Origin of the sequence: Agrobacterium rubi TR3 = NBRC 13261 (assembly GCF_000739935.1) — a bacterium.
GTDB classification, from domain to species: domain Bacteria; phylum Pseudomonadota; class Alphaproteobacteria; order Rhizobiales; family Rhizobiaceae; genus Agrobacterium; species Agrobacterium rubi.
In genome coordinates, this window is record NZ_BBJU01000023.1 from 1 (window position 1) to 57,671 (window position 57,671).

At 56.7% G+C, this 57,671-nt stretch carries 51 protein-coding genes and 1 pseudogene; 41 read left to right on the forward strand and 11 right to left on the reverse strand.

Translation table 11 applies throughout. The features are described 5' to 3' along the window. The coding region (locus RRU01S_RS16850) for a DUF2231 domain-containing protein (protein WP_045231474.1) at positions 1 to 391 on the reverse strand (391 nt) is incomplete at its 3' end. Positions 392 to 445: 54 nt separating this feature from the next. Here RRU01S_RS16850 and coxB point away from each other — a divergent pair. Beyond that, positions 446 to 1,114, forward strand: coding sequence for a cytochrome c oxidase subunit II (gene coxB, locus RRU01S_RS16855; protein WP_165572240.1), 669 nt, complete (start codon positions 446 to 448; stop codon positions 1,112 to 1,114). Continuing rightward, the gene (gene ctaD, locus RRU01S_RS16860) at positions 1,114 to 3,618 is read left to right on the forward strand and encodes a cytochrome c oxidase subunit I (RefSeq protein ID WP_045231476.1); all 2,505 of its coding nucleotides are present in this window, start codon (positions 1,114 to 1,116) and stop codon (positions 3,616 to 3,618) included. The genes coxB and ctaD overlap by 1 nt, the downstream gene beginning before the upstream one ends. A gap of 350 nt (positions 3,619 to 3,968) precedes the next feature. On the opposite strand, the pseudogene RRU01S_RS26495 reads toward ctaD, so the two are convergent. Together RRU01S_RS26495 and RRU01S_RS16870 are read right to left on the reverse strand one after the other, a co-directional pair. Further along, positions 3,969 to 4,185: pseudogene (locus RRU01S_RS26495) on the reverse strand (ATP-binding protein); the annotation flags it as partial. A gap of 72 nt (positions 4,186 to 4,257) precedes the next feature. Continuing rightward, entirely contained in the window at positions 4,258 to 4,989 is a 732-nt protein-coding gene (locus RRU01S_RS16870; protein ID WP_081880121.1) for a GntR family transcriptional regulator, read from the reverse strand. 165 nt (positions 4,990 to 5,154) lie between these two features. Between RRU01S_RS16870 and RRU01S_RS16875 the strand changes: the two genes are divergently transcribed. From RRU01S_RS16875 to RRU01S_RS17020, 29 genes are all read left to right on the forward strand, one after another. Then, the gene (locus RRU01S_RS16875; RefSeq protein WP_052816112.1) at positions 5,155 to 6,240 is read left to right on the forward strand and encodes an ABC transporter substrate-binding protein; all 1,086 of its coding nucleotides are present in this window, start codon (positions 5,155 to 5,157) and stop codon (positions 6,238 to 6,240) included. Between the two features lie 14 nt (positions 6,241 to 6,254). Next, the gene (locus tag RRU01S_RS16880) at positions 6,255 to 7,739 is read left to right on the forward strand and encodes a sugar ABC transporter ATP-binding protein (RefSeq protein ID WP_234936186.1); all 1,485 of its coding nucleotides are present in this window, start codon (positions 6,255 to 6,257) and stop codon (positions 7,737 to 7,739) included. Beyond that, a complete protein-coding gene (locus RRU01S_RS16885) occupies positions 7,732 to 8,700 on the forward strand; it encodes an ABC transporter permease (protein WP_234901975.1) in 969 nt (322 codons plus the stop codon). Before RRU01S_RS16880 ends, RRU01S_RS16885 begins: the two co-directional genes overlap by 8 nt. Continuing rightward, positions 8,697 to 9,632: an ABC transporter permease gene (locus tag RRU01S_RS16890; RefSeq protein ID WP_045231479.1), complete on the forward strand. Its 936-nt coding sequence runs from the start codon at positions 8,697 to 8,699 to the stop codon at positions 9,630 to 9,632. The genes RRU01S_RS16885 and RRU01S_RS16890 overlap by 4 nt, the downstream gene beginning before the upstream one ends. Beyond that, positions 9,633 to 10,412, forward strand: coding sequence for a cyclase family protein (locus RRU01S_RS16895; protein WP_052816113.1), 780 nt, complete (start codon positions 9,633 to 9,635; stop codon positions 10,410 to 10,412). Beyond that, a complete protein-coding gene (uxuA, locus tag RRU01S_RS16900) occupies positions 10,409 to 11,605 on the forward strand; it encodes a mannonate dehydratase (protein WP_045231480.1) in 1,197 nt (398 codons plus the stop codon). Before RRU01S_RS16895 ends, uxuA begins: the two co-directional genes overlap by 4 nt. 74 nt (positions 11,606 to 11,679) lie before the next feature. Then, entirely contained in the window at positions 11,680 to 12,699 is a 1,020-nt protein-coding gene (locus tag RRU01S_RS16905) for a Zn-dependent oxidoreductase (RefSeq protein ID WP_045231481.1), read from the forward strand. A gap of 348 nt (positions 12,700 to 13,047) precedes the next feature. After that, positions 13,048 to 14,697, forward strand: a complete 1,650-nt coding sequence (locus RRU01S_RS16910; RefSeq protein ID WP_045231482.1) for a tetratricopeptide repeat-containing diguanylate cyclase — start codon at positions 13,048 to 13,050, stop codon at positions 14,695 to 14,697. 246 nt (positions 14,698 to 14,943) lie between these two features. Continuing rightward, positions 14,944 to 16,095, forward strand: coding sequence for a transporter substrate-binding domain-containing protein (locus RRU01S_RS16915; RefSeq protein WP_052816115.1), 1,152 nt, complete (start codon positions 14,944 to 14,946; stop codon positions 16,093 to 16,095). Then, positions 16,092 to 16,682, forward strand: coding sequence for an ANTAR domain-containing response regulator (locus tag RRU01S_RS16920; protein ID WP_045231483.1), 591 nt, complete (start codon positions 16,092 to 16,094; stop codon positions 16,680 to 16,682). The genes RRU01S_RS16915 and RRU01S_RS16920 overlap by 4 nt, the downstream gene beginning before the upstream one ends. An 18-nt stretch (positions 16,683 to 16,700) precedes the next feature. Then, positions 16,701 to 17,594 (forward strand): proline iminopeptidase-family hydrolase, encoded by an 894-nt coding sequence (locus RRU01S_RS16925; protein WP_108722675.1) that lies wholly within the window; start codon positions 16,701 to 16,703, stop codon positions 17,592 to 17,594. Positions 17,595 to 17,654: 60 nt separating this feature from the next. Then, the gene (locus RRU01S_RS16930; RefSeq protein WP_045231485.1) at positions 17,655 to 19,352 is read left to right on the forward strand and encodes an ABC transporter substrate-binding protein; all 1,698 of its coding nucleotides are present in this window, start codon (positions 17,655 to 17,657) and stop codon (positions 19,350 to 19,352) included. A gap of 123 nt (positions 19,353 to 19,475) precedes the next feature. Then, positions 19,476 to 20,513 carry an ABC transporter permease gene (locus RRU01S_RS16935; protein ID WP_108722676.1) on the forward strand — a complete coding sequence of 346 codons (1,038 nt, stop codon included), beginning with the start codon at positions 19,476 to 19,478 and terminating at the stop codon, positions 20,511 to 20,513. 10 nt (positions 20,514 to 20,523) lie between these two features. Next, complete coding sequence (locus RRU01S_RS16940; protein ID WP_045231487.1) at positions 20,524 to 21,495, forward strand: ABC transporter permease; 972 nt, start codon at positions 20,524 to 20,526, stop codon at positions 21,493 to 21,495. A 4-nt stretch (positions 21,496 to 21,499) separates the two neighbouring features. Beyond that, positions 21,500 to 22,525 (forward strand): ABC transporter ATP-binding protein, encoded by a 1,026-nt coding sequence (locus RRU01S_RS16945; RefSeq protein WP_045231488.1) that lies wholly within the window; start codon positions 21,500 to 21,502, stop codon positions 22,523 to 22,525. Beyond that, positions 22,522 to 23,517, forward strand: a complete 996-nt coding sequence (locus tag RRU01S_RS16950) for an ABC transporter ATP-binding protein (RefSeq protein WP_045231489.1) — start codon at positions 22,522 to 22,524, stop codon at positions 23,515 to 23,517. The genes RRU01S_RS16945 and RRU01S_RS16950 overlap by 4 nt, the downstream gene beginning before the upstream one ends. A 512-nt stretch (positions 23,518 to 24,029) precedes the next feature. After that, the gene (locus RRU01S_RS16955; RefSeq protein ID WP_045231490.1) at positions 24,030 to 25,622 is read left to right on the forward strand and encodes an ABC transporter substrate-binding protein; all 1,593 of its coding nucleotides are present in this window, start codon (positions 24,030 to 24,032) and stop codon (positions 25,620 to 25,622) included. Positions 25,623 to 25,700: 78 nt separating this feature from the next. Further along, the gene (locus RRU01S_RS16960) at positions 25,701 to 26,654 is read left to right on the forward strand and encodes an ABC transporter permease (RefSeq protein WP_045231491.1); all 954 of its coding nucleotides are present in this window, start codon (positions 25,701 to 25,703) and stop codon (positions 26,652 to 26,654) included. Positions 26,655 to 26,657: 3 nt separating this feature from the next. Further along, positions 26,658 to 27,548 carry an ABC transporter permease gene (locus RRU01S_RS16965; RefSeq protein ID WP_045231492.1) on the forward strand — a complete coding sequence of 297 codons (891 nt, stop codon included), beginning with the start codon at positions 26,658 to 26,660 and terminating at the stop codon, positions 27,546 to 27,548. Then, the gene (locus tag RRU01S_RS16970; RefSeq protein ID WP_045231493.1) at positions 27,545 to 28,642 is read left to right on the forward strand and encodes an ABC transporter ATP-binding protein; all 1,098 of its coding nucleotides are present in this window, start codon (positions 27,545 to 27,547) and stop codon (positions 28,640 to 28,642) included. The genes RRU01S_RS16965 and RRU01S_RS16970 overlap by 4 nt, the downstream gene beginning before the upstream one ends. Before the next feature lies 1 nt (position 28,643). Further along, positions 28,644 to 29,648 (forward strand): ABC transporter ATP-binding protein, encoded by a 1,005-nt coding sequence (locus RRU01S_RS16975; protein WP_412674299.1) that lies wholly within the window; start codon positions 28,644 to 28,646, stop codon positions 29,646 to 29,648. A 141-nt stretch (positions 29,649 to 29,789) separates the two neighbouring features. Then, complete coding sequence (locus RRU01S_RS16980; protein ID WP_045231494.1) at positions 29,790 to 30,464, forward strand: aspartate/glutamate racemase family protein; 675 nt, start codon at positions 29,790 to 29,792, stop codon at positions 30,462 to 30,464. A 397-nt stretch (positions 30,465 to 30,861) separates the two neighbouring features. Next, a complete protein-coding gene (locus tag RRU01S_RS16985) occupies positions 30,862 to 32,109 on the forward strand; it encodes a Zn-dependent hydrolase (protein WP_045231495.1) in 1,248 nt (415 codons plus the stop codon). Beyond that, entirely contained in the window at positions 32,106 to 33,560 is a 1,455-nt protein-coding gene (gene hydA, locus RRU01S_RS16990) for a dihydropyrimidinase (RefSeq protein WP_045231496.1), read from the forward strand. Before RRU01S_RS16985 ends, hydA begins: the two co-directional genes overlap by 4 nt. 604 nt (positions 33,561 to 34,164) lie before the next feature. After that, entirely contained in the window at positions 34,165 to 34,977 is an 813-nt protein-coding gene (locus RRU01S_RS17000; RefSeq protein WP_234901973.1) for an ABC transporter ATP-binding protein, read from the forward strand. A gap of 213 nt (positions 34,978 to 35,190) precedes the next feature. Next, complete coding sequence (locus tag RRU01S_RS17005) at positions 35,191 to 36,066, forward strand: ABC transporter permease (RefSeq protein ID WP_045231499.1); 876 nt, start codon at positions 35,191 to 35,193, stop codon at positions 36,064 to 36,066. After that, positions 36,063 to 36,935, forward strand: a complete 873-nt coding sequence (locus tag RRU01S_RS17010; RefSeq protein WP_045231500.1) for an ABC transporter permease — start codon at positions 36,063 to 36,065, stop codon at positions 36,933 to 36,935. Before RRU01S_RS17005 ends, RRU01S_RS17010 begins: the two co-directional genes overlap by 4 nt. Positions 36,936 to 36,957: 22 nt before the next feature. Continuing rightward, a complete protein-coding gene (locus tag RRU01S_RS17015; protein ID WP_045231644.1) occupies positions 36,958 to 37,950 on the forward strand; it encodes an ABC transporter substrate-binding protein in 993 nt (330 codons plus the stop codon). A gap of 231 nt (positions 37,951 to 38,181) precedes the next feature. Then, entirely contained in the window at positions 38,182 to 38,808 is a 627-nt protein-coding gene (locus tag RRU01S_RS17020; RefSeq protein WP_045231501.1) for a TetR family transcriptional regulator C-terminal domain-containing protein, read from the forward strand. Positions 38,809 to 38,862: 54 nt separating this feature from the next. Here the strand turns inward: RRU01S_RS17020 and RRU01S_RS17025 are convergent, their stop codons facing one another. The 6 genes from RRU01S_RS17025 to RRU01S_RS17045 all read right to left on the reverse strand — a co-directional run bounded on the left by RRU01S_RS17025 (position 38,863) and on the right by RRU01S_RS17045 (position 44,955). Continuing rightward, positions 38,863 to 40,404 carry a pyridoxal phosphate-dependent decarboxylase family protein gene (locus tag RRU01S_RS17025; protein ID WP_045231502.1) on the reverse strand — a complete coding sequence of 514 codons (1,542 nt, stop codon included), beginning with the start codon at positions 40,402 to 40,404 and terminating at the stop codon, positions 38,863 to 38,865. Positions 40,405 to 40,434: 30 nt separating this feature from the next. Further along, positions 40,435 to 41,028, reverse strand: a complete 594-nt coding sequence (locus RRU01S_RS25430) for a YqcI/YcgG family protein (protein ID WP_081880114.1) — start codon at positions 41,026 to 41,028, stop codon at positions 40,435 to 40,437. A gap of 12 nt (positions 41,029 to 41,040) precedes the next feature. Beyond that, positions 41,041 to 41,232 (reverse strand): hypothetical protein, encoded by a 192-nt coding sequence (locus tag RRU01S_RS26080; protein WP_131367806.1) that lies wholly within the window; start codon positions 41,230 to 41,232, stop codon positions 41,041 to 41,043. Positions 41,233 to 41,781: 549 nt separating this feature from the next. Then, the gene (locus RRU01S_RS17035; protein WP_045231645.1) at positions 41,782 to 42,729 is read right to left on the reverse strand and encodes an isoaspartyl peptidase/L-asparaginase family protein; all 948 of its coding nucleotides are present in this window, start codon (positions 42,727 to 42,729) and stop codon (positions 41,782 to 41,784) included. A gap of 73 nt (positions 42,730 to 42,802) precedes the next feature. Next, positions 42,803 to 44,395 (reverse strand): ABC transporter substrate-binding protein, encoded by a 1,593-nt coding sequence (locus tag RRU01S_RS17040; RefSeq protein WP_045231504.1) that lies wholly within the window; start codon positions 44,393 to 44,395, stop codon positions 42,803 to 42,805. Next, the gene (locus RRU01S_RS17045) at positions 44,392 to 44,955 is read right to left on the reverse strand and encodes a MarR family winged helix-turn-helix transcriptional regulator (RefSeq protein WP_052816116.1); all 564 of its coding nucleotides are present in this window, start codon (positions 44,953 to 44,955) and stop codon (positions 44,392 to 44,394) included. The genes RRU01S_RS17040 and RRU01S_RS17045 overlap by 4 nt, the downstream gene beginning before the upstream one ends. Before the next feature lie 205 nt (positions 44,956 to 45,160). On the opposite strand from RRU01S_RS17045, the gene RRU01S_RS17050 reads away from it, so the two are divergent. From RRU01S_RS17050 to RRU01S_RS17075, 6 genes are all read left to right on the forward strand, one after another. Continuing rightward, a complete protein-coding gene (locus tag RRU01S_RS17050; protein ID WP_045231647.1) occupies positions 45,161 to 45,862 on the forward strand; it encodes a creatininase family protein in 702 nt (233 codons plus the stop codon). Positions 45,863 to 45,925: 63 nt separating this feature from the next. Next, positions 45,926 to 46,897 (forward strand): ABC transporter permease, encoded by a 972-nt coding sequence (locus RRU01S_RS17055; RefSeq protein WP_045231505.1) that lies wholly within the window; start codon positions 45,926 to 45,928, stop codon positions 46,895 to 46,897. Then, a complete protein-coding gene (locus RRU01S_RS17060) occupies positions 46,897 to 47,772 on the forward strand; it encodes an ABC transporter permease (RefSeq protein WP_045231506.1) in 876 nt (291 codons plus the stop codon). The genes RRU01S_RS17055 and RRU01S_RS17060 overlap by 1 nt, the downstream gene beginning before the upstream one ends. Continuing rightward, the gene (locus RRU01S_RS17065) at positions 47,769 to 49,496 is read left to right on the forward strand and encodes a dipeptide ABC transporter ATP-binding protein (RefSeq protein WP_045231507.1); all 1,728 of its coding nucleotides are present in this window, start codon (positions 47,769 to 47,771) and stop codon (positions 49,494 to 49,496) included. Before RRU01S_RS17060 ends, RRU01S_RS17065 begins: the two co-directional genes overlap by 4 nt. Before the next feature lie 20 nt (positions 49,497 to 49,516). After that, on the forward strand, positions 49,517 to 50,401 hold the full coding sequence (locus tag RRU01S_RS17070; RefSeq protein WP_045231508.1) for a polysaccharide deacetylase family protein: 885 nt from the start codon (positions 49,517 to 49,519) through the stop codon (positions 50,399 to 50,401). Then, positions 50,394 to 51,149: an SDR family NAD(P)-dependent oxidoreductase gene (locus RRU01S_RS17075; protein ID WP_045231648.1), complete on the forward strand. Its 756-nt coding sequence runs from the start codon at positions 50,394 to 50,396 to the stop codon at positions 51,147 to 51,149. Before RRU01S_RS17070 ends, RRU01S_RS17075 begins: the two co-directional genes overlap by 8 nt. A 162-nt stretch (positions 51,150 to 51,311) precedes the next feature. On the opposite strand, the gene RRU01S_RS17080 is transcribed toward RRU01S_RS17075, so the two are convergent. Beyond that, entirely contained in the window at positions 51,312 to 51,710 is a 399-nt protein-coding gene (locus RRU01S_RS17080) for a DUF3597 domain-containing protein (RefSeq protein ID WP_045231509.1), read from the reverse strand. 201 nt (positions 51,711 to 51,911) lie between these two features. Beyond that, entirely contained in the window at positions 51,912 to 53,192 is a 1,281-nt protein-coding gene (locus RRU01S_RS17085; RefSeq protein WP_045231510.1) for an ArgE/DapE family deacylase, read from the reverse strand. Positions 53,193 to 53,429: 237 nt separating this feature from the next. On the opposite strand from RRU01S_RS17085, the gene RRU01S_RS17090 reads away from it, so the two are divergent. The 4 genes from RRU01S_RS17090 (at position 53,430) to RRU01S_RS17105 (ending at position 57,627) form a co-directional block, all read left to right on the forward strand. Continuing rightward, positions 53,430 to 53,984 (forward strand): hypothetical protein, encoded by a 555-nt coding sequence (locus RRU01S_RS17090; RefSeq protein ID WP_045231511.1) that lies wholly within the window; start codon positions 53,430 to 53,432, stop codon positions 53,982 to 53,984. A 77-nt stretch (positions 53,985 to 54,061) separates the two neighbouring features. Beyond that, on the forward strand, positions 54,062 to 55,063 hold the full coding sequence (locus tag RRU01S_RS17095) for a sugar ABC transporter substrate-binding protein (RefSeq protein ID WP_045231512.1): 1,002 nt from the start codon (positions 54,062 to 54,064) through the stop codon (positions 55,061 to 55,063). 63 nt (positions 55,064 to 55,126) lie between these two features. After that, positions 55,127 to 56,659 (forward strand): sugar ABC transporter ATP-binding protein, encoded by a 1,533-nt coding sequence (locus RRU01S_RS17100; protein WP_045231513.1) that lies wholly within the window; start codon positions 55,127 to 55,129, stop codon positions 56,657 to 56,659. Beyond that, entirely contained in the window at positions 56,656 to 57,627 is a 972-nt protein-coding gene (locus tag RRU01S_RS17105) for an ABC transporter permease (protein ID WP_045231514.1), read from the forward strand. Before RRU01S_RS17100 ends, RRU01S_RS17105 begins: the two co-directional genes overlap by 4 nt. Positions 57,628 to 57,671 lie beyond the last annotated feature (44 nt).

The window sequence follows — 57,671 nt, forward strand, 5'->3', positions numbered from 1 at the left end:
GCCCGTGCGGAAGAACGTCGATGGTATCGGTAACACGCCCGCCCCAGTTGGCACCTGCAACGGCAATCAACGACATGGCAGCAATGCCATGCGCCCAGCTGGCGACCCGCGCCCGAATGCCGGACACCAGCAACAATTCCGCTGTGCCAATCAGCCCCGCGGCAATGCCGCTGAAGAAGGCGCCGCCCGAAGCCCAGAGTGCCGCCCTCATCCAGAAATGATCACCGCTCCACCAGAACATGACATCCGCAGCCAAAGTGGCGATCACCAGCGCAATCGGGAAGTGAACCGTCATGGCATGGAGGGGATGACCGGCAACCGCGACAGCGGAATTCGTGGTCTTTTCTTCCACTTTGGAAATCACTGGGTTCGGCTTGTCTGTTTCTGGCATCCATCGGCTCCTGTTTGGCTATCAACACGGCGATCCGCTTTCCGGTTCCGGGGTTTGATCCCTCCTTTCCTTGCCGGCGCCATGCTCTCCGGCTGTCAGGGAGACCTATCGACCCTTGATCCCACCGGGCCCCAGACCGAGGCTTTTGCCAAGCTTTGGTGGGCGATGCTGGCAGGTTCGGCTGTGATATTCGCGCTCGTCATAGGCCTGCTCTTCATGGTCCTGATGGCGCGCGGGCGTTTCAAATCCATCGATCCGAAGCGCTGGATCGTATTGGGCGGCATCATCATGCCCATCCCCATCCTCATCGCTTTGTTGGGGTATACCTTCTATCAGGGTGAGAAAATGTTCGGTGCAAACACACCCCGCCCTACGGTCACGATTGCGGCAACAGCCAGAATGTGGAGCTGGGAGTTCGCCTACCAAATCGATGGCAGACAGGTGGTCTCCCGCGATGTTCTGCACATACCGGTCGGCCTGCCTGTGAAAATCGACACGACGAGCGTCGATGTCATCCACAGTTTCTGGGTGCCACGGCTAGGCGGCAAGATCGATTCCATTCCCGGCCAGGTCAACACGATCACGCTGCTGGCAGATATCGAGGGCACCTTCGGGGGCGTCTGTTCTGAATATTGCGGTCAAGGCCATGCTGCCATGACGTTCCGCGTCCAGACACACAGCCTGCCCGATTATGAAAACACCGTGAGGAATTTAGCCCCGTGATGGACCGATCCATACCCACACAGAAGCTGTCTCCCATCGCCCTGCACAGGCAGCTTGATGCGATCTGGAATGCTGGTTCGGGCATCAAGCGTTTTGCTGCGGTCAATCACAACGTCATCGGCAAACGTTTCATGGTGACGGCGCTGGTGTTTTTTGCCATCGGTGGCTTCCTCGGCATGCTGATCCGCACACAACTGGCAACTGCTACCAACGGGTTCATGGACGCTGCGCAATATGCGCAGGTCTTCACCATGCACGGGACCATCATGATGTTCCTGTTTGCCATCCCGTTTTTCGAAGGACTGTCCATGTATCTTCTACCGAAGTTGCTGGGCGCGAGGGATCTGGCCTTTCCCAGGTTATCCGCTTACGGATACTGGTGTTATCTCTTCGGCGGCTCGATGCTGATCTTCGCCCTCGTGACCGGCATCGCGCCGGATGGCGGTTGGTTCATGTACACGCCGCTCTCATCATCCAAATACAGCCCTGGCATCAATGCCGATATCTGGCTGCTGGGCATCACCTTCGTGGAGATTTCCGCAATCAGCGCCGCCATTGAAATCGTGGTTACGATCATTCGCATGCGCGCGCCGGGAATGTCGCTGGTGAGAATGCCGATCTTTGCCTGGTACATGCTGGTGGTCGGCGGCATGATGCTCGTCGGATTTCCGCCGCTCATCCTCGGCTCGATCCTGCTGGAAGCCGAGCGCGCCTTCGACCTTCCGTTCTTCGATCCCGACCGGGGCGGTGATCCGCTGCTGTGGCAGCATCTGTTCTGGTTGTTCGGACACCCGGAGGTCTACATCATCTTTCTTCCCGCCGCAGGCGCCTTGTCCACCATCATCCCGGTGCTGGCGAGAACGACACTGACCGGCTACGAGATCATCATCGCAGCCCTGATAGCCATGGCCTTTCTCTCATTCGGCCTGTGGGTGCATCACATGTATACGGTCGGCATTCCCCATGTCGCATTGTCGTTCTTCTCAGCCGCCAGCGCGCTCGTCGCCATACCCACATCGATCCAAATTTTCGCCTGGCTTGCGACGCTTGCCCAATGGCGCCCGCAATTGAACGTGCCGATGCTGCATATCATCGGCTTCTTCGTCGTCTTCGTCATGGGTGGCTTAACCGGCGTGATGCTGGCCATGGTACCCTTCGACCAGCAGGCACATGATACGCATTTCGTGGTGGCGCATCTGCATTATGTACTGGTGGGTGGCTTCCTGTTTCCCATGCTTGCAGGCCTTTATTACTGGATACCCCACATCAGCGGACGCCAGCCCGTCCAGCATCTGTCGCATGCGGCCTTCTGGATGATCTTCGTCGGGTTCAACCTGACCTTTTTCATGATGCATCTGACGGGCCTGCTTGGCATGCCGCGCAGAATCTATGCATACCCTGAGGGTTCGCCATGGGAATGGCTGAACCTGCTGTCGTCCTTCGGCAGCTTCATCATGGCCATGGGCTTCATGCTCGTTGCACTCGACATGGTGCTGATCTTCATCTTCGGAAAGCGGTTTAGGCGCAATCCATGGGAAGCGGGAACGCTGGAATGGGCCATGCCCACACCTCCCCCATCCTACAGTTTCGCGTCGATCCCTCACATTTCCGAACGAGCCGACAATCTACCGATCAACCAGCTCGGGGCCGAACTGGCGGCAGGCAAGGGTTATCTGGGCTTTTCCCGCAACGGCTGGATGGAGACTCTGGGTGTCGATGCGATCTCCGGCGAACCCAATCAAATCATTATTTTGCCGAGACCAACCTATCTACCGTTGTTCACGGCGATCACAACCGGCTGTGTCTTTGTGTCGCTGCTGCTAAAGCTCTATCCGCTCGCGGTGATGTTCGCGCTGGCAACGCTTGGCTTGTTCCTGCTGTGGACCCGGAACCCGGATGCCAAAATGGACCGTGCTCTGCTCGACGCCTCCAGCGACTGCCGCCTCCCGTTGCATTTCGAAAGCCGGGACGCGCCCGCCATTCTGGCAATGCGTCTGGTGTTGATCGCCAATGCCACGCTGTTTGCATCGCTGCTGTTCGGCGGACTCTTTCTGTGGGTTTCCAATCTTGGTCCGAAGCCGTTCACCGATGTGGTATCCACCGCGGGTGCTGCATGGATTATACCCATAGCCATCTTTGCAGCATGTTTGGGCGCTGCATCTGGCACAAAAAAGCGGCCATTTCGTTCGATGTTTCTCGCATCGCTCATCGCCTATGGTTTGGCGGCGACGTTTTTGCTTGTGGAATTACACGGACGTTCTGCGGTCGCAACGTCTTCAGCCCTAAACGCCATCGAATTCGCAGTCTCCTGCTACCTGCTTCTCCACCTTGTTCTCGGTCTGGTGTTTTCCAGTTTTGGACTGTGGCGCATGGGCCAATATGTTTCCGACGCTCGGCAGAACGATCTGCGGATCGGCTCCCTCTGGCACCGCTACTGTCTTGGTATTGTCTTGATCGCATGGCTGTATCCGCACCTCCTCACAACACTGGCGTCGGGGGGATGAGCCATGCGGTGCCGCCTGATATTCCTTATTATCGGACCATTCATCTTATGGAGTATCTATTTCATCACCCTTTATGGCGTTCAGGCCGTGGGATGCAGGGCGAGCTGGGACACGACTTTTATCGCCAGCGTCCCGATGTTGAGACTGATACTTGTCTCAATTCTTGGTGCATCAGCCATTCTGTCGGGGGCAATGTATGTACTGGCCGGACGAATAGAGAGCGAGCAATTGGCGATTACGAAGATCGGGCGCTATTGCGCAGCCGCGGGTCTTTTCTCGACAATAATCCTATTACCGGGCGTTTTGTGGCTGGAATTGTGTTGAGGCCTCACGCACCGCGGATCACGTTCCGAAATACCTGACGCTGGCGCTTCTTTCAAAATCTTCTGATGGCGGCGCTGCATCGGGCAATCGTCATGCCCAGCCACACGGCATTGCCATGCATATCGAACAAAACCTGTATTTCGATATGCCGGGAATGCTGAAGAACCTTTCAATGTAGACCGCAGCGAAGCCCAAAGCCTGAAAGTATGTGAATAACCATCGATCTTGATCGCGTGAAACAGCTGCACTTACTTGTCGATCCTCCATACTTCTCTAGCTGGGAAGGCGAGATGGTTTCGACTTGGGTTGTTGCCATCAAATCTCCAGAAGATCCGCCCGTTGCAAACTCAACCTCTTTGCCGTGCGAAGGACCTCCTGAAGATGGGTTGACATCGCCGCCCCAGCCCCGACAGCCAAGCCTTTTTCAACAGCATCGAAAATGGCTCGATGCTGCGCCAAAAGCGTATTCAAATGATCGGGATCAGGAAGGCTGAGATAGCGGACGCGATCCATCTGGAGTTTGACCGACTGGATCACGCGCCAGCTTTTGGAGAGACCTGCCTCCTCGCAAAAGCTCCGGTGGAATGCTTCGTCGAGGTCGAGAAACAAATCATGATCTTCAAGCGAGACCGCACGCTCCTGCCGCACAAGATTAGTATCAAGCTCTGACAGGAATGCAGAGGAACAGCGACCTGCCAGGCGTTTGACAACGGCCACTTCGAGGGATTCACGAATGAACTGGGCCTCCTCGACATCCTTCATCCGGATCGGCGCGACGAAGCTTCCCCGCTGCGGCAGGATGTCGATCAGTCCTTCATCCGCAAGCCGGATCAAGGCCTCGCGCACGGGCGTCCGGCTGACACCGAGTTGAAGCGACAATTCCTTTTCGCTCAAAGCTTCGGATGGCAGCATTGCGAGCGTCGTGATCGCGCGACGCAAACGCTCGTAGATCTGCGGCGCGATCGGCAGGCGGAGGTTGATGGCATCTGACGTTTCGTCACCACCAAACCCCGGTATCCTGCGATCGACGTTCTTCGTTTCGCCCATCTGAAGACCTTTCTTTTCTCTGTCCGCCAGTCGTTTGGATTGCAGATCGCATATCTTGTCCACACGGTCTATCACGGATATTGACACACTACCATGGTAGTATAATATTGGCGACGGGACGCGGGAACGGAGTGCGGCCCTTCAATGACAGCGGAGGAGAACGCTATGAGGACTGCGTATTCGGCGAGCGCATTGACGCTTGTCATCACTTTACTTGCCAGCACAACGCTGTCGATAGGTGCAAAAGCCCAAGACGGCATTGCATCCGGCGATACCAGTGCCAAAAAGATTGCCTTCAGCAATTCATATGCCGGAAACTCGTTCCGGCAGGTGATGATCAAGAGCTTTGAGGACATGGGCACCAAAGCGAAGACGGATGGCAAGATCGGCGGGACCGCTGTGGTCAGCTCGAATAATTCCGTTACCGAACAGGCTTCGCAGATTCAGAACCTGATCCTTCAGGGCTATGATGCGATCATCGTTTTGGCAGGATCCGATACGGCGCTCAACGGCTCTATCAAGGATGCCTGCAATGCCGGCATCGTTGTCGTCGCCTTTGCCAGCGGCGTAACAGAGCCCTGCGCCTACGTTGTCGATTACAATCTCGATTCCTATGCCAAGGCCGAGCTGGATTTCATCGCCGGAAAGCTGGGCGACAAGCCGGCCAGCATCCTGGAAATCCGTGGCATGGCCGGTGATGGTTTCGACAAGCGACTTCACGAAGGCGTCGTCAAGGCCTTCGCCGCCCATCCGAACTACAAGAGCGTGGGCGAGGTTTACGGTCAGTGGACGGCAACAGTCGCTCAAAAGGAAGTCGCAGGTATCCTGCCTTCGCTGCCCAAGGTCGATGCCGTTCTGACTCAAGGCGGCGATGGTTATGGTGCCGCACAAGCCTTCAAGGCCGCAAACCGGCCATTGCCCATCATCATCATGGGCAACCGGCAGGACGAACTTGCGCTCTGGAAACAGGAGCATGATGCGTCCGGCTACGAAACCTTCTCGCTTGGCGCAACGCCCTCCGTCTCGCAGGTAGCCTTCTGGGTCGCACAGCAGCTTCTCGCCGGCAAGAAAGTCCCTAGATTCGTCGAAGTCCCGCTTCTCCAGATCAATCAGCCCGATCTAGATGCCTGGCTGAAGACGGTTCCTGAAGGCGGTGTCGTCAATGCCGAATATCCGCAGGAACTGGTTGCGAAAATCATCGATGCCAACGTGAACAAGACGCCTCTCCCTGCGGTTCCGGCACCGAAGTAAGACGGATACAAGCGATGGCCGATCTCATGGTTCACCCTGACAAGGTTGCGTCTTCTCTCATTCCGGACCTCCTCATTGAGGTTCGGGAAGTGAGCAAGTCGTATGGTGCGGTACAGGCCTTGTGCGGAGTGGATTTTCATCTCGGCCGTGGCGAGGTCGTCGGCCTTGTCGGGCATAACGGGGCGGGCAAATCCACGCTGATGAACGTGCTGTCTGGTGCCGTGCAGCGCACTTCCGGATCGTTTCGTTATGCCGGAAACGATATCGACATATGGGGAACGGCCAAAGCACAAGCCGGAGGGTTGCGCTGTATTTTTCAGGAGCTGTCGCTCTGTGGGAACCTCTCTGCAGCCGAGAATACCCGTATCATTCACCGCCAGCTTCGCGGACCAAGCTGGCGCAGGAGCGCGCGGGAGATGATCTCCCGCGCGCTCGACGTCATTTTCCCCGGCCACGGCATTGATCCTGACGCAAAAATATCCGACCTCGCCATCGGCGAGCGACAGATGGTCGAGATCGCACGTGCCTTCACGGAGACAGACATACCGGTACGCTGTGTGATTCTGGACGAACCAACATCTGCGCTTGGTCATCAGGCAACAGAGCAGTTGCTGGCCTATATACGCAATGCTGCCTCTCGCGGCGTGGCCTGCATTCTGATTACTCATCGCCTCGATGAGATCCTCGCGGTCTGCGACAGGGCTATCGTCATGGTCGACGGGGCCGTCGTCGGCGAAAGGCCGACGGCAGGCTTGTCGCGCTCAGCCTTGGTCTCGCTGATGGGCAGCATCGAAAACACGGATGCACGCACTGCTCGAACTCAACAGACAAACGCAGGGCCTCGCCTGATCGATCATTCCGGCATCGATGGCGACGACAGACCCATTCAGGCCGCTGCTGGCGATATCATTGGCTTTGCGGGGCTGGACGGACACGGCCAGCGCGAAAGGCTGCGCGCGATTTTCACCGCCATCGAAAAAGCCGGCAAAATACCGGTGGCATATGTGGCGGGCGATAGAGGCACTGAAGGCGTTTTTGGGCTGTGGTCCATCGCTGACAATCTCACCATCCGCAGCTTCAATGTATTGCAACGCTACGGCTTCATCTCTTTCGGCGAAGCGCGATCGCTAGCGCAAACTTGGTTTGAACGTCTCAAAATCAAGGCGCCCACAATCGACACGCCGATCCTGTCGCTGAGTGGCGGCAATCAGCAAAAGGTGCTGTTCGCCCGTGCGCTTGCTTCCGATGCGAGCGTCATCTTCCTCGACGATCCGATGCGTGGCGTCGATGTCGGCACCAAACAGGAGGTCTACCAGTTGATCCGCAACGAAGCTGCGCAGGGCCGAACCTTCGTCTGGTACACGACGGAGCTGGACGAATTGAAGAATTGCGACAGGCTCTATGTTTTTCGTGAAGGCCGTGCGGTCGAGGAGATCGAGGGCAATGCGGTTAACCAGGCGCGTATTCTCGAAGCTTCGTTTGGAGGCGCACATGGCTGATGCGGCAATGCTTCCCGTCCGTCCCGTTCGACGCGCCGCCTGGTTTGGGCCTGCCATTCAGGTCGGCCTGCCAGCGGTCACGCTTGTCGCCATGCTGGCCATCATTTTCTGGATTCGGCCCGCAGCAATGAGCTATTTCGGCTTCACGCTGCTCTTCAAGCTCTCGGTACCCCTGGTGTTTGCGGCCCTTGCCCAGATGCTTGTCATCATGCTCGGCGACATCGATCTTTCGAACGGCGCCTTCGTCGGCCTGATAACCTGCATTACTGCCCTTTATCTCGACAACGCGCCGTTCGTTGCCATTATGCTCTACCTCATCCTCATCGCGATCTATGCTAGCGTCGGGCTTTTGATCCACCTGCGGCAATTGCCGTCGATCATCGTCACGCTGGGTATGTCTTTCATCTGGCTCGGCACCGCCATTCTCATCCTGCCGTCACCGGGTGGCTCGATACCTGACTGGCTAGCGGGCTTCATGAGCTGGCAGCCTCGCTTCGTGCCCCTGCCGATCCTGCTTGCGGTTCTCGCAGCCATTGCCGGGCATCTGGTCATCACCCGCTCATCCTATGGTGCCGTTCTAAGAGGGACGGGCGCCAATCCCCGCGCCATTGAGCGCGCCGGGTGGGCAACGACATGGATACGCGTCCTGGTTTATGCCGCAGCGGGTGGTCTTGCCTGCATTGCGGGCATCACGCTGACGGGGCTGACGACGTCCGGCGACCCGAATATTGCGCCTGCCTATACCCTGCTCGGCGTCGGTGCCGTCATCCTTGGGGGCGGCTCGTTTACGGGCGGCGTCGTTTCGCCGGTCGGAACCGTCATCGGCGCCCTGACACTTTCGCTCGCAGGCTCGTTGCTGAGCTTCCTGCAAGTGCCGCCAACCTGGCAGATCGGCGCACAGGGCCTCATCCTGTTTCTGGTTCTCGCCGGTCGAATTCTCGTGTCGGAGAAAACACGATGACACGTCTATCCATCGCTCCCTGGACCTACGGCTTCATTGTGGCGCTCGCCATGTGGATCGCCACCACCGCCTATGCCGGCATCGGCAGCGCCGGGGCAACACTGTCGGCAGCCCTTGCTTTCGGTGCCTTCAGCGTCATTGTCGGTACCGGCCAGATGCTGGTCATCACCTCCGGCCCCGGCAATATCGATCTTTCGGTGCCATCGGTACTCACCCTCGCGGCCTACGTCTCCATGACGGTGATGAAGGGCAATGACGGTATGCTTTTTGCAGGCTTTGCAGCCGCCATCGCCGTGGGGGCAGCCGCCGGTATTTTCAATTTTATGGCAATCACGCTGCTGCGGCTGCCCCCCATCATCGCCACGCTCGCTGCCAGTTTCGTCTTCCAGTCGTTTGCCTACAATTTGGGTGGCGAAGCGACACTGAAGCCTCCGGCCTTGCTGTCGTCCTTTACGCTGTGGTCGGTTGCCGGACTGCCCGCTATGCCCATCGCCGTCATGGTCCTGTCGGCTATCACCATGGTCGTTCTGACCCGCGGCGTCTGGGGCCGGCGCCTTCTGGCAACAGGCCAGAGCGAGCCCGCAGCACGGCTTGCCGGCATCGCTGTCGGCAGAGTTCGTCTGATCTCCTATTGCCTCTGCGGCGTCGGCGCGGCACTGGCGGGCTTTCTTCTCTCCGGGTTTTCAGGCGGTGCGGCGTTGAACATGGGCGACGTTTATCTTCTGGAATCCATCGCCGTCGTGGTGCTCGGTGGCACAAGCGTGGCAGGCGGCAAGGCAAATGCCATCGGCATATGGGGTGCGGCGCTGTTCTTCAACCTGATGGCGACAATGCTCAACACGTTCCAGATGCAGGCTGGCGTCCGCTTCGTTCTGACCGGAGCGCTCATCATCCTCATTGTGGCGATCGCGCCGCGACCACGGGTGAATTGAATGAAGACTGTCGATTTCACAGCATTGTTCGATAAAGATGTGACGGATTTCATCGACCTGACGCACCCGATGAAAGTAGGAATGCCGGTCTGGCCGACCCATCCGGCATTTTGTCAGGAGGTAGTCGAGAGCTTCGAGCGCGGCGATCTCGCATGCAACCACGCGCTCTGCCTCAGCGAGCATTCAGGAACCCATTTCGATGCGCCCTCGCATTTCGTGCCGAATGGAAAATCGATCGATAAGATAGCCTTGAGCCACTTCTTCGGCCGCATGGCCACGATCGACGCGCGGGACTGCACACCATGCGAAGCTGTCGATGTAGCCCGCATCATCGAATTTGAAGAGAAACATGGCGCCATTCAGGCGGGTGACGCGGTGTTTTTTCATTTTGGATGGGATCAATATTGGAACGATCCAGCGCCACACGAACGGTTCCTTCGCGATTGGCCGGGCCTGTCGCAAGAGGCCAGTGAATATCTGTGGGACCGAGATGTCAGCATTGTCGGCTCCGATTGCTTGTCGATCGATCATTATGGCAGCACCGATTTCCCCGCACACAACGTTCTGCTGGGCGCTGGTATCCTCGTTGGCGAGAACTTTGCAAATCTCGGTCGGCTGCCGCCCTATTGTTCTTTGATAGCGCTGCCCTTAGCCATCGCTGGAGGCTCCGGATCTCCCGTCAGGGCCGTGGCCTTGGTAGAGTCTTCAACCCATTCGTCCCTCAGACAAGATCCATCTAATCCGGCGCAAGCCGGCAGCATTCTAAGGACCAAAGCATGAGACATGTGTGGCGCTGGTTTGGCCCAATCGACAAGGTCAGCGTGACCGACGCTGCGCAGGCGGGAGCGCAAGGCATTGTGAGTGCGCTTCACCACGTTCCGACCGGCACCGCCTGGACCGCAGAAGAAATTACCAAGCGTCAATGGGAAGTTCGTGCTGGCGGTCTGGAATGGGAACTAGTCGAAAGCATACCAATATCCGAGAGCATCAAGACCATGTCCGGGGACTGGAAAGCACATATTGCAGCATGGAAGGATAGTCTCAGGGCATTGTCCAGCGCCGGTATTGTAACCGTCTGCTACAATTTCATGCCAGTCCTAGACTGGACACGCACCGATCTGAAATGGGAAACCAAAGGCGGTGCACGTGCTATGCGCTTCGATTTGATCGACTTCATCGCTTTCGACATCCACATTCTTGCCCGCCCTTCGGCAGCCAATGATTATTCCGCCAACCTCGTGGAGCAGGCATCGCGACGTTTCGCCGAAATGCCCGAGAGCAAGAAAATGGCCCTCTCCCGCAATATAGGTGCTGGCCTTCCTGGGCAGGCGGATGGATACAGTCTTGGCGAGCTGCGCGAGGCTCTTGAAAGCTACGCCGATATCGACGCCAAACGCCTGCGCACAAACCTGATCGCCTTTCTCTCGGAAGTCGTGCCGTTGGCCGAACAATTGGGAATGCGCCTGTGTGCCCATGGCGATGACCCGCCCTGGCCGCTGCTGGGACTTCCCAGGGTCCTGTCCAGTGAAACCGATTATATCGAGGTGCTGGAAGCCGTCGACAGCGTCGCCAATGGCGTGACCTTCTGTTCTGGCTCGCTCGGCGCACGTGCCGACAACGATCTGCCCGCCATGATCAAACGCCTGGGACCGAAAATTCATTTCGCTCATTTGCGCAACGTGCGCCGCGAGACGGAAGGCACGCCATGTTCCTTCTTCGAGGATGAGCATCTGGAAGGCGACACCGATATGGTCGCTGTGATTGCCGCCCTCGTCGCCGAAGAACATCGCCGCACAGGGCAAGGTATCACTGACCGACCCATATTCATGCGACCGGATCACGGCCAGGAAATCCTCGACGATCTAACGCGTGGTGCCCAACCGGGCTATCCCGCCATCGGCCGCCTCAAGGGACTGGCGGAATTGCGCGGCATCGAGCGAACACTCTCCCACGCAAAGTACGGACTGGCATGATCATGGCGCGACCCAACGGCACAACGCACTGGGGCACGCCCTCCACCGAGATCTGAGAGTAATTTGGACAGCACATGGTAACGATATCTGTACGTGAACCGCACGCGTTGCTCGTTGAAAACCGCGAGCCGCCCTCTCCCGGTCCTGGCGAAATCGCAATGCGTGTCGTGCGAGCTGGCATCTGCGGCTCCGACATGCATATCCTGCACGGGTCAAACCCCTTTGTGGTCTATCCACGGATCATCGGTCATGAGTTCTCAGGGATTGTATCAGCACTCGGCACAGGCGTCTCCAATCTGGCCGTTGGCGATCACGTTGTCGCCGATCCGGTGATCTCTTGTGGTCGCTGCTATCCTTGCCTTGTCGGACGTTCCAATGTCTGCGCCCATCTGCAGGTCATCGGCGTGCACCGCGATGGCGGCTTCCGCTCGACAGCAGTAATTCCGCAGGAAAACGCCGTGAAAATCCACCCTTCCCTTGAGTTCGACATTGCAGCTCTTGCAGAACCTTTGGCGGTCGCAGCCAATGTCCTGTGGCGCACCGGCTGTGACACACGGGACACCGTGCTGATCTATGGCGCAGGCACGGTAGGTCTAACGGTTATTCAGGTTGCGAAAATGCGAGGAGCTCGTTGCATTGTGGCCGATATCGACCCGGACCGACTGGAGCGGGCGCGGTCGTTCGGTGCAGATGTGCTTATCGACTCAAAGCGACAATCTGTTGCCGAGATAGTGGGAGGCGAGATGGAGGGGCTGGGGCCTTCCGTGGTGATCGACGGGGCGGGAATTCCGGCTTTGCTGGAAGAGGCCTGCCGAGTTGCAGCACCCGCTGGACGCATTGGTCTGCTCGGCTTTTCCGGCGCACCCTGCAACATCAGCCAGCAGGAGATCGTTCGCAAGGAACTTACCCTCGTCGGCTCGCGCCTCAATCGCCGCTTCATTCCAGAGGTCATCGGATGGCTCGAAAACGGTGATCTGAAACCGGCTGATATGATCACACAAACCTTCCCGGCAGCAGATGCGCAAGCAGCCTTTGATCTGATCGATAACCATCCCGAAAAAACGCTGAAGGTTCAGCTTGCATTTCCGGCCTAAGAGGCTCCGGGCACCAAATTCATCGCTTGGGAGTTAGCGACGGTCTGACCAACCGCCAAGCCGTTGCTGCATCGAGAACCGTTAACCTGGCTTCGTGGTTAACTCCCCATCCAAGAGATTCATTAAAACCACAACTGCATTACTAAACAGCCCTCCAAATCTGCAATATATTTTTAAGCAACAGTATAATTAAAGAAGCCGGGCCACGCTGACCACGCGAATGCGCGAACGTTATTAGCGCAAGATTCAGTTTTGAATGTCACGCTTAAGAAAATTAGGAAATACCGCCATAATCGGGATGTGGCTGCGTTGTGACGCAACGTCGAGCCAAGTTTTGGGTCCACCAGTTTGTTGATCTTTGAAAAGACCTTCGATTCAAATGATGCCGTGGCCGCGTTGGATGAAGCTTGGCATTTCGCGTGCACAGGCCTTTCCATTCAGGCGCTTTCGATAGCAGGTTCCGTCTTGGCGTCTGCCGAGCAGCGGGGTGATCAATACCTCATAGCACGCAGTTCCCAGCAAAGTGCCTGGTGTTGTTTTCAACTTGGCAAAGCCGAGCTGGGTCTGGACTACGCAGAAAAAGCGGTCGCCTTGTGGAGGCAACTGGAGGAGCCAGCCTTTGAGGCCCAGGCGCTCAGCATCAGGGCCTGGTTGCACCTAGAACTCGGCAGTTTAGAGAGCGCCATTGAGTTCGCCGCGGAAGCGCTGAATATCGCCGACCAAAGCAGCGACCTCCGGTCCCGATCTTTGGCCATCAATGTCATCGGCGTGATATTCTGGATGACGCGGCAACCCAGTCAAGCGATTGACTATTGCGGTCGCGCCGTAGAGCTTGCGAGAGAAGCATGCGATCTTTCCTTCGAGTGCTGGTGGCTGATCAATCTTGGCGGCGCTCATTCCGAAGCAGCTTATCTCGCGTCGGAAACGGAAGATAGAAAATCCACCGAAACATCGATGAAAGCGGCAATCGAGACCACGAAACAAGCCCATGCCATTGCCCAGTCTTTGAAAGATGCCTGGGCGGAAAGACTGTGTCTTGGGAATCTGGCGGAATATTCCAATGCGCTCGACGAGTTCGTTATCGCGGAAGAGTATCTTGCGCAGTACCGCGCGGTTCCGGGTAACGACGACGCCAGGAGCAATGGCCATTATCTAGATATTCTTGGTCGCACGCTGATTTCGCTGAAGCGATACGAGGAGGCCCTTGTTCCACTGAAACAGGCCCACGCCCTCGCCAAAGAGAACACCAATATCGAGACACTGATGAATGCCTGTCTGTATCTGTCCAAGGCACATGAACATTTAGGCGCGTTTGAACCTGCGCTGCATTTTTATAAACGATACCACTCTTTGCATCAGCAGTTCACAGCGGAACGGACCCAGCAAAACGCCCGCATGGTCGAAATCCACTATGAAACCAAGAAACTCAAGACATCGCTGGACACAGAAGCTGAAAGTTCGGCCCAAATGGCGCGCTCGCTTGCGGCACTCCAACAGCAAACCAATATCCTGACAGAAGCGGCAAACACAGACCCGCTAACAGGCCTTGCCAATCGTCGGCGTCTGGAAGCCATATTGAACGATGTCGACATTTCGCGCAGCCCATATGCGCTGGCGATGCTGGACGTTGATCACTTTAAGAAAATCAATGACACCTTCTCTCACATCACGGGTGATCGGGTTCTCGTGCAAATCGGGTCATTGATCAAAATGTCGATACGTCAGCAAGATCTTGCGGTTCGTTTTGGCGGAGAAGAATTCGTCATTCTGATGCCCGGCGCAACGATGGCGCAGGCCAAGCGGGCCTGCGAACGGATACGCGTGAAAATTGCCCGGCACGACTGGTCACGGATAGCAGGCGAACTGAGTGTCACCGTCAGCATAGGATTAGCCGTATCGAAGGATGCTGAAAATCCAGAAGCGGTCCTGGAAGACGCCGATCACCACCTTTATTGCGCAAAGCAGTCAGGGCGAAACAAGGTCGTCTGTGCTCAGTAATCTCCTCGTCTATCGACAGTTCAAGATGTAATTGAGCAAAAATTGAGCAAAAAATAAGATTGACTGAAATCCGTGCTTATCATAGCGTGAGGTTAAGACATGGCGTTAGACGCCGATGGCAATCGGGCCCCGAACACTGCTTCACGCAGTTCGGGGCTTTTTTTGTTTCAAACGCCTGCGCAATTGGATTTGATAGGTCGTGATGATCACTAAGCAGCATGACGATGCAAAGGGGCGGCCCTTGAGATGATGCGTGACCGTGTGCCCGTTTCCATTCTTTATTCCACGACAGGGCCATATGCTGCGCTGGGTCGCGAGGCGGTCGATGGGGCATTGGCAGCCATCGCCGACATTAACGCAGATCCCGTTTACGGTTTCGGCATCGCTGTCAAGATAGACGATCCTTGTGGCAGAGCAGAGGCATATGCGGCGCTGGCTCAATCCGCGATCCGCGACAGTGGCTGTCGCCATATCATCGGCACCATCACATCGTGGAGCCGCAAGGACGTGCTGCCCATCGTGGAACGCCATGGCGCACTTTTGTGGTACGCCTTTCCCTATGAGGGCTATGAGGCGAGCGACAGCGCTATTTATCTCGGTGCTTGCCCGAATCAGCATTTGCTACCGTTGTTTGATTATATCTTTCCCCTCTATGGTCGCCGTGCCTTCATTGTCGGCTCAAACTATATCTGGGGCTGGGAGATCAGCCGCATTGCCCGTGAAATCACCGAGGCTGCTGGCGGGCAGATCGTGTCGGACCGTTACGTTCCGCTCGGCTCAACCGAGGTCGATCACCTCATCAATGAGATACGGCAAAGAAAGCCGGATTTCATCTTAAGCAATCTGGTCGGTCAGTCGGCGACAGCGTTCATCGAGGCCTATGGCGCATTTCGAAAAGGCGAGCCCGATGCGCCACCGATCGTTGCCTGCAACATGTCGGAGAGCGATCTAGAGAGCCTTAGCCACGAGGCGCGGCGCGGCCATATCTCGACATCGATCTATTTCGAGCGACTTGATACTTTCGAAAACCAAGCCTTCAAGGCACGTATGACGGCGCGGCATGGTGCCAACCGACGGATCACCACACCCTTCATGTCTGCTTACACGGCGATGTCGATCCTCGCCAGGTCTATCGCGGATGCGGGTACGGATGCACCGGAGGCCGTTCGCAAGGTGGCGACTGCCCGCCTGTTCGACACGCCCGCCGGACCTGTCGGCATCGATCCGCGTACCCATCATGCTGCACTCCGGCCGCATTTGGGAATCTCGGACGAAGAGGGTGGGTTTGCCTTGCTCCAAAGTGCAGACGAGGCAATCCCTGCCGATCCCTATCTTGTCCGCTCCCTGCAGAAGTCAGTTGCAATGCCTCACCCGGTAACGCTGAAGGTGATCAAATGACGCGCCGGAACAGACCGCTTCTTGCCCAGTGGCATGCCGTTATTCTGCATCGCGACCATCCCTCGGTCGATGCGCTCCAGCGCCAACTCGAACTCCTGCATATCCGCGTCACGCTCTGTTGGCCGCATCTGGAGGAAACACAGGCGCAGGCAGACGTGATCTTTTTCGACGCGGATATGGGACATGACGGGCAATTTCCATGGCCCAGAGGGTTCGCACCCATGCCCATGATTGCCCTGATCGGATCAGAAGCGCCGGGGCGGATCGAATGGGCGCTGGACCAAGGCTCCAACGCTCATCTCCTGAAGCCGATCGGTTCCACGGGAGCCTATAGTGCACTTTTGATCGCAGCCGAGGCCTACGAGAAAGTAAGGGCGCAGGCCGATGATATCCGTACGCTTGAGGACAGGCTGCGCCAACGGCCCATCGTCGTGCGCGCCATTCTTCATCTGCTTCAGAACGAAGGCGGTAGCGAGACGGCAGCGTGGAAACGACTGCGCTCCGTGGCCATGGACTGGGGCATGACCATCGAAGATGCAGCGGAAGCCATCTGCCGCAACGACAAACACACGCGAAGCGGTGGCTGAAACAGAGGAGCGATGCCCATGAAGATCACAGAAGGATTTGCGCCCTATGGCGAGTACCGCACATGGTACCGCATCACGGGAGACCTCTCGTCACCCAAGCCGCCGCTGATCGTCGCGCATGGCGGACCAGGATGCACCCATGACTATGTCGACAGCTTCAAGGACATAGCGACCACGGGTCGGGCCGTCATTCACTACGATCAGGTGGGCAACGGCCGGTCTACCCACCTGCCCGAGAAGGGCGGGGATTTCTGGACTGTCCCCTTCTTCAAGGCAGAACTGCACAACCTCATCGACCATCTCGGCATCCGCGACGCGTATTGCCTGCTGGGCCAATCCTGGGGTGGCATGCTGGGTGCCGAATTCGCTGTCGATCAGCCCGCTGGCCTGAAGGCACTCGTGATCGCCAATTCACCAGCCGCGATGAACACCTGGATTTCCGAGGCAAACCGCCTGCGCCGCGAGCTTCCGCAGGATGTGCAGGAAACCCTTCTGCGTCATGAAAAAGCGGAGACGACTGATAGCGCTGAATACATGGCCGCGACAGACGTCTTCAACCAGCGCCACGTCTGCCGCGTCGTGCCGATGCCGCCGGAGGTGCAGCGCACATTCGACGCTATTGCCGCAGACCCCACCGTCTACCACACAATGAACGGCCCCAATGAATTCCACGTCATCGGGACCATGAAGGATTGGTCGATCGTCGGAAGGCTTGCAACCATCGACGTGCCGACACTGTTGATTTCCGGCCACTTCGACGAGGCAACCGAAGCCTGCGTACAGCCCTATGCCGACGAAATTCCCAACGTGCGCTGGACCATTTTCGAGCAATCCAGTCACATGCCGCATGTGGAAGAGCGAGAAGCCTGCATGGCTGTCGTCGGGGCCTTCCTTGATGAAACGACCGCCTGAAAACCGATAAAATCGAACAAGAAACAGCCTGAACCAAGAGAAAACAGAGGGAAACGAAGCATGAGCATTCTTCTGAGACATCTATCCCGGCGCACGGGCGCGCTGATTGTAGCCTGCCTTCTTGCCCAGACCGCTTTATCCGGCGTGGCGCAGGCGGAAGACCGTGCGGCCCTGATGAAACAGCATCGCGGCGGCACGATCACGATGGCAGCCGTGTCTGCGGCCGGCACCGTCGATCCGATGATCAACTATACCGCTCAGTTCTGGCAGCTTTTCCAGATGACCTATGACGGCCTCGTCAAGTTCAAGCAGGTTGCGGGCACCGGAGGCTTCGACATTGTTCCAGCGCTGGCCGAAGCCGTTCCTGAGCCGACCAATAACGGCAAGACCTATGTTTTCAAAATCCGCAAAGGCATCAAGTTTTCCAACGGACACGAGCTGGTGCCTTCCGATGTCGTTGCCTCGTTTCAGCGCATCTTCAAGGTCAAAGGCCCAACGACGGGCAGCTTCTACAACGGCATCGTCGGTGCCGACAAATGCATCGCGGATTCCGCCACCTGCACGCTCGACGGTGGCGTGATCGCTGATGATGCAGCCGGGACGGTGACACTGAACCTCACCGCCCCTGACGCGGAAATCTTCTCCAAGCTCGCCGTTCCCCACGCCTCGATCCTGCCAGCCGATGCGCCCCTGACCGATGCGGGCACCACTCCGCTCCCCGGCACCGGTGCCTACATGATTGCAAGCTACGACCCCAATTCCGAAATGGTGTTGAAGCGTAACCCCAACTTCAAGGAATGGAGCGTGGACGCACAGCCCGACGGCTATGCCGACGAGGTGGTCTACAAGTTCGGTCTGACCGAGGAGGCCGCGATCAATGCTATCATCAACGGCCAGATCGATTGGCTGTTCGACACGCCACCAGCTGACCGCCTGCCCGAAATCGGCACGAAATACGCCAGTCAGATCCATATCGATCCGCTGGCGGCCTTCTGGTACGCGCCGATGAACACCAATCTTGCTCCCTTCGATAATGTGAAGGTGCGCCAAGCGCTCAACTACGCGGTTGACCGGGATGCGGTCGTCGGCCTTTTCGGCGGCGAAGTGCTTGGCCAGCCGGTCTGCCAGATCCTGCCGCCGGACTTCCCCGGTCATGTCGACAATTGCATCTACACCAAGAACCCCGGCCCGACCTGGAGCGAGCCGGATATGGAAAAAGCACAGGCCCTGGTAGACGAGTCCGGCACCAAGGGCCAGAAGATCACGGTCATCGCCGAGGATAATGCAGCATCACGCGGCATCGGCACCTATATTGCCAGTGTTCTGACCGAGCTTGGTTATGATGCGTCGATGAAGGCGATTTCGCCCAACATTCAGTTCACCTACATTCAGAATACCAACAACAACGTCCAGATCAGCGTATCGCAATGGTATCAGGACTATCCTGCCGCCTCGAACTTCCTGAATGTGCTTCTGTCTTGCGGTTCCATCAACAAGGGCAGCGATTCATCCGTCAACATCGCCGGCTACTGCAACAAGGATTTGGACGCGCAGATGAAGACAGCGATGACCACGGCTCTTACGGATCAGAACGCCGCCAACGCTATCTGGGCCAAGGTCGATCAGGCTTTCATGGAACAGGCACCGATGGCACCGCTCATCACACCGAAAAGCGTCAACTTCACCTCGGCGCGGCTGGGCAACTACCTGTTCAACAAGCAGAACCGCTGGATCACCTCTCAGGCATGGGTCAAGTAGCGCGCATTTAGCTGGCGTTTCTACCAGCTAGGAAAACAATGCTTCGAACACAGACGACGGCGCGGCCCCAAAGCCTTGCCGTCGCCTCCTTCCGCCAGACCGGCATGCGCAGCAGGAGCCGTTATGACCACCCCTTCTGAAATGGCTATCGGTGATGCCGGATTGCCCGAACCTGCGGTCAAACATATCGGCACAGGCCCTTGGAAACGTGCTTGGCATCTGCTGAAGCGTGACAAGCCGACGGTTATCGCTGCCTGTGTACTGGTTGTGATCATCCTGTCGAGCCTCGCCGCTCCGCTCTATGCCGGTTACGTAGCGGGCAGTGATCCGTTCCGCTCGAACCTCTCGGCTCGCATCACCATCGATGGCAAACGAACGAAGGTGATGCAGGCGTCCACCGAAGGTCTCGGTCTCGGCGTTACGCCAATCGGGCCGACCTGGGATGCGCAATATTTCCTTGGCGCCGATACGCAAGGGCGAGATGTTGCGGCACGGCTGCTCTATGGCGGACGCAATTCGCTGTTGATCGCCACCGCCTCCACCGCGATCTGTCTCGTTCTCGCAGCTCTCATCGGCATTTTGGCAGGCTTCTTCGGTGGGGTGACCGACCAGATTCTGTCGCGCGTTCTGGATATTCTCTGGGCCTTTCCGGTCTATCTGCTCGCCATTTCTCTTTCCATCGTGCTTCTCTCTCAGGGCATCGTCATCGGCCCCATCGAGATCACTGGCGACAGTCTGCTTCTGCCGATTTTCATCATTGGCATCATCTATGTGCCTTACGTAGCGCGCCCCGTGCGCGGACGCGTGATGGCGCTAAAGAAGAGCGAGTTCGTGCTGGCGGCCACCGGCCTAGGCATTCCGGCTTGGCGCATTCTTCTCAACGATATCCTGCCCAACGTCTCGACCATGCTGATCGTTTTCGTACCCTTGATGATGGCGCTGAATATCATCACGGAGAGCTCGCTCTCCTTTCTCTCGATCGGTGTGCAGGCACCGGATGCGAGTTGGGGCACCATCATCCAGGATGGGCAGTCCCTGCTCTATACGCGGCCTGCCGTGGCGCTGTGTCCCGGCATCGCGATTGCGCTCACCGTGCTGTCGCTGAACGTGCTGGGCGACAGCATTCGCGATGCGCTCGATCCGCGCACGAAATTGGTGTGAGGAGGCGGTAATGATCCTTGCTGTTATCCAGCGCCTCGGCCAGATGCTGTTCGTCATGATCGGTATTTCTGCGCTCGTCTTCCTGATCTTTTTTGCAACGCCCGGCTCCGATCCGGCCGCGCGCCTTGCGGGGCGCAACGCCTCGCCGGAAACGGTGGAGGCCATCCGCAAGGATTTCGGCTTTGATCGACCTTTGCCCGTGCAATATGTGATCATGATGAAGCGCCTGTTCGTGACGCAGGACCTGACATCCTTCGTCAATCGCGGAATGCGCGTTGTTCCCGCCGTCGCTTCCGCCGCTCCCGTCACGCTCTCGTTGGTCGCGGGCGCTGCATTTCTGTGGGTGATCGGCGGTATTTTCGTGGGCGTCGTCGCGGCGCTCGCGCGCGATACCCTGCTTGATCGGGGGCTGATGGCGCTGGCGCTGATCGGGGTATCCATGCCGGTCTACTGGCTGGGAGAGGTCATGAACCTCACCACCCAAAGTCGCTTTCACGACACCATCTTCTTCTCCTGGGTCCCAGCGCTGGGCTACAAACCCTTGATGACGGACCCTGTTGGCTGGTTCAAGACGCTCATCATTCCCTGGTTTACGCTGGCCGCCCTCTATATCGGGATCTACGGCCGCGTCCTGCGTGCCAATCTGGTCGAAGCCTATCAGGAAGACTTTATCCGCACCGCGCGCGCCAAGGGCCTCAGCCCCGCCCGCGTGATGATACGCCACGCACTTCGCACCTCGCTCATCCCGTTCGTGACCATGTTCGGGCTCGATTTCGGCGTGCTCGTCGGCGGCTCGGCGCTGTTGACGGAGGTGGTGTTCGGGCTGAATGGCGTCGGTCGGCTCACCTATCAGGCGCTGCTCAATCTCGATCTGCCGATGGTACTCGGAACGGTCATGTATGCATCCTTCTTCGTCGTTCTCGCCAATGCGCTGGTAGACGTCGTCTATGTCCTTATCGATCCGCGCGTCCGGGAGAACTAGGTCCATGATCGCTCCGGAAAAACCTGTTCTTCTCGATGTGAATGGTCTCTCAGTATCGTTTGCGACCGATCGCGGTATGGTCAAGGCCATCCGCGATGTCTCCTTCAATGTGCGGGAAGGGGAAATCCTGTCCATCGTCGGCGAATCCGGTTCGGGAAAATCCGTAACGCTTTTGTCGCTGCTGGGCCTTCATGACGCCAAGACCACGCGTGTCGATGGCGTGGTCGCCTTCAGGGGGCGTCGCATCCTTGAACTGCCCGCAAATGACTTGCGTCGCATTCGCGGCAAGGAAATTGGTCTCATTTCTCAAGACCCGATGACGGCACTGACGCCCGTCTACACAATCGGCTCTCAGATCGCCGAGCAGATCCGTGCGCATGAGGCGGTCTCTGCGCGTGCAGCGAGAAAACGGGCAATCGAGCTTCTGGGAGAGGTCGGCCTTTCCAATCCGGTAGAAGCAGTAGACCGCTATCCCCACCAACTGTCCGGCGGCATGCGCCAGCGCGCCGTTATCGCTATGGCGTTATCGTGCAATCCGGCACTGCTGGTGGCCGACGAGCCGACCACGGCGCTTGATGTCACGGTTCAGGCACAGGTGCTCGATCTGCTCCTGCGCCTGCGCAAGGATTTCGGCTCTGCCATCATTCTCATCACCCACGATATGGGCGTCGTCTCAGAGATCGCCGACCGGGTCGCCGTGATGTATGCCGGCCGCATTGTGGAGCGCGGGGAGACGGAAGCAATGTTCGCAAGCCCCCTTCACCCCTATAGCTGGGGCCTGATGGCCTCCATTCCACCGTTGACCGGGCAGCGGCTTGCCCGCCTCAAATCCATTCCCGGCATGCCACCGACACCGGAGACAATTGGCGAAGGCTGTGGCTTTGCGCCGCGTTGCGCCTTCGCCCGGCCGCTCTGTTTGGAAAGGCCTCCCCTGCGGCGTGTCGGGGAACAGGCGGCGCTTTGTGTTCTGGAGGAACCGGAACGAAGCCTTCTGCGCCGATCCGTCCTGACACCGGAGGAGCTCGCATGACGCCGCTTGTAATACCACGTGACGACAAACCTCTAATGTTGGCCAGATCGATCACCAAGACTTTTACCGTCGGCAAGACCATCAGGCCCGGCTCAGGCCGCATCCTGCAAGCGGTGGACGATATCACTCTCGATGTCTTTCCAGGGGAAACACTCGGTCTGGTCGGGGAGTCTGGAAGCGGTAAATCGACGCTGGGGCGGTGTCTGACCCGGCTTTATGATATCGATAGTGGCACCTTGACCTTCGACGGTTCAGATATCACCAAAGCCGATACGCGAGCGCTAAAGCCCGTGCGACGCAAGATGCAGATGATTTTCCAGGACCCATCCGCCTCGCTTAATCCGCGCCGCCGCGTGCGCGATATCCTCGCCGAAGTGCTGAAGGTCCACCGCATTCGCGAGGGAGCCGCCATCGACGCTAGGCTAGGCGAACTCATGGACCTTGTCGGCCTGCGTCGTGACTATCTCAACCGTTATCCGCACGAATTCTCCGGCGGCCAGCGGCAGCGCATAGGCATCGCGCGCGCTCTGGCAGTCGAACCGAAGCTGATCGTAGCGGACGAACCTGTCTCTGCGCTCGATGTCTCGGTACAGGCGCAGATCGTCAATCTTTTCAGCGACCTACGCGAACAACTCGATCTCACCTATGTCTTCATCGCCCATGATCTGGCCGTCGTGCGTCAGGTCTCCACTCGCGTGGCCGTCATGTATCTCGGGTCGATCGTGGAGATCGGAGAAACAGACGCGCTTTATGCGAAGCCAAGCCACCCCTACACACAAGCGCTGCTTTCAGCGATTCCGCAGCCGCACAACCGTGGCAAACGTGGGCGCATCCTGCTGTCGGGTGAAATTCCGAGCCCGCTTAACCCGCCTAAAGGCTGCAAATTTTCCACCCGCTGTCCAATAGCGCAGTCCCTCTGCCAGCAGGTTCGTCCGAAACTTTCAGCAATCTCGCCCGAGCGCTCCGTCGCCTGTCATTTTCCGCTAGTGTGAGAACATGCTGGCGAAGATAAACGCCAAACCCGCGACGACTCTAAGTCGCTGTTGTTCTTACACGGCCATTGGCCGGCATATACGTTCATTTGCCACGAACTTTCACATAGGTTTCATCGGCGCGTCAGCTCGTTGATTGAGGCCGCCGCCAGTGCCAACGAACCGCCCACAAGATCACCTCGCCCTCAAAATAACGCCGCTTAAAATCGCCCATCAAAAGTCTCGCTGACAACCACTGTCGTCCTCTCAGGGGTCAACGGGATTTTTCAACAGGGCCTAGTTTTTGCACAATCGGTCAGAAATGCTCACCATGTAGGCATCGCCGCCTTCGCCAAATGGTAGCAAAGGGTCTTATAGCTGTGCTGTTGAAACTTTGACCGAAGTGGCATGAAATCTGCTTCCCGCTATTTGAAAAGGCAAAAGTGTCTTCATAAGCCAAAGAAGGGAACATCATGAACAGAGCTCGATCGCCGAACTCGCAAATCGCGAATATTGCACGGCGCACTCGCTGGATGGGCGTGCTGGGTGCGGCCATTGCAGTTTGCTTGACCACAACATCCACGGCGTTAGCCGCAGGCACTCTTCGTATTGGCATGACGGCGTCAGACATTCCGCTGACCACCGGCCAGACCGACCAGGGTGGAGAAGGCCAGCGTTTCATGGGCTACACGATCTATAATTCTCTTATCGAATGGGATCTGACCAAAGCTGACAAGGCGTCCGGCCTCATTCCAGCACTGTCTACCTCCTGGTATGTCGACGAAAAAGACCGGACCAAATGGACCTTTAAGTTGCGCGAAGGCGTAAAATTTCATGATGGAAGCACTTTCGACGCCGATGCGGTGGTCTGGAATCTCGACAAGCTGTTGAAGCAGGATGCACCACAGTTCGACAAGCGCCAAGCGGCCCAGGGTCGCTCGCGCATCCCCTCGGTCGCGTCCTATAAGGTCATAGACTCTTCGACCGTCGAGATCGTCACGAAGACCCCGGACGCCACACTGCCCTACCAAATAAGCTGGATTTTGATGTCTTCACCCGCCAATTGGGAAGCCCAGGACAAGAATTGGGACAAAGTAGCCCAAAAGCCGTCCGGCACTGGACCGTGGAAAATGGAGAATGGCTTCGTCCCGCGTGAACGCGCCGAACTTACGCCCAACAAAGAGTATTGGGATCAAGCCCGCGTGCCGAAACTCGATAAGTTGGTCCTGATGCCGCTGCCCGAGCCGAGCACTCGCATCGCCGCACTTCGCTCCGGCCAGGTGGACTGGATCGAGGCCCCTGCCCCGGACAGCGTCAAGTCGTTGAAGGATGCCGGTTATACGATCGTTACCAATTCCTATCCGCACAACTGGACGTGGCACTTGTCGCGCGTCGAAGGTTCGCCGTGGAACGACATTCGTGTGCGCAAGGCCGCAAACCTAGCGGTGGATCGGGCAGGCTTAAACGAATTGCTGGGTGGACTGTCCATTCCTGCCGAAGGCTATATGCCGCCGGGTCACCCGTGGTTTGGCAATCCGACGTTCAAGCTGTCCTACGATGTGGCAGCAGCAACCAAGCTGATGGAAGAGGCAGGTTACGGCCCTGATAAGCGGATCAAGACCAAGGTCGTCATTTCGTCCTCGGGTTCGGGACAGATGCTGCCGCTGCAGATGAACGAGTACATTCAGCAGACGCTGGCTGAAATAGGCATCGATATCGAATACGAGGTGATGGACTGGAACACGGTCATCAACGTCTGGCGTGCGGGAGCCAAGGATCCAAGCGCCAAGGGTGCCACCGCTGTCAACTACAGCTACTTCATTCAGGACCCCTTCAGCGCGATGATCCGTCAGTCGCAGTGCAATCTGACGCCGCCGACCGGCACCAACTGGGGATATTACTGCGACCCGGAAATGGATGCCCTGTTTGAAAAGGTGCGCAACACGTTCGATGCAGCCGATCAGGACAAGGTTCTGGCACAGGTTCACGAGAAGTACGTCAACGACGCCTTGTTCTTGATGGTTACCCATGACGTCAATCCGCGCGCCATGACGTCCAAGGTCAAGGGTTTCGTGCAGGCCCAAAACTGGTTTCAGGACTTCTCAACCATCAACATCGAGCCCTGATATCAAAACGTCCCAGGTGCGCCCACACACAGGGCGCACCGCCCATGTCGTCGATCCTTGTTCAATCTGGAGACAACCATGCTGGTTTACGGACTGCACAGACTCCTTCATGTCATTCCGGTCGCTATCGGCGTCAGCATCGTCTGTTTCATGCTGATCCATATCGCACCGGGCGACCCACTGGCGGCGATCCTGCCCTCCGATGCGTCTGCCGAAATGCAGGCGCAAATGCGCGCCTTCTACGGTCTCGATCAACCTCTTCCGGTGCAATACGCCATGTGGGTATGGCGCGCGCTGCACGGCGATCTCGGCCATTCCATCGCAACAGGCCGTCCTGTCCTGAATGAAATTCTGGCGGCCTCGGTCAACTCCATCATCCTCGCCGTTGCGGCCACCCTCATTGGCTTTACGTTCGGTGCTGTGCTCGGTTTCGTTTCGGGCGTCTTCCGTGGTGGTTGGCTCGACCGGTTCGCCTCAGCCATCTCGATGATTGGCGTCAGCGTGCCCCATTACTGGCTCGGTATGGTTCTTGTCATCGCCTTTTCCGTGACACTCGGCTGGCTTCCGGCCATGGGCGGCGGTCCCGGTGGATCAGGAGGCCGCAGCTTGAGCTGGGAATATCTTCAGTTTCTGATCCTACCGGCTGTCACCATGTCGGTCATTCCGATAGGCATTATCGCACGCACGATCCGCTCGCTGGTCGCCGACATCCTATCCCAGGACTTCACTCAGGCATTGGCTGCAAAAGGCCTTATGAACCGCCAAATTCTGCAGCACGTCATCCGCAATGCAGCCCCCACATCGATTTCCGTGATGGGCCTGCAGCTTGGTTATCTGCTTGGCGGCTCGATTCTCATCGAGACAGTCTTTTCGTGGCCCGGAACCGGATTTCTCCTGAACGGTGCGATCTTCACGCGCGACTTGCCAATCCTGCAAGGTACGATCCTGGTGCTGGCCATGTTTTTCGTCCTGCTCAACCTGATCGTGGACGTGTTGCAGAGCGCCATCGATCCGCGCATTCAGAGGAATTGACCCATGTCCATCATCACCGCTGACAGGGTCCCCGAGACCGAAATCATTGCCAGGTCGCCCGGCTTCTGGAGCGTCGTCTTCCGTCGTCTGCGTCGAGACCCGGTCACCGTAATGGCATTCGCGTTCATCATTCTGCTTCTCTTGATGGCGATCTTTGCGCCCTATCTTGCTCCTTACAATCCGGCTCAGGGCAGCGTCATCCGCCGCTTGAAGCCTATTGGCACACCCGGCTATATCCTCGGCACTGACGAACTCGGTCGCGACATGCTATCGCGGCTGATCTACGGCACCCGATTGTCACTGATTATGGGTGTGGTGCCGGTGCCAATCGCGTTCATCATCGGTTCTACCATTGGCATCGTTGCCGGTTATGCCGGCGGCATCACGAACATGCTGATCATGCGGACTATCGACGTCTTCTATGCCTTCCCATCAGTGCTGCTGGCTGTCGCACTGGCCGGTGCTCTGGGCTCCGGTCTCTTCAATGCGCTTGTTTCGCTCACCATCGTGTTCATCCCGCAGATTGCCCGGGTTGCTGAAAGTGTGACCACACAGGTTCGAAAGCTCGATTATGTCGATGCCGCGCGTGCCTCAGGTGCATCCGCGCATACGATCATCCGCGTTCATATCCTAGGCAATGTGTTGAGCCCGATCTTCGTTTTCGCCACAAGCCTGATCTCGGTGTCTATGATCCTTGCCTCGGGCCTCTCCTTCCTCGGCCTTGGTGTACGCCCACCGGATGCAGAATGGGGGCTTATGCTCAACACGCTGCGCACCGCAATCTACAACAACCCTTATGTCGCAGCTCTTCCCGGCGTGATGATCTTCACCACCTCGATCTTGTTCAACCTCTTCTCAGACGGCTTGCGCTCAGCAATGGACGTGAAATCATGAGTGTGATCGATCCAGTTCCAGCCCCCAAATTCGAGATTGGTGACCGCGGTGGTCCTGCTCAACCACTGATTTCCGTCTCCGGTCTGCAAAAACATTTTCCGGTCAGAGGCAGTGGCCTGTTCAGGCCGAAAAAGTTGGTGCGCGCCGTTGATGGCGTTAATTTCGACATTCTGAAGGGCGAGACACTGGGTGTCGTTGGCGAAAGTGGCTGCGGAAAGTCGACGACGGCCCGCCTGCTGATGCACCTGATCGCGCCCGATCGCGGCGATATCCTGTTCGACGGTGAAACGGTCGGCGGCAAGCTGTCGCTTTCGGAGTACCGTCGCCAGGTGCAGATGGTGTTTCAGGACAGCTACGCTTCGCTTAACCCGCGCTTGACCATCGAAGAGTCGATCTCTTTTGCGCCGCGTGTTCATGGCTTGCCAGTCGGCAAAGCGATCTCGCGCGCCCATGACCTACTGCACCGCGTCGGCCTGGAGCCGAGACGTTTCGCCGGCCGTTACCCACACGAACTGTCGGGCGGCCAGCGCCAACGCATCAATATCGCACGCGCGCTCGCTGTCGAACCGCGCCTCGTTATCCTCGATGAGGCTGTGTCGGCGCTCGACAAGTCAGTGGAAGCGCAGGTACTGAACCTGCTGCTCGATCTGAAACGTGATTTCGGCCTGACCTACCTCTTCATCAGCCACGATCTCAACGTCGTGAAATTCATGTGCGACCGCATCATGGTAATGTATCTCGGCAAAGTCGCAGAGATTGGCACGCGTACCGCCATCTACGACAACACCAAACATCCATATTCGGCAGCTCTTCTTGCTTCCATGCCGACCATGGATCCAGCGCAACGCGCTACAGAGCCGCCGCTCTCGGGAGATCCACCAAATCCAATCGACCCGCCGAGCGGCTGTCGTTTCCACACCCGTTGCGCTTTCGCCGAATCCGTATGCAGCGAAAAGGTCCCGCCGCTGTCCGTTGTTTCGCCAGAACAGTCCACTGCCTGTCTCATGTCTGTTCCTGGCTCCGGCCACAGCAATGCCCCACGATCGCTGGTTACCCACATCCCGTCGGTGCAATCCGTCTCCATGGAGGTCTGAGATGTCCCAAACAACGACCACGACCGCTCCTATGTCGAACGCCATGCAAGAACCGATGATCGATATCCTCGACCTTTGCGTCACCTTCACTCGTGACCGGCAGTCCGTAAAGGCTGTCAACGGCGTCAGCATTTCGGTCGGCGCCGGCGAAGTGGTGGCCCTGCTCGGGGAATCCGGGTCCGGTAAGAGCGTTACCATGCGCTCGCTGCTGCGCCTACATCCCAAAGGCACCAAGATCGACGGCACCATGACAGTCGATGGCCGCGATGTGACTAGCCTGTCGAAGAATGAACTCTGCAATCTGCGTGGCGCAATCGTCTCGATGGTGTTCCAAGAGCCACGGCTGGCACTCGACCCGGTCTACACACTCGGCCAGCAGATCGAGGAAACCATCATGCGTCACGAAAAGGTGAGCCGATCAGTCGCTGCGGCAAGAGCGCTGGCGCTGTTTCAGAAGGTTCGTATCCCCTCCGCCGAACGTAGGCTTCAGAACTACCCACACGAAATGTCCGGGGGTATGTTGCAGCGCGCGATGATTGCAATGGCGCTCGCGTGCAATCCCAAGATTTTACTCGCCGACGAACCGACCACCGCCCTCGATGCCACCGTTCAAATTCAGGTCCTACTGCTCATACGCGAATTGCAGAAGGAATATGGCCTGTCCGTCATTTTCGTCACCCACGATATCGGGGTTGCCGCTGAAGTGGCAGATCGCATCGCTGTCATGTATGCTGGCCGTATTGTCGAAGAGGGTCTGGTCGCCGATATCATCAAGGACCCCAAGCATCCCTATACCAAGGGCCTGCTCGGTGCCCGTGTCGAACTCGCTCATGGTCGCGACCGGCTGGTTACCATTCCTGGCGCCCCGCCGGACCTGACGGCACTACCGCCCGGCTGCGCCTTTGCGCCGCGCTGCCCTCAAGTGTTCGCGCAATGCCATGTTCAGATACCCGACCTCGTTGAACCGGATCGTGTCGGGCGGGTGGCCTGTCTGCATTATGGTTGAAACGAGGGCAAGATTTCCGCATTCCGAAAGCCGGACCGTATTTTCGAGGCCGTGCTGTAGCCTAACCGTCACTGACCGGACCGCACCCGAAAAATAAACCCGGGTCAGACGGAAAACGACCGCAAGTTTCCCAGAAAGACAATGAAACATATCGTCCTCATTAACCCCAATACATCCGCCAAAACAACGGCCCTCATGACCGACATCGCGAGACGTTACGTGCCGAAGGATTATTCGATCACTGCACTGACGGCCGAGAGCGGAGTTCCAATGATCATCAATGTCGCGCAATTGAAGGCGTCGGAGAACGAAGTCATCAAGATGGGTCTTTCGCAAGCGAGTACGGCACAGGGCATCATCATCAGTGCTTTCGGTGATCCTGGCCTCGAAACACTGCGGGCACGCATCAGTATCCCTGTCGTGGGGCTGTGCGAGGCTAGTATGATCGAAGCCGCGCGCAATGGCAGAAAATTCGGCATAGCGACCGTCACGCCAGATCTTGTTGAGTGTTTCTCCGAGAAGGCACGCGGCATGGGATTTGACGTAAATTATACCGGTACACGCCTCACTGAAGGTGATCCTGTGCGACTGGCGGCCGATCAGGCAGCATTATTGCTGGCGCTCGAACGTGCTGCCCAAAAGTGCATTGACGACGATGGTGCCGAAGTCGTCATCATTGGGGGAGGGCCACTCGGACTTGCTGCTGAAAGCTTACAGAACGGTTTTGCCATACCGATCATCAGCCCTATCCGCTGCGCGGTTGAACTGCTTACGACCCGGATAGATCTCGCCTTAAACGACAGACTAAGGACATAGGTCAATCCAATATGAATGTGCCGACGATCAAAACCACAAGAGGGATGTGGAGCGATGATCCCTTAACAAACGCCCGATCTCATCGCGCTAACAAAAAATCCGCATGACCATCCAAATATTTATTGACCGATCGTGCAGGTAATGATTTTTTGACAGGACAACACTGAGGAGCAAGATGCCAAATGATCAGCGCCTTCCGTTTGCTGTTACCATGAACTCGCTATCTAAGAAGGAACAGCCGCTGTTCATGGGTGTCGATGACGCATGCCCTACGACAGATGCTTGGCCCCTTTCAGCTCGGCCATTCAAGAGCGCTCAAGCTTGCGTCGGTTGGTCAGTATCCATTTCAAGCGGCGGTGCGAGACTTCCAAAGCGTTAAATTAGAGAAATTTCAATCATGCAAAAACAAGACAATTTGAATGTAAACGCTGATCGTCTTTGGGACAGCCTGATGGACATGGCAAAGATTGGCCCAGGCATTGCTGGCGGCAACAACCGCCAGACACTGACGGATGAGGATGCGCAAGGCCGCGACCTTTTCAAAAAATGGTGTGAGGCCGCAGGCATGACCATCGGTGTCGATGCCATGGGCAGCATGTTCGCCACCCGCCCAGGCACGGACGCCGAAGCCCTGCCCGTCTATATCGGCAGCCACCTCGATACCCAGCCAACCGGTGGCAAGTTCGACGGCGTCTTGGGTGTGCTGGCCGGGCTTGAGGTCGTCAGAAGCCTCAACGATCTCGATATCCAGACCAAACACCCAATCGTTGTTACAAACTGGGCCAATGAAGAAGGCGCGCGCTTTGCCCCTGCCATGCTGGCATCCGGCGTGTTCGCAGGCATCCACGATCTCGACTACGCCTACAGCCGCACCGACACTAGCGGCAAGACCTATGGCGAAGAGCTGAAACGCATCGGTTGGCTGGGCGAGGAGCAGGTCGGCGCGCGCAAGATGCACGCCTATTTCGAATATCACATCGAACAGGGCCCAATCCTCGAAGCGCAGAACAAACAGATCGGCGTCGTCACCCATTGCCAGGGCCTCTGGTGGCTGGAGGTGACGTTGACCGGTAAGGAAGCTCACACCGGCTCGACGCCGATGGCCATGCGCGTCAATGCAGGCCTCGCCGCCGCCCGCATTCTGGAAAAAGTGCAAGAGGTTGCCATGGCGCACCAGCCGGGCGCGGTGGCCGGTGTCGGGCAGATGATCTTTACCCCCAACTCCCGCAACGTCCTTCCCGGCAAGGTGGTCTTCACCATCGACCTGCGCACGCCCTCGCAGGAAAAACTTGATGCTATGCGCGCCATCTTCGAGCGCGAAGTGCCGCTCATTGCCGAACAACTCGGCGTCGGCTGCACCATCGAGGCCATCGGCCATTTCGACCCCGTCACCTTTGACTCCACACTCGTCGAGCGCGTGCGCGATGCGGCGGAAAAGCTTGGCTACAGCCACATGGACATCATCTCTGGTGCAGGCCACGACGCCTGCTGGGCAGCCCAGGTCGCTCCCTCCACCATGATCTTCTGCCCCTGCGTCGACGGCCTTTCCCACAACGAAGCCGAAGACATTTCCCCGGAATGGGCCGCCGCTGGCTGCAACGTTTTGCTGCACGCGGTGCTGGAAACTGCGGAGATCGTGGAATGACCACCATCATCAAGAACGGCACCATCGTCACCGCCGACCTGACCTACAAGGCCGATGTCAAAATCGATGGCGGGGTCATCATCGAGATCGGGCAAAACCTTTCCGGCGGTACCATTCTGGACGCCACGGGTTGCTATGTCATGCCCGGTGGGATCGATCCGCATGTGCATCTGGAAATGCCCTTCATGGGCACCTATTCGGCTGATGATTTTGAGAGTGGTACCCGCGCGGCGTTGAGCGGCGGCACGACGATGGTGGTGGATTTCTGTCTGCCGGAACCCGGCCAGTCGCTTCTGGATGCACTCAACCGCTGGGACAACAAGGCAACCCGCGCGACTTGCGATTATTCTTTCCACATGGCCGTGACATGGTGGGGAGAGCAGGTTTTCAACGATATGAAGACGATTGTTCATGACAAGGGCATCAACAGTTTCAAGCACTTCATGGCCTATAAGGGCGCGCTGATGGTGAATGACGACGAGATGTTCGCGTCTTTCTCACGCTGCGCCGAACTCGGCGCGCTGCCCATGGTGCATGCGGAAAACGGCGATATCGTCGCGCAGATGCAGGCGAAACTGCTGGCAGAGGGCAATAACGGTCCGGAGGCGCATGCCTATTCCCGCCCCGCCTCCGTCGAGGGCGAAGCCACCAACCGCGCCATCATCATCGCCGATATGGCGGGCGCACCGCTTTACGTCGTCCATACCTCCTGCGAACAGGCGCATGAGGCGATCCGCCGGGCACGACAGAACGGTATGCGGGTCTATGGCGAACCGCTGATCCAGCATCTGATCCTCGATGAGCGCGAATACGCCAGCCCCGATTGGGACCACGCCGCCCGCCGCGTCATGTCGCCGCCCTTCAGAAACAGGCAACATCAGGATAGCCTCTGGGCAGGACTCGGCGCAGGCTCGCTGCAATGCGTGGCGACGGATCATTGCGCCTTCACCACGCAACAGAAGCGCTATGGCATCGGTGACTTCACCAAGATACCCAATGGCACCGGCGGATTGGAAGACCGGATGCCATTGTTGTGGACCCATGGGGTCGTGACTGGCCGCCTGACGATGAACGAATTCGTCGCCGTGACCTCCACCAATATCGCCAAGATCCTTAATCTTTATCCGAAAAAGGGTGCGATCCTCGTCGGTAGCGATGCCGATATCGTCGTCTGGGACCCGGCACTCGAAAAGACAATAACCTCCGAAAACCAGCAATCCGCCATCGATTACAACGTCTTCGAAGGCCAGACGGTAAAGGGCCTGCCGCGCTTCACGCTCTCTCGCGGTGTCGTGGCAATCGAAGAAGGCACGGTCAAAACCCGCGAAGGCCACGGCCAGTTCGTGACCCGTGAGCCCTACCCTGCGGTAAGCAAAGCGCTGTCTACCTGGAAAGAACTCGTCGCACCCCGCAAAGTGGAGCGCACGGGCATTCCGGCGAGCGGAGTGTGATGATGACCGAAGTCCGAAATTAAGAATTGTTTCTTCAAAAGAGGCTGCAAACCAACCAGCGAAGAATATCTACAACGGAAGACATGCGTGATGTTTGAAGCGAGGAAGGCACCTCAACGTGACTAAGCAAATACTGAATGCCATCGGCCAGTTCATTGCAACATATTTGGTTGCGATAGCGGTGGGTACTCTGGCGGTCTTGCTTGTCATGCAAATTTACGTCGTCACGGATGATCCCAAACTAGCTGATTTTAACCCACTGATTCTGTTAGGGAGGTTCGCCTTGCTTTTGCTCTTCGGTTTACCCTCCACGCTTATTCCAGCGGTGGTACTTCACGTTTCTTCTAGGTTTATCCGAACGACAGTCACGAATTATCTCGCCCTCGGCTTCCTAATGGCGGTTATGACGACATATGTTCTTTACCAACTCTTACCAGACCCAGGTGAAAGTTTCAGATCCTCGTCAGAAAACATATGGCTGTACATTAGGCGTTTCTTTTTACTCCTTCCAGGAGGCCTAGCTGGAGCACTGATATTCTACAGGCAAGCCCAGAAAAGCCGGGCTACAGATAAGCCTTTGCGATAACGACAGGAAACAATGATTTTGAAAGCCGCAGAAAATGAGAAAATAGAGAGCCGTTTCGTCGTTGTGTCGGCACGCAATCTCGGCCTGACCTTTGAAACCGGGGACGGTCCGGTGCATGCGCTTTCCAACGTCGATCTGGAGGTGAAGAAGGGCGAGTTCGTCTCCTTCATCGGGCCTTCCGGCTGCGGCAAAACGACGTTTCTGCGCGTCATCGCCGATCTGGAAAAGCACACGTCCGGCGAAATCACCGTCAATGGCACGACGCCAGAAAACGCGCGCAAGGACCGGTCCTACGGTTACGTGTTTCAGGCCGCAGCCCTCTACCCATGGCGCACGATCGAGAAGAACATCGCGCTTCCGCTGGAAATCATGGGCTACACAAAGGCGGAGCAGCAGGCGCGGATCGAACGCACGCTCGATTTGGTCAACCTCAGCGGCTTTGCCAAAAAATTCCCCTGGCAACTGTCCGGCGGCATGCAGCAGCGCGCCTCCATCGCCCGCGCACTCGCCTTCGATGCCGACCTTCTGTTGATGGACGAGCCCTTCGGCGCGCTGGACGAAATCGTCCGCGACCATTTGAACGAGCAGCTTCTGAAACTGTGGAGCACGACGGGCAAAACCATCTGCTTCGTGACCCATTCCATTCCCGAAGCCGTCTATCTCTCGACCAAAATCGTCGTCATGTCCCCACGTCCCGGCCGGGTGACTGACATCATTGAATCGACCCTGCCCGGTGAACGGCCATTGGAGATACGCGAGACGCCGGAGTTTCTGGAGATTGCGCATCGGGTGCGCGAGGGGTTGAAGGCGGGGCATAGTTATGAGGGGTGAGCCGTTGTCCTTCGCACGTGTGGCTACCCCCCTCTGCCCTGCCGGGCATCTCCCCCTCAAGGGGGGAGATCGGAAAGCCTCACCCACGCCGCTCTTTGCTCAGCCCTTAAGTTGGCCGAAAGATCGCTGCGAGTCGATCTCCTCCCTTGAGGGGGAGATGTCCGGCAGGACAGAGGGGGGTAGCCACGGCCACGACGGAACAGGTGACCACCCATGACCACCCTCCGTCACCGTATCCTTCCGGTCCTCACCATCATCCTCGCCATTCTCGTCATCTGGCACATTGCCGTCGTCTATCTCAATCTGCCCTTCGCGCGTGACCAGGCCGCCAGAGCAGGCCAGCAACTGAGCTTCTCTGAACTCCTGCCACAAACCTTCGCGCAAGAACGTCCCGTCCTTCCCGCCCCGCACCAGATCATCGCGGAGCTGTGGGATACGACCGTCAACAAGGCCATCACCTCCAAGCGCAGCCTCGTCTATCACGCGGGCATCACGCTCTCGGCAACGCTGCTGGGTTTTGCGATCGGCACGGCGCTTGGCATTTTGCTCGCGGTGGCCATCGTCCATAACCGCGTCATGGATCGCTCCGTCATGCCATGGATCATTGCCAGCCAGACGATCCCCATCATTGCTGTGGCACCGATGATTATCGTGGTGCTGAATTCCATGGGCATTTCCGGCCTGCTGCCGAAGGCGCTGATTTCGACCTATCTCAGCTTCTTCCCCATCGTGGTCGGCATGGTGAAGGGGCTGCGCAGCCCGGAGACCATTCAGCTGGATTTGATGCACACCTATCACGCCGCACCGTCGCAAATCTTCTGGAAGCTGCGCTGGCCGTCTGCCCTGCCCTATCTCTTCACCTCGCTGAAAATCGCCATCGCCATTTCGCTGGTCGGCGCCATCGTCGGTGAGTTGCCGACCGGTGCCGTCGCGGGTCTCGGTGCGCGGCTGCTTTCCGGGTCCTATTACGGTCAGACGGTACAAATCTGGGCCGCTTTGTTCATGGCCGCCGCAGTCGCGGCCATTCTCGTGTCGATTGTCGGCATGGCCCACACCGCCGTACTGAAAAGAATGGGAGAGCGGCCATGAGCAATCCCGGCTGGGTTATTGGCGCGGTGCTGTTCTGGCTTGCTGCCTGGGCATTGAACGAATGGCTGGTGCGTCAGCGCTTTCAGACACCCGGCGCAAAACGCGCCAGCAGCATTGTCATCCCGCTCATCTTCGGCGCTGCCATCATCGTGCTGTGGGAAGGCATGGTGCGCGGCTTTGCCATTCCTTCCATCCTGTTGCCCGCGCCAAGCGCCATCTTCCTGCGGCTCATCAGCTCCGTCCCTATTCTCTGGGCGGATTTCCGGCAGACCTTTTTGAAAGCGGTGCTGACGGGATATGTGCTGGGCTGCGGTCTCGGCTTTGCCGTTGCCGTTATCATCGACCGCTCGCCCTTTCTGCAACGCGGTCTCTTGCCCATCGGCAACTTCGTCTCGGCGCTGCCGGTGGTTGGCATCGCGCCCATCATGGTCATGTGGTTCGGTTTCGACTGGCAGTCCAAGGTCGCCGTCGTCGTCATTATGACGTTCTTTCCCATGCTGGTGAACACGGTGCAGGGGCTATCCGCCTCCAGCCACATGGAGCGTGACCTGATGCACACCTATGCCGCCAGTTGGTGGCAGACGCTGGTGAAACTGCGCCTGCCTGCCGCATGGCCGTTCATCTTCGACGCATTGAAGATCAATTCCACGCTGGCGCTGATCGGTGCCATCGTGGCCGAGTTCTTCGGCACGCCCATCGTGGGTATGGGATTTCGCATCTCCGCCGAAATGGGCCGGAGCAATGTGGATATGGTCTGGGCCGAGATTGCCGTTGCGGCCATCGCTGGCTCGGGTTTTTACGGTTTGGTGGCGCTGGCAGAGCGCGCCGTCACCTTCTGGCATCCGTCCGTCCGCAGTGGACGCACGTAAACAACGAAAAAAGGGAACAGCGATGAGAAACAGACTTGCATCCATGCTTCTGGCCGGGGCAACGCTGATGACAGCGTTTGGCGCACAAGCCGCCGAAAAAGTCACGCTTCAGCTGAAATGGGTCACGCAGGCCCAGTTCGCCGGTTATTACGTCGCCAAGGACAAAGGCTTTTATGAAGCCGAAGGTCTCGATGTAGACATCAAACCCGGCGGCCCGGACATTGCCCCGGCACAGGTGCTGGCAGGCGGTGGCGCAGACGTTGTCGTTGATTGGCTGCCGTCCGCGCTAGCAACACGCGAAAAAGGCGTGCCGCTCGTCAACATCGCCCAACCCTTCAAAAGATCCGGCATGATGCTGACCTGCCTCAAGGAAAGCGGCATCACCAAACCGGCGGATTTCAAGGGCAAGACGCTGGGCGTCTGGTTCTTCGGCAACGAGTACCCCTTCCTGTCATGGATGGCGCATCTGAAAATTCCGACCACCGGTGGAGCCGATGGCGTGACCGTGCTGAAGCAGGGCTTCAACGTCGATCCGCTGCTGCAGAAGCAGGCGGCCTGCATTTCCACCATGACCTACAATGAATATTTGCAGGTGCTGGAAGCGGGCGTGAAGGCCAGCGACCTCGTCACCTTCAAATACGAAGATGAAGGCGTCGCGACGCTGGAAGACGGCCTTTACGTGCTGGAAGACAAGCTGAAGGACGCCAAGTTTAAGGAAAACATGGTGAAGTTCGTTCGCGCCTCCATGAAGGGCTGGAAGTGGGCGGAAGAGAACCCCAATGATGCCGCCGATATCGTGCTTGAAAACGATGCCTCCGGCGCACAGACGGAAGCACATCAGAAGGGTATGATGACCGAAGTCGCCAAGCTGACGGCGGGCTCCACGGGCGCGCTCGACAAGGCCGATTACGACCGCACCGTCAAAACGCTTCTGGGCGGCGGTTCCGATCCCGTCATCACCAAGGAGCCAACAGGCGCGTTTACGACCGAAATCACGGACGCTGCGCTCAAATAAACGTCAAATATACAATCTGTTGTAGCGCATGAGCATGATGTTCTGTGCGTTTTGCGCTTCAACTACCCCCGATTGAGCCTGCTCGCTTCGTGCATAAGCGTTGCGATAGCGCTTGCCCCAAACTTCTGTTAGAGCGTTTCCGTTGTTAAATGGAAACGCTTTAAGGCAGCCGAACGATCAAACGAAACGGCAGCGAGAGACGCTGGGCATTCGGATCGGAACGGGGGGAATATGGCAAGAACGGGCAAGGGTATCCAGAAGCAAAACAGGGAGGACAATATCGCCAAGATATTGAAGGCAGCCGAACAAGTATTTGCGGAGTTAGGGTTCGTCGGCGCTTCCATCAGCCGGATTGCAGATAGGGCTGGATTGCCCAAATCCAACATCGTTTATTATTTTGAGACGAAAGAACGATTGTATAAATACGTCGTTCGAGACATTTTCAATGTCTGGCGGGTCGCTGCAGAGCGCTTGGACGCCGAAGACGATCCGGCGATAGCAATAGCTGCCTATGTCGACATAAAAATGGACCTAGCAAGATCGAGGCCCGACGGCTCCAAGGTATGGGCCAACGAAATCATTCAGGGTGGCCCATATGTTCAGGATTATCTAGAAACCGAACTGCGTTCATGGACCGAAGACCGTGAAGCCGTCATGAATATCTGGATCGAGAAAGGCAAGATGCGACCTATGAAACCGAAGCATCTTCTTTACGCGATTTGGGCAACAACTCAACACTATGCCGACTTTCGACACCAGATTACTACGTTGAACGGCAATAAGGAATATTCGGATCAGCAATGGGCCGAAGCTAAACGCGATTTGACCAACATACTACTGCGCGGCGTACTGCCTTGACTGTAGCGTTATCAGTTGCTGGCATCGGTGCGCCCCGCTTGCCAATGTAAACGATTATACCTCCAACACTGGGTGCAAGCCCTTGTATGGAGGCGGTGTGGTTTCCCAGCTTTCCGCGAAGGAATGCAGGGCGCTGACCAAGACATTTAATTCGGTGTCATCAGTTCTTGGGTTCATGACGACGAAGCGAAGATAGAGTACCCCGTTATAGGTAGTCGTTGTCAAATACAGGCCACCGCGTTCGACGATATATACCCGCAAAGCCTTGTTGTAAGCGTCCGCATTGATGCTTGCATCACTCGGCACATAGCGAAACAACACGATATTGAACTCTGGGCTCACCGGCATTTCAATTTTGGAAATCTTGGACAGGCTATCAACGAACATGGCGGTGATGTCGAAGATTCGGTCTATCAGGGTCTCATAAATAGAAGTGCCGTAGATCGATAACACGCCCCACAGCGAAAGTGCCGCGGCACGTTTGGTGCATTCTGCCGTCGCCAAACCACAGTCATATTCATGCGCACCATCGCCATTCTCTACAAAAAGAAAAGGGGCATCCTGGCTGAATGCCACGTATTTATCGCGCGGACGCTTGTAAAACAGATAGGTCGACAGCGTTGGCATGAACAGCATCTTATGTGCGTCCCATATTACGCTATCCGCTCGCTCGATTCCCTCGATGAGATGACGATGCCTTGATGAAAAGCTGACGGCCCCGCCATGTGCTGCATCAACATGCAGCCATACATCATATTTTTCGCAAAGATCGGCAATTTTGTGCAGGGGATCGAAGGAGCCAGTCCGGGTTGCACAAGCCGAAGCGACGACCGCAATCACCGGAGTGTTGCTCTTCTTCAAACTCTCAAGCAATTCCGCAAGTGCAACTGGATCGGTTCTACCGGAGCGGTCGGAGGCAACATAGAGACATTGCTCGGAGCCAATACCCAGAATGCCCGCCGCCCGTTCAACCGAATAATGTGATTCCATATGGGTGATGATGACGGGTGGGGTTGCACCTCTGCACAGCCCTTTTTTCCAAACATCATCTAGTAGCTTGTTACGAGCTGTGAGCAACGCAGTCAAATTGGCCAGCGTGCCGCCGGATGTAACAAGACCGGAAAAGCTGTTCGGTTCGAAGCCGAGCTGCTCGCCTAGCCTTTCAACCATCACTTTTTCCACGGCGGTCGCCCATGGACCGAGTTCGTAGATCGCCATTCCTTGATTGGCAACATCAGCTGCAAACTCAAAAAGAGCTGCGATCGGAATAGCCGGTGGCAGTTGGTGGCCGATATATCCGGGATGATGAAGCCTTTGGGTGTTGGCGAAAAACTGGCCGATCATTGCGGCAGTCGTAGTTGCTATCTCGGCGCTGTTTGCTGGGTCAACGTTCCGATCCGCTTTCAGTCTGGCACGCACGTCCTGCATATTTTGTTCAGGCGGTCTAGCAGTCAAAACGGACCCGACACGCGCCTGTGCATCGCTGAGATATTCAGCAATCTGTTTCAGCACGGCCTCTCCAGCTCTGGAAAATGTCTCGGGATCGTAAAGTTGATCGATGGCCTTGGATAAATCAGACGTTTGGGAGCTTGTCATTTTTCAGGTTCTTCAACAGTCAAAAGAAATTTATTTGGATTTGATATGCAATGGGCATCGCGAAGGTGAAGGATGCTGATCGCTGTACAGAAAATATTGAAGCCACTCGCGATTATGCTCATCCCCGTACATGCTGAGTTGGTCAGCGCTATCGAGACCGTCGTATTTCATCCAGCGCTCGCGAATTTTCTGACGCACTTTCAAGCCGAATGATGTGTTCCTGCCCGCAACGATGTCAAAGTTGGTTCTTGGTTGAATGGTGAATACCAACGAATTCGAAAGCACGCGGCTTCTATGTTTGCCCAAAACCGGAGACGTAATATTGATGAATAGCTGACATCCGTTGAAGCAAAAGCTCCACAAAGGGTCGTCAGGATCCGTCGGAATTTCGTTAGGCCATGCGTGTTTATCACGATAATGCAGGTATTGAAGGATGTACCAGGACGCATTTGAGTAGTGATACAGCTCATCCATTTTTCTTTGTGGGTGGAATATTACCATCAGCGGCGGGCATATTTCGCCAGCACCATGAGAGCTTTTAATGTAATCACAATATTGCGTCATGTGGCTACACAAGAGGTCCAAATCCTTCGTTTCCTGCCAGCCATCAATGAACGTCAGCAAAAGATAGCATTCCTACATGGCCTTCTTAGCAAAAATACAAGGAAAAGTTTCATCCTTCAAATGCGTGGAAATTTGTGTCCAGACTTGAGATTTCCAGCCACCTTGCGCAAAATGAGGTATATTATCTTCGCTTTCTAATATTTGATCCAATCTAATTAATGCTTCAGGAAAACCCTTTTTATCAAAAGTGAATTTCACAGACATTATTGGTTCTCCAGTATGTCATATTAATTATGCTCGAATAGGGTCAGGCACCTATTCTAGTAAAATAATTTTCTCGCCGTCGTTTGCGAAAGGCATCTTTAAATAAAGCGATATTAAACTGATATTCTGTACGGTCGTGCAAAATTATTTCAATGAATGATTGTGTCTTTTTTGTGGTTTTTCATCAACCTTAGGGTGTCTATTTCAAACGAAATCCATCTTATTTTCGTCTTTAAGTAGTCGCTTAATTTGAGCCACGCATCCAAACAGAGGTGGCTCGGAAAATCTGCATGGCGGGGACAAGTGGAATTTCTGCCTGACTTCGGCTTAAATAGCGTGACAACACGAGCGCGCCTGAACCATAGCTAGGCTTTCGATGCGAAGGTTGCACTTGCCGCTATCAGAGACGCACGTGACCCCAGAAGCTTGAAGACTTGAGCCAAGTCCGGATCAGCTAAGTGTTTATCGTGGAGACGCAGCCTTGCCGCCCCACGATCTGAAGGACCCGCCGGGTATCCGCCAATCCCGCAGTGTGAAGCCAATTTCCGATTACTTGATCGCAAACACCTGGTCATGTGTGGCAACGAAGAATTGTCCCTCGGAGGTCACCCAACCGCGGAACATGCCATCGGTGTTATAGGGCGCGGCAATCGAGCCATCCGCGCCGACAGCAACCAGCCCCGCACCGATGCCATGCGGTTTCAAATCCTCCTGGATGACCTTGGAGGCTGCCTTTTCAACGGTTTCTCCGAGGTATCCGATGCGGCTTGCCACTTCGTGGCCAACTGCGTAGCGAATGAAGAACTCACCCTTGCCGGTGCCTGATACGGCGCACAGCCCATCGCGCGCATAGGTGCCCGCGCCGACGATCGGTGTGTCGCCGATACGGCCGACCGGCTTGTTATTGTAACCGCCCGTTGAGGTCGCAGCCGCCAGATGTCCAGCCGCATCAAGAGCTACCGCGCCAACTGTACCGTGTTTTTCGGATTCGCTGGCCACCGCCGCCGTACCCGCTTCGGCATGGGCCTTCATAGCAGCCAGTGCATTGACGCGCTTTTCGGTGGTGAAGTAGGCGTTCTCAACGATTTCAAGTCCTTCTGCTTCGGCAAAATCGTCTGCAGCTGAACCGCCCATGATGACGGCATCGCCTTTTTCCATGACGCGCCGTGCGGCCTTGATCGGATTGCGGATGCGCCTTGCAAGAGTAATGCCGCCCGCCTCCAGCGTGGCCCCGTCCATGATCGAGGCCTCGAGTTCATGATCACCATCGGCATTGAGCGCCGCACCGTAACCGGCATTGAAGTGCGGGCTGTTTTCCATCACGACGACCGCTGCCTGCACAGCATCAAGCGCTGAACCATCGGCCGTCAGCACAGCCCAGCCCGCTCGCAGCGCATGAGCGAGATCGACACGAGCTGCCTCCCATTCTGCCTCGGTGAGGCCGAGTTTTGCCATAACGCCGCAACCACCGTGAATTGCCAGTGCGATCTTGCCCATCATTCTTCCTTCCCTTTAACGAAATCAGCCGGGCAAAAATCTTGCCCGGCCGTGTCTGTGATGTCTGCGCGGATTACTTCGCAGGACGAATATTCATCGCCAGCGTGTCTTCATCCGAACGCGGCACGATGGTGATGGTCTTCTTCATGCCCCAGGCCGAAATGATCGAGGCGATCGACAGGTTGGGGCGGTCAGAAGCCACGATCGCATTGGCATCTTTCAGATACTGCTCGCGCTTTGCGGCATCCATTTCCACACCAGCTTGCTCGATCAACTTATCCAGTGCCGGGTTCGAGTAACCGCGAATGTTGAAGGCGCCGAGCTTCTTGGCCGGCTCGTTGGTGTGAACCAGCGACGACAGCGTATAGTTGGCTTCACCGGTCAGCGTTCCCCAACCGGACATGGTCAGCGAGTAATCGCCGCGCGTGTTGGCGGGGAAATAGACGGCACCGGGCTGGGCATTGGCTTCCACCTGAATACCGATCGCCGTCAACATCTGCGCAATCGTGGTGCCGGCATCCTTGTCGCCTGGCAGACGGTCATTGGTGAAGGAGAAGGTCACCTTGAAACCATCGGGATAACCCGCCTCAGCCAGCAGAGCCTTTGCCTTGTCCACATCCGACTTGGTCGGCTTCACATCGGGATTGTAACCAAAAATGTTCGGCGTCACGAGTTGTGACTGTACAGTGCCCATGCCTTCCATGGCGATTTCGGTTATGGTTTCGCGGTCGATGGCCAGATCGAAAGCTTCACGCACTTTCGGATCGGTAAAAGGGTTCTTCGGCAGCGGTGAGCCGTCCTTGGCGCTGACCTGCGGTGACTTATCACGGAAATCGAAAGCGATGTTAAAGAGGTAGACGCTGTCCTGGCGAACGATGGTGAGCTTTGAATCCTGCTCAAGTGTAGGCACGTCAGAGGCAGGAATGCGGGCGATGAGATCGACCTGACCGGCCTTCAGCTGTGCAACGCGGGCCGCATCGTTCGGCAGTTCCTTGCGAATAACTTTGTCCCACGGCTCCTTGCCGCCCCAGTAGCCATCGAAACGTTCCAGAACGAGTTGTTCCTTCGGCGTCCACGAGACGAACTTGTAAGGGCCGGTGCCGATGGCGGCCTTCCCGGAATTGAAGCCCTCGGAGGCCTTTTCGGCGCTGTCGGAATAATCCTTGGCGGCGATGTGGGAGACGACGAACAGGCGGATGAAATCATTCGGCAGGTTCGGAGCTGGGCCATCGGTTTTGACGCGAATGGTCAGCGGATCGACAATCTCAACGCCCTTCACACGGCGCACATAGATCGTGGTCGGGTTCGGGCCGGCAACACGCGGAATGCGCTCGATGGAGAATTTCACGTCTTCGGCGGTGAAGTCGGATCCGTCATGGAATTTGACACCCGGACGCAGCTCGAATTCCCAGGTGCTGTCGTCAATCGCAGTCCAGCTGGTCGCAAGGCCAGGCTCGAGTTCGAGGTTGTTGCCGGATTTGATGAGCGAGTCGTAAATATGCTTCATCGCTTCGGCGTGGGTGCCGGCGGCGGTGAAGTCTGGGTCGATAGAAAGCGGTCCGGCACGCACGCCGATTGTCAGATCGGCGGCAAGGGCGGCACTTGAAACGCCGCCGAGCAACGCCGTTGCAAGCACGGCTGTTCGGAATGTTTTCGAGATTATCATTCTTCGTTCTCCTCTGTCGTTGTCATAGGGGGCCAGTTCGGTGAATCCACGACGACCTTGGCAAGCAGTTCCGACAGCATCAGCTGTTCGGCAGGCGTCAGCGATGAGACCATCGCCTTCTCGCGCTCGACCATCGGCTGCATGGCTTGCTCGACGATGCGTTTGCCTTCGTCGGTGATGTAAAGGACAAAACTCCTCAAATCCGCCTGATCGATTTCACGGCGGATGATGTTTTTGTCGATGAGCTTCTGGATTGCCCGGCTGATCGTGTTCTTGGGAAATCCGGAAGAACTGCAGATGGCGCTCGCGGTCAGCCCGTCGGACAGGCCGAGCGAATAGAGAACAACGAATTCCGGCCGCGGAATGCCGTGTTCCTTTTCGATCAGCCGATAGATTGGCTCGTTGAATTGCAGCGCCAGAAAGTTGAAGCGAAACGACAGCCAACAGGGATTTTGCCAGAGTTTGACGGAGACAAGGTCCTCCACGCCGTGGCTTCCGGCCGCGACTTTGCCGCCTTCCCGCAGCAGAGCATCCAGTGTTGGTCCCCGTGACTGTCTCAATCAACCCTCGCTTCGTTAAAATTCATTTTAGTCCCGTATGGAACTTGACGCCGGATTAAATGGCTGTCAATTTCTTTTTTTAGTTCCATTTAGAACTTTGTTTGATGAGGCGCAGATAGGCAGAAAGCACAAATATTGTGCTGAAACGCCAAATGGTGGACGTTCTTTGCGCGTTTGCGCCGCAAATGAGAATGAGGATAGCGAATTGAAGATAGCCGACATAAATTGGATGCAGGTTGAAGAGCGCGTCGCGGAAAACGATTGCTGCATTTTACCCATCGGCAGCGTCGAGCAGCATGCCTATCTCAGCCTCGCCACAGACATGATCCTTGCCGAGAAGATCGCGGTGGATGCCGCTGAGCCGCTGGGCATTCCGGTGTTTCCGGTCATGCCCTATGGCTTGGCGTCGTCCTTTGCGACCTTTCCGGGAACGCTGACCCTGTCGCTTTCCACCTATATCGGCGTGATCAGAGACCTGCTCGACAGCATGTACCGTTCAGGCTTCCGCCGCATCCTTGTCGTCAACGGCCACGGTGGCAATGTGCCAGCCACCACGGTTATCTCAGAGTGGCTGAACACGCATCCCGATGCATCCGTCAAATTCCATGACTGGTGGCGAGCGCCAAAGACGCTGGCCAAGGTGCAGGAGATCGATCCTGCCGCTTCGCATGCCTCATGGATGGAGAATTTTCCATGGACGCGCACGACGGATCAACGCCAGCCGGACACCTCCAAACCGCAAATCGACTACGCAGCGCTGGCGCGTGTCGGCGCAGCACGCAAACGCGAATTGCTGGGCGATGGCAATTATCACGGGCTCTACCAGCGACCGGATGAAGACATGCTTGATATCTGGGATGTGGCCGTGAGGGAAACGCGCGCGCTTCTGGAGGCCGACTGGCACTGACAACCACACGGATATCTTTAAAACGACGGGAAAACCCGCACAAGACGGGAGAACTGGGAACGCATGTTTGGCTTTATCCTGCAAAGACTATGGCAGGCGCTCATCGTGGTCATCGCCATGTCGGCGCTCGTGTTCTGCGGCGTCTACGCTGTCGGCAATCCGATCGATGTGCTGATCTCTCCCGACGCGACGCAGGACATCCGCGCCGCCGTGATTGCGCAATATGGTCTGGACCAGCCGCTGTGGCAGCAATATTTCACCTTCGTCGGCCGCATCCTGCACGGCGATTTCGGACGGTCCTTTGTCTATAATATGCCCGTCAGCGAGTTGATCCTGACCCGCCTGCCGGCAACGTTGGAATTGACGCTGGCGGCCGTGCTGTTTGCCAGCCTGGTTGGCATACCCATCGGCATGTATGCCGGCTACCGCCCGCATAGCCCAGTCTCGCGCGCCATCATGACGCTGTCCATTCTGGGCTTTTCCGTGCCGACCTTCTGGTTCGGACTGATGCTGATCATGGTCTTTGCGGTTCAATGCGGGTGCATGCCTGCTGGTGGGCGGGGGGAAACGGCGAGCCTCTTCGGTGTCGATTTCAGCTTCCTGACCGGCGATGGACTTTCCCACCTGATATTGCCCGCGCTGAATCTGGCGCTGTTCAAGTTCTCCCTGATGATCCGTCTTGCGCGTGCCGGTACGCGTGAACTGATGCTGAGCGATACGGTGAAATTTGCCCGTGCCGCCGGTCTTTCGGAATTTACGGTGCTGAGCCGCCATGTTCTGCGACTGATCTCAATCCCGCTTGTGACCGTCTTCGGACTGGAACTCGGCTCGACGCTGGCATTCGCGGTCGTGACCGAGACGATCTTCTCGTGGCCGGGGCTTGGCAAACTCATCATCGACAGCATCACCTCGCTTGATCGTCCCGTCATGGTCGCCTACCTGATGTTCGTCGCCCTTCTGTTCATCGTCATCAATCTCGTGGTCGATCTCGTTTATGCGCTGCTCGACCCGCGCTTGAGAAAGGGGCGTGCCTAATGCGCGACACTCCGTTCTACCGGTTTCTGGATGAATTTCGCGGCAACAAGGTCGCTCTTGGTGCTGCCGTGATGGTGTTCATCATCGTGCTGATCGCCCTCATTGCACCGCTTGTCACGCCACAAGACCCTTACGATCTTGCGCATCTGGTGCTGCGCGACGCTCGCCGTCCACCAGGTTATGTCGGCACTGGCGGTTACACCCACTGGCTGGGCACGGATTCGCAAGGTCGCGATCTTCTGTCAGCCATCATCTATGGCCTGCGCATCTCGCTGCAAATGGGCATCATCGCCGGTGGCGTCGCCTTCGTCATCGGGGCCGTCGTCGGCTGCGCGGCTGCCTATATTGGCGGGCGTTTCGAAAGCCTCGTCATGCGCATTGTGGACTTGCAGCTTTCGTTCCCGGCTATCCTGCTCGCCTTCGTCATTGCTGCCGTGCTGGGACAAGGTCGTTACCAGCTGATCCTCGCACTGATCTTTGCGCAATACGCCTACTTTGCCCGCACCGCCCATGGTGCCGCCGCTGCTGAACGGCAGAAGGATTATGTCGAGGCAGCGCTCTCCATTCCGCTTTCCTCCTGGCGCGTAGTCCTGAAACACATCCTGCCAAATTCTCTGCCGCCGCTCATCGTTGTTGCGACCGTACAGGTAGCGAGTGCCATTTCGCTCGAAGCCACACTCTCTTTCCTCGGCGTTGGACTGCCGCCAACCGAGCCGTCGCTCGGCATGCTGATCGCCAACGGCTTCCAATATTTGCTGTCGGGTCGCTACTGGATTTCGATCTATCCCGGTGTCGCGCTGATCCTCTTCATCGTGTCGCTCAACATCGTCGGTGACCAGATACGCGACCAGCTCAACCCGAGGCTTCGCAGATGACACCAACAACGACCGCAACATCTGCGACACCGCTTCTCGACGTCACCAATCTGAAGACGTGGTTCCCCAGTGGGCGAGGCGAAGTGAAGGCCGTCGATGGCATCTCCTTTTCTGTCGCGCCCGGTGAAGTGCTGGGTCTGGTTGGTGAATCCGGCTCGGGCAAATCGATCACCGGTTTCTCCATCATCGGCCTCATTGATGAACCCGGCCGTATCGTTGAGGGCTCGATCAAGCTGGAGGGCCGGGAACTCGTCGGCCTGCCTGCCCACGAATTGCGCGCCATTCGCGGTAAAGTCATATCCATGGTCTTTCAGGACCCGATGATGACGCTGAACCCGGTTCTGAGCATCGGCACGCAGATCAAGCTGGCACTGGAAGCCCACGAAAACATCAGCAGTTCGGACGCACGTGAACGGGCGATCAAGGCCTTGGCTCAGGTGCGGATCAGCGATCCCGAACGCAAGGTCGATTTCTTCCCACATCAGTTTTCCGGCGGCATGCGCCAGCGCGTGGCAATCGCCATCGCTTTGCTTCACCGGCCCAAGCTGATTATCTGCGATGAGCCTACAACGGCGCTCGACGTCTCGATCCAGGCTGAAATTCTGGCGGAGATGAAAGAACTGGTCGCTGACCTCGGCACCGCACTGATCTGGATCAGCCATGACCTTGCGGTCGTCTCCTCCATTGCCGACCGCGTGGCCGTGATGAAGTCCGGCAAGATCGTTGAGATCGGCCCGGCGCTGGGCGTTTTGACGAAACCGCAGCACGAGTACACCAAGGCCCTGCTTGAAGCGTTGCCGTCGCGCGCCAAACCGGGTGAGCTGTTGTTGCGCGGCAGCGGCATTACGGATGCGGCACCGCCGCCACGAAAAGCGGCGACCGCCAATCTGCCTCCGCTTGGCAGCCCCTATCTGGTCATCGATAACGCGGTAAAGCGCTTCGAAAAGCCGGTGGGTATTCTGCACGGTCTGGCCATCAAGTCTGGCCTTTCACAGCCCGTAGCTGTTGTCAAAGCCGTCGATGGGGTCTCGATTACCGTCAATCGCGGCGAAGTGCTGGGGCTGGTGGGCGAATCCGGCTCCGGGAAATCGACGCTTGGGCGCATGGCAGCCGGTATCACCGTGCCAACGGCTGGCGCGATCCGCCTCAATGGTCAGCCTGTCATGAGTGCCGGGCGCAGCCCGTCGAAAATCACCACGCGGATTCAGACCATCTTTCAGGACCCATTTGCCTCGCTCAACGGCCGCATGCGCATTGGCGATATCGTTGCCGAAGGCCCGCTGGCACACCGGCTGGTCAGCCGCGCAGAGGCACCGGATTACGTCAGGCGATGGCTGGCTGCGGTGGGGCTGGACCCTGCTTTCGCCAACCGTTTCCCGCACCAGTTTTCCGGCGGTCAGCGGCAGCGCATCGCCATTGCCCGCGCGCTGGCCATGCAGCCTGACGTGATCGTCTGCGATGAACCCGTCGCATCGCTGGATGTCTCGATACAAGCGCAGATCATCAATCTGCTGATCCGCCTGCGGTCAGAGCTCGATCTTTCGCTGCTGTTCATCAGCCACGATCTGTCGGTGGTTCGTCATCTCTGCGACCGCGTAGCCATCATGTATCAGGGCCGCATCGTTGAAGAGGGCGCAACAAGCGCAATCTACACTGATCCGCAGCACGATTATACCAAGCGATTGCTGGCTGCCGTTCCAGTCCTGCCGCAAGCTGCCGAATAAAATACGAGGGAGAACGAGATATGGAACCGTGGGAATGGGACGAGACTACTTGGCGCGGCAAGGTCGAAAAAGTACGGGCCGGTCGTTCGCTGAAGCCGAAGGCCTGGAAGAACGGTGCCCGATGCGCTGTTGCCCTCTCTTTCGATAGCGACCACGAAACCAATGAATTGCGTGACGGTGGGGAATCCATCGGTCGTCTCTCGCAGGGGCAATATGGCAACCGCCGGGGCGTGCCGCGCATTCTGGAAACCCTGAAACGAGCAGACGTTCCCGCCACCTTTTTCGTCCCCGCGGTCGCTACGCTTCTTTACCCTGACGAGCAGAAACGTGTCATTGCCGAGGGTCACGAGATCGGTCTGCACGGCTGGATTCACGAGGTGAATACGAAAGTGCCTCCTGAAAAGGAGCGCGAACTTCATCTGCGCGCCGCCGACACGATTGAGAAGATCACCGGCGTCCGCGCCGTGGGCATGCGCACCCCATCCTGGGATTTCTCGGCCGTCACGCTGGAGATTGAGCGCGAACTCGGGCTTCTCTATGACAGCTCTCTGATGGCAGATGATGATCCCTATGAGCTGATCGAGAACGGCGAGCCGACCGGCATGGTGGAGTTGCCGGTGGAATGGATCAGGGACGATGCGGTTTATTTCAACATGAACCGTTTCACCGCCCACCGCCCTTATACACCACCTCCTGCCGTGCTCGACATTTTCAAGCGCGAGTTCGACCGCGCCTATCAGGAAGGTGGCCTGTTCCTGTTGACCATGCATCCGCACGTGTCCGGTTACCGCTCGCGTATCTTCATCCTCGAAGAGCTGATCCAGCATATCCAAAGCCATGACGACGTGTGGTTCGGTACCCATGCCGACATTGCCCGTTACGCCAAGGAGAATGCTGATGACTGACGTGACCCGCAAAGTGGCACTCATCACCGGCGGTGGTCGTGGCATTGGCCGCGCCTGTGCGCTGGATCTCGCAAAGCATGGCTTCGATATCGTTCTTGTCGATCTGATCGAGGACGATCTGGCGCGAACCGCAGCAGAAATCCGCGACCTGTCGCGCAAAGCACTTACCTTCGTCGCCGATGTGTGTGAACACAAGCGTGCTGCTGAGATCGTGGCGGAGGTCGATGCGACGTGGGGGCGGATCGACGTTCTCTTCAACAATGCCGGTCGCCCCATGCCGAAGGGGATCGTGGAAATCACGGAGGAGGAGTTCGATACCACCATCGACATCAACCTCAAGGGTGCTTTTAACTACATCCAGCCGACAGTGCCCTTGATGCGCCGCAATGGTGGCGGGCGGATCATCAATATGTCGTCCATGAACGCGCATACAGGCGGCGTCACCAGTGCCGTCAGCAAGTTCTCATACACGGCGGCCAAGGCTGGCATATTGGGAATGACCAAAGCCCTTGCGAAGGAGCTTGCTCCTGAGATCGTCGTCAATGCCATCTGTCCCGGCGTCATCAAGACGGAGCGCTCGAACGCAATGATCGACGCGCGAGAAGCGCAGCTCGCAGCAGGCATAGCGATGAAACGAGTTGGCACGCCGCAGGATGTTGCAAGCGTCGTGACATTTCTCGCAACGTCAGAGCCCAATTTTCTGACGGGCCAGGATATCCAAATCGATGGAATGCAGTGGGTAAGGTGACGTCTGCTAGAGTGATGCAGGGGAAATCATCGGCATTACATAATCAAGTAGTCTCAACATAGGTAAATAGCGCGCAAACGCTGCGCGCTAAGCTTATGAAGAGCACAACAGCTTGCGCTCTGAATCGGCAAGGGCGCCCTTACCGCTTGCCTATCGAATAACCTAATCCAGCAATTCTGCGGGCACCTTGCCACCGTTTTCAGACAGTTTTTTCATGAGCGCCTTGTGAAGCCATGTGTTCATTTCGGCGGAACCGTTGAGCTCGCCTGTGTAACCCAATTCCTGCGCGAGTTCTTTTCTCTCGGAAAGGCTGGCATCCATTTTCAGGGCTTTCATCAAGTCCGTAATAGAATGTTTCCAGTTCAACGTCTGACCGCTGCTCTTCACCGCCGCATCAAGCTGCGCTGCAACGTCGACAGGTTGAGATGACGACGTGGTCGGAGCCGATGGCTCAGAGACAGATGATGGTGCGGGTGTGGGTTCTGCCGCCGAAGGTGATGCAGGGGCTGCGTTCGCCGATCCGCCAAAAATGGCGTCCTTGATCTTATTGAATATGCTCATAATGTTTGCTCCCAGTATATTTATAATGCAAAGCCCAACGGGGAGCGGCCGACATCCGTTCCGAATAAATATAAGAAAAGCCAAACAAAAATTACTTCTGCTGTAACGGGCGAGCGACGTTTTCACGCCGACAGTGGTTCTCGAAAAACAACGCTCATGTTTTTTAATCCGTTTGAGAAATCATACCGAATTACGGGGTAGCTATTCATGATTCTTCAAACCACACCATTCGGCGATAAACAACGCCAGAACCCGCGTTGTTTCTTTCATGCTGGCCAAATCAGTACGCTCGCGAGGAGAATGGCTGTCATGCCCTCGCCCACCATAGCAAAGTGCGGGAATGTCATAATAGAGATTGTATTGGCGCGTGTCGCTGGTGGCCGTCATGCTGAAGCTTTCGAGATTTGAACCGAAGACCGCGAAATGGCTACGCGCAAGGACTGCCTCTGCTTCGCTTCCGGGTTCGAAAACGTGGCCATCTGCCTGGAAACCGATCCAGCTTAGTGTCGGCACGCGTTCGGTAGAAAGCCGAGCGGCACAATCCCTGACACACTCGGCGATACGCTCACGCACTTGAGACAATGGATGTCCTGGCAGGACGGAAAGTCTGCATTCGATCTCACACCACGACGGGACAGATCCCAGCCAATCGCCTCCCTGAATTTTTCCGAGACTGAATTTGACCGGATTTTCGATGTGGTTGAACCATGGATGCGATTTTGCTTCTTCATTGATGCGTTGCGTCAGCAATTCCAGAGCCTGAACATATTCATACGCTGCAAGAATTGCGTTGGACGTTCGGTCGAAATTCAAGACATGGCCGGGTTTTCCAAGCACACGCAGCCGAAACCAGACGGAACCCAATTCAGCACGGATCAATCTGTTGTCGAGCGATTCCGGAATAAAAACGGCATCGGCCCGGTAGCCTCGTTCCAGTGTTGCCAATGCACCGTTACCAGTGCACTCTTCCTCACTTACCGTTTGCACCAAAACCTTACCAGCTGGCACGTATCCAATGCGCTTTAGCGCGTCCAGGGCGAACACGATTTCCGCAACGCCCACCTTCATGTCGTTTGCGCCGCGCGCCCACATAAATCCATTTTCGATACGCGGCTCGAACGGGGGACGCTCCCACAATTCATCAGCTCCTGGCGGAACAACATCAATATGCCCCTGAAGAATGAGGCTGCGGCCCGGTAAAGCGCTGTCATCGACTGTGGCAACGACTTGAATGGCTTTGGTGTAGTCAACGTCCACGACGGGCGAAAAGCCGGGCTTTCCTTCAATGTTCACGTCCGCAATGGCAAACCTGTCCACTATCCACCTGCGCGCAGAAAATTCCTGCGCCAGCCAGTCCTGACAGGCAGCCTCGTTCCCGCGCACGGAATCGAAAGAGACAAGTTTCGACAACCATTGAACCTGGTCGTCAAAGCTCTTTTCAATTGCATCTTCCAGTAAGCCGTTAAGATTTGACGGGTTCATTGCTACCTCCCGAATGGGTTGAAGGGCACACTGTTGCATACGGCCTCCTCAATCATAATATCAACGGTCCATCCAGTCGACAAATAAAATACATTAATTTTGCTGCTAGAGCTTTGATCGCATATTTCTTGTCGACAAATGGTATTTACGTGTTAACAATTGTTTAGAGGGACCAAACTCGTTTTGGTTACCGGGGACGACAGATACAAATCTTGTGTGCATTTCTAAGGCTATGCCATGGACAAGCCATATGACGACGAAAAAATATGGCGGTTAGCCGCAGGTCCGCAGGCTGCGGCGTCGGTTTTTTCCTATCTCCGAGACGGCTTACAGACCGACATTGGCTGCGGTTTGATGACGGCGTCTGTGTATGATCTGCAACAGATGCGATCGCGTCGTGTCTTTTCTGAAAATCAAATCGCCTACCCGGTTGGGAACTTCAAGCGTCTCGATAAAAACCTGTATTTCGAAGAGGTCATCGTCAAAAAACAGCACTTTTCCTCCACGACGATCGAGGAAATTGCGGTCGTCTTTTTTGATTGGGAAAAAATCCGTGACCTGGGGTTCGAGTCCAATCTCAACATCCCCGCGATTGCCGATGATCAGGTCATCGGATCTGTCAATCTGCTGGCGAAAAAAGGCCATTATACGCGCGCTGTCGTCGAAAAAGCCTTGCGTTGGCAACCCGTCGTCACGCTGGCGTTCCTGCTTCTGAACACGCAAGGTCAGGAGTTTGCGACGTTCGATCCGTCAGCGGATGTAGAATTCAAAGCTGAGACCGAAGGCGGATAATCGCCTCGCCTGCAGCATGAAAACCAACGAGAGCCGCAAAGGCCGGACTGACCTTTCAGAGCAGTATGGAGCTTAAAATGAAACTGGGAATCCTGACCGCCGCCGCGCTTGCCATTGGCTCATCTTTCATGTCCATGCCTGTGCATGCGCAGGACACGCCTTTTAAAATTGCGTTTCTCGCTGCATCCAGCCAGAACGGTTTTAATCAGGCGATTTACTCCGGAATCCAAAAGGCGGCCAAAGCCTATCCAAACGTGACCACGGAAATATTCGACGGCAAATTTTCCGCACCAACGCAATTCAGCCAGGTCGAGGATTTGACGGCGTCGAAACGTTTCGATGCCATCATTCTGTCACCCAATGACACCGTCGGCATCGCAACGGCTTTGGAAGACGCGACAGCGGCTGGCATCAAAGTGGCAACGACATTGTTTCCAGTCGGTCCGGATTTGAAAAACATGCAGCCGCAGATCAAGGATTTGACGACGACTGTCGCCAGCGATCCATCGATTGGTGCCAAAGCACAAGCGGAAAAGATTGTCGAATATTGCGCAAGCAAAGACCCCTGCCGGGTCGTCGTCATGATGGGCCAGTTGATCTACCCCTTCGACAACCTTCGCAATGACAGCTTCAAGGAGGTCCTTGGTCAGCACAAGAACATCAAGATTGTAGCGACAGGCGAAGGGAATTACAGCCCGGACACCTCGCTCAAAGCGATGCAGGACATCCTACAGGCAAACCCGGAGATTGACGCTGTGCTTTCCAATGCGGATCAACACCTTTTGGGTGTCGAGATCGCTCTGGAGGATGCGGGAATTGATCCCTCCTCGATCTACCTGATTGGCGGGGGCCTCAATCAGATCACCATCGACAAAATCCGTGAAGGCAAATTCAAAGCCTCGCTCGCGAATTTTCCAGAATCAATGGGCTCTGCTGCGCTCGACGCAATCGTCAAATCTTTGAAGGGCGAACAGGTTCCCGTGTGGATCGATGAATCCAAGCTGCGCGATATCCCGATGATCGTAGACAAGCCATGGCTGGACGCACATCCGGATTTCAAGGCCGAATGGCCGGGCTGAGTTGGCACAAAACAAAGACTTAAGTGCTGTTTCTCGTTTCAAATTGCATAAGAGAGTAGAGCCATGGGTGAGCGCGAACTCGCCGTTCGGGTAGAGGCCGTCGCCAAGAGCTTCGGCGGAACGCGTATTCTCAACGACATCAATATCGATTTCCGCGCAGGCGAGGTCCATGCCCTTGTGGGTGAAAATGGCGCGGGAAAATCGAGCGTCGGGAAAATCATCGGTGGCTATTACTCTGCCGATGAAGGTGATGTTTTCGTGTTCGGCGAAAAAATGAGTCGCTATTCACCGCGCGAAGCTCTGTTGCGCGGCATAGCGATGATCCATCAGGAACTTCAACTCGTGCCAGAGTTGACTGTCACGCAAAATGTCTTTCTGGGACAGGAAAGCAATCGCGCCGGTCTCCTGGTCAAAGGCGATCTGGCACGTTTTGCCGATCTCGAAAAATCATGCGATTTCGGGCTGAACCCGAATGCCAAGGTCGCTGATCTGCGGATCGCAGATCGCCAGAAAGTGGAAATCATGCGCGCGATTGCCCGCGATGCCCGCGTGATCATCATGGATGAGCCGACGTCCTCATTGACCGAAGACGAAGCGCAAAGACTTCACGCCTTGATCGCGAAACTAAAAAACCGTGGTGTTGCGATTATTTATGTCAGCCATTTTCTCGATCACATCCTCGCCAATTGCGATCGCGTCACAATCATGCGCGACGGAAATGTGGTGCGGTCATCCGAAATCAGCTCGGAAAACAAGCAAAGCCTCGTAGAAGCCGTGCTGGGCAAGGCATCGGAGATCATTTGGCCGACTTTGCCAAAAGCGCCTGAGATCGCAACAACGCCCGCTGTGGAATTACGCAATATCTATACAAGTACAGGGCTGCACGACATCTCGATCAAAATTCGACCGGGCGAGATCGTCGGCCTGATCGGGTTGGTTGGTTCTGGCAGGACAGAAGTCGCACGCGCCATGTTCGGCGCCGATGACATAGCGGCTGGAGAATATTTCATCGGCGAGAGGCCGCAACGCCATCTGACCGTGCGCAAAGCGATCCAGCAGGGTGTAGCGCTTGTACCGGAAGATCGCAGAAAGCAAGGGCTCGTCCTCACGCAGAACACCCGAACCAACATCAGCCTGGGAACGCTTGATGCCATCGACCGACTAGGCTTTTTGCGGGGCAGGCTGGAACGGGAGCGCACATCGGACATGATCCGCCACTTCGGCATCGTGCCTGCCGCGGTCGATGGTGACGTGGCCTTTTACTCGGGGGGTAACCAGCAAAAGGTTCTCTTGTCAAAATGGGCGATTGCGAGACCGAAAATCCTCATCCTAGATGAGCCGAGCCGTGGGGTCGATATTGGCGCGCGCCAGCGCATTCACGAGTTCATCGTTGAGATGGCGCGCTCGGGGACGGCGGTCCTGCTGATTTCGTCGGAATTGGAAGAGGTCATCAACCTGTCTCATCGCGGTTACCTGATGAGTGAAGGGCGCATATTTGCCGAAGAAGATTGTCACAACCTCAGCGTTGAAAAGGCCCTGAAGTCTATCTTCAACGTCCAAAGCCAAAAACAAACACACTTTGAGGAAGTTCGATGAACGATGCCCGCATCGCCACCGCAAGACCGGACGGCCGTACCTTCAGCCTGACGACCGTGTTACGCCAGTACGGGGTTCTCATCATTATCGGCTTGCTGCTCATTCTTCTGACATTCGCCTCCGACAGCTTTCTGACACCGCGCAATCTTTTGAACATCATCAATCAAAGCGCGCCCTTGATGATCATCGCCTGCGCCTTGACGCTCGTCATCATCGGCGGAGGGTTCGATCTCTCCACCGGCGCTATTTTCGGTGTGGCGGCCGTCTCAGCGGGCTGGATCGCGACGAATATCGATCCTTATCTGGGTCTGATCGCGGGGCCAGTCATCGGCCTTGTCCTCGGCATCTTGAACGGCTTGATTATTACGACGTTCAACGTCCATTCCTTTCTCGTCACACTGGCAACCAGCCTTGTCTATCGCGGTATCGCCATCCTCATCACTGGTGGATCACTGATCCCGGTTCGTATCGACCAATTTTCCTGGCTGGGACGCGGGCGCATCGGGATGGTGAATATCGCCATCATCGTGCTCGTCATCTTCATAGCGATAATGATGATCCTTCTCAATCGAACAACCTTTGGCAGGCGCGTCTTTGCTGTCGGTGGCAACGAGGAGGCCGCGATCTTATCGGGTATCCGCACCAATCTCGTAAAAACCGCGACATTTGCCATCAGTGGCGCGGCAGCCGGTCTTGCGGGCATCATCACAGTCTCGCGACTTTCCATGGCCGAACCGCAGGCAGGTGCCGGGTTTGAACTGGAGGCCATCGCTGCCGTCATACTCGGCGGCACGGCAATCACCGGTGGAGCGGGTGCGATATGGCGCTCCGTGGCTGGTGTTCTGCTGATGGCCCTGATCGGAAACGGCTTCAACATTCTCAACGTCAATCCCTTCTTCAAGGATTTGACGACCGGCGTGATCATCGTGATCGCGGTTGCTCTGGCAGCCAACAGGTCACGACGCTGATGAACGCTCGATATCGCACGCTTCCATTTCATCCGGTTTGACCG

Excerpts from the sequence above, each read along its gene's own strand:
- RRU01S_RS17100 (WP_045231513.1), top strand. The coding sequence starts at position 55,127 with ATGGGTGAGCGCGAACTCGCCGTTCGGGTAGAGGCCGTCGCCAAGAGC.
- RRU01S_RS16955 (WP_045231490.1), top strand. The coding sequence starts at position 24,030 with ATGGGCGTGCTGGGTGCGGCCATTGCAGTTTGCTTGACCACAACATCC.
- RRU01S_RS16905 (WP_045231481.1), top strand. The coding sequence starts at position 11,680 with ATGGTAACGATATCTGTACGTGAACCGCACGCGTTGCTCGTTGAAAAC.
- RRU01S_RS16935 (WP_108722676.1), top strand. The coding sequence starts at position 19,476 with ATGACCACCCCTTCTGAAATGGCTATCGGTGATGCCGGATTGCCCGAA.
- RRU01S_RS17085 (WP_045231510.1), bottom strand. The coding sequence starts at position 53,192 with ATGAACCCGTCAAATCTTAACGGCTTACTGGAAGATGCAATTGAAAAG.
- RRU01S_RS17015 (WP_045231644.1), top strand. The coding sequence starts at position 36,958 with ATGAGAAACAGACTTGCATCCATGCTTCTGGCCGGGGCAACGCTGATG.
- RRU01S_RS17105 (WP_045231514.1), top strand. The coding sequence starts at position 56,656 with ATGAACGATGCCCGCATCGCCACCGCAAGACCGGACGGCCGTACCTTC.
- RRU01S_RS16895 (WP_052816113.1), top strand. The coding sequence starts at position 9,633 with ATGAAGACTGTCGATTTCACAGCATTGTTCGATAAAGATGTGACGGAT.
- RRU01S_RS16950 (WP_045231489.1), top strand. The coding sequence starts at position 22,522 with ATGACGCCGCTTGTAATACCACGTGACGACAAACCTCTAATGTTGGCC.
- RRU01S_RS16970 (WP_045231493.1), top strand. The coding sequence starts at position 27,545 with ATGAGTGTGATCGATCCAGTTCCAGCCCCCAAATTCGAGATTGGTGAC.
- RRU01S_RS17040 (WP_045231504.1), bottom strand. The coding sequence starts at position 44,395 with ATGATAATCTCGAAAACATTCCGAACAGCCGTGCTTGCAACGGCGTTG.
- RRU01S_RS16930 (WP_045231485.1), top strand. The coding sequence starts at position 17,655 with ATGAGCATTCTTCTGAGACATCTATCCCGGCGCACGGGCGCGCTGATT.
- RRU01S_RS17035 (WP_045231645.1), bottom strand. The coding sequence starts at position 42,729 with ATGGGCAAGATCGCACTGGCAATTCACGGTGGTTGCGGCGTTATGGCA.
- RRU01S_RS17020 (WP_045231501.1), top strand. The coding sequence starts at position 38,182 with ATGGCAAGAACGGGCAAGGGTATCCAGAAGCAAAACAGGGAGGACAAT.
- RRU01S_RS17010 (WP_045231500.1), top strand. The coding sequence starts at position 36,063 with ATGAGCAATCCCGGCTGGGTTATTGGCGCGGTGCTGTTCTGGCTTGCT.
- RRU01S_RS17060 (WP_045231506.1), top strand. The coding sequence starts at position 46,897 with ATGCGCGACACTCCGTTCTACCGGTTTCTGGATGAATTTCGCGGCAAC.
- RRU01S_RS17070 (WP_045231508.1), top strand. The coding sequence starts at position 49,517 with ATGGAACCGTGGGAATGGGACGAGACTACTTGGCGCGGCAAGGTCGAA.
- RRU01S_RS16925 (WP_108722675.1), top strand. The coding sequence starts at position 16,701 with ATGAAGATCACAGAAGGATTTGCGCCCTATGGCGAGTACCGCACATGG.
- RRU01S_RS17005 (WP_045231499.1), top strand. The coding sequence starts at position 35,191 with ATGACCACCCTCCGTCACCGTATCCTTCCGGTCCTCACCATCATCCTC.
- RRU01S_RS17095 (WP_045231512.1), top strand. The coding sequence starts at position 54,062 with ATGAAACTGGGAATCCTGACCGCCGCCGCGCTTGCCATTGGCTCATCT.
- RRU01S_RS16890 (WP_045231479.1), top strand. The coding sequence starts at position 8,697 with ATGACACGTCTATCCATCGCTCCCTGGACCTACGGCTTCATTGTGGCG.
- RRU01S_RS16960 (WP_045231491.1), top strand. The coding sequence starts at position 25,701 with ATGCTGGTTTACGGACTGCACAGACTCCTTCATGTCATTCCGGTCGCT.
- RRU01S_RS16975 (WP_412674299.1), top strand. The coding sequence starts at position 28,644 with ATGTCCCAAACAACGACCACGACCGCTCCTATGTCGAACGCCATGCAA.
- RRU01S_RS17055 (WP_045231505.1), top strand. The coding sequence starts at position 45,926 with ATGTTTGGCTTTATCCTGCAAAGACTATGGCAGGCGCTCATCGTGGTC.
- RRU01S_RS17065 (WP_045231507.1), top strand. The coding sequence starts at position 47,769 with ATGACACCAACAACGACCGCAACATCTGCGACACCGCTTCTCGACGTC.
- RRU01S_RS16920 (WP_045231483.1), top strand. The coding sequence starts at position 16,092 with ATGACGCGCCGGAACAGACCGCTTCTTGCCCAGTGGCATGCCGTTATT.
- RRU01S_RS17075 (WP_045231648.1), top strand. The coding sequence starts at position 50,394 with ATGACTGACGTGACCCGCAAAGTGGCACTCATCACCGGCGGTGGTCGT.
- RRU01S_RS16875 (WP_052816112.1), top strand. The coding sequence starts at position 5,155 with ATGAGGACTGCGTATTCGGCGAGCGCATTGACGCTTGTCATCACTTTA.
- RRU01S_RS16965 (WP_045231492.1), top strand. The coding sequence starts at position 26,658 with ATGTCCATCATCACCGCTGACAGGGTCCCCGAGACCGAAATCATTGCC.
- RRU01S_RS17090 (WP_045231511.1), top strand. The coding sequence starts at position 53,430 with ATGGACAAGCCATATGACGACGAAAAAATATGGCGGTTAGCCGCAGGT.
- RRU01S_RS16915 (WP_052816115.1), top strand. The coding sequence starts at position 14,944 with ATGATGCGTGACCGTGTGCCCGTTTCCATTCTTTATTCCACGACAGGG.
- RRU01S_RS16870 (WP_081880121.1), bottom strand. The coding sequence starts at position 4,989 with ATGGGCGAAACGAAGAACGTCGATCGCAGGATACCGGGGTTTGGTGGT.
- RRU01S_RS16980 (WP_045231494.1), top strand. The coding sequence starts at position 29,790 with ATGAAACATATCGTCCTCATTAACCCCAATACATCCGCCAAAACAACG.
- RRU01S_RS16940 (WP_045231487.1), top strand. The coding sequence starts at position 20,524 with ATGATCCTTGCTGTTATCCAGCGCCTCGGCCAGATGCTGTTCGTCATG.
- RRU01S_RS26080 (WP_131367806.1), bottom strand. The coding sequence starts at position 41,232 with ATGTCTGTGAAATTCACTTTTGATAAAAAGGGTTTTCCTGAAGCATTA.
- RRU01S_RS16985 (WP_045231495.1), top strand. The coding sequence starts at position 30,862 with ATGCAAAAACAAGACAATTTGAATGTAAACGCTGATCGTCTTTGGGAC.
- RRU01S_RS17025 (WP_045231502.1), bottom strand. The coding sequence starts at position 40,404 with ATGACAAGCTCCCAAACGTCTGATTTATCCAAGGCCATCGATCAACTT.
- RRU01S_RS16945 (WP_045231488.1), top strand. The coding sequence starts at position 21,500 with ATGATCGCTCCGGAAAAACCTGTTCTTCTCGATGTGAATGGTCTCTCA.
- ctaD (WP_045231476.1), top strand. The coding sequence starts at position 1,114 with ATGGACCGATCCATACCCACACAGAAGCTGTCTCCCATCGCCCTGCAC.
- hydA (WP_045231496.1), top strand. The coding sequence starts at position 32,106 with ATGACCACCATCATCAAGAACGGCACCATCGTCACCGCCGACCTGACC.
- uxuA (WP_045231480.1), top strand. The coding sequence starts at position 10,409 with ATGAGACATGTGTGGCGCTGGTTTGGCCCAATCGACAAGGTCAGCGTG.
- RRU01S_RS16885 (WP_234901975.1), top strand. The coding sequence starts at position 7,732 with ATGGCTGATGCGGCAATGCTTCCCGTCCGTCCCGTTCGACGCGCCGCC.
- RRU01S_RS16880 (WP_234936186.1), top strand. The coding sequence starts at position 6,255 with ATGGCCGATCTCATGGTTCACCCTGACAAGGTTGCGTCTTCTCTCATT.
- RRU01S_RS17080 (WP_045231509.1), bottom strand. The coding sequence starts at position 51,710 with ATGAGCATATTCAATAAGATCAAGGACGCCATTTTTGGCGGATCGGCG.